The organism is gamma proteobacterium symbiont of Scutellera amethystina, from assembly GCF_059730845.1.
Window position 1 is genome coordinate 1,944,160 of the sequence record NZ_AP035935.1, and the last position, 57,671, is coordinate 2,001,830.

At 55.7% G+C, this 57,671-nt stretch carries 53 protein-coding genes, 2 tRNA genes and 1 other RNA gene (2 of these 56 only partly in view); 31 read left to right on the forward strand and 25 right to left on the reverse strand.

All coding sequences use genetic code 11. The annotated features are described in order from the left end of the window. From yoaA to rnd, 5 genes are all read left to right on the forward strand, one after another. On the forward strand, positions 1-600 hold the 3' portion of the coding sequence (yoaA, locus tag AC6I79_RS08975; RefSeq protein WP_058771245.1) for a DNA repair helicase YoaA. The gene continues 1,311 nt to the left of window position 1, outside the view; the window shows 600 of its 1,911 coding nt (coding positions 1,312-1,911); the start codon falls outside the window, past its left edge; its stop codon occupies positions 598-600. 52 nt (positions 601-652) lie between these two features. Further along, positions 653-1,354: a tRNA (adenosine(37)-N6)-threonylcarbamoyltransferase complex dimerization subunit type 1 TsaB gene (tsaB, locus tag AC6I79_RS08980; protein ID WP_059009719.1), complete on the forward strand. Its 702-nt coding sequence runs from the start codon at positions 653-655 to the stop codon at positions 1,352-1,354. A 60-nt stretch (positions 1,355-1,414) separates the two neighbouring features. After that, positions 1,415-2,008 (forward strand): Slp family lipoprotein, encoded by a 594-nt coding sequence (locus AC6I79_RS08985; protein ID WP_010616392.1) that lies wholly within the window; start codon positions 1,415-1,417, stop codon positions 2,006-2,008. 208 nt (positions 2,009-2,216) lie between these two features. Further along, positions 2,217-3,890, forward strand: a complete 1,674-nt coding sequence (gene fadD / locus AC6I79_RS08990; RefSeq protein WP_153001953.1) for a long-chain-fatty-acid--CoA ligase FadD — start codon at positions 2,217-2,219, stop codon at positions 3,888-3,890. Positions 3,891-3,995: 105 nt separating this feature from the next. Then, on the forward strand, positions 3,996-5,117 hold the full coding sequence (rnd, locus tag AC6I79_RS08995; protein WP_104093241.1) for a ribonuclease D: 1,122 nt from the start codon (positions 3,996-3,998) through the stop codon (positions 5,115-5,117). A gap of 55 nt (positions 5,118-5,172) precedes the next feature. Here rnd and minE read toward each other — a convergent pair whose 3' ends face one another. The 3 genes from minE to minC are packed head-to-tail and all read right to left on the reverse strand — an operon-like array spanning position 5,173 to position 6,999. Then, entirely contained in the window at positions 5,173-5,442 is a 270-nt protein-coding gene (gene minE / locus AC6I79_RS09000; RefSeq protein ID WP_010616394.1) for a cell division topological specificity factor MinE, read from the reverse strand. 3 nt (positions 5,443-5,445) lie between these two features. Beyond that, entirely contained in the window at positions 5,446-6,258 is an 813-nt protein-coding gene (gene minD, locus AC6I79_RS09005; RefSeq protein ID WP_021510042.1) for a septum site-determining protein MinD, read from the reverse strand. A gap of 33 nt (positions 6,259-6,291) precedes the next feature. After that, positions 6,292-6,999 carry a septum site-determining protein MinC gene (minC, locus tag AC6I79_RS09010; protein WP_021510043.1) on the reverse strand — a complete coding sequence of 236 codons (708 nt, stop codon included), beginning with the start codon at positions 6,997-6,999 and terminating at the stop codon, positions 6,292-6,294. 153 nt (positions 7,000-7,152) lie between these two features. Between minC and AC6I79_RS09015 the strand changes: the two genes are divergently transcribed. The 3 genes from AC6I79_RS09015 (at position 7,153) to ycgN (ending at position 8,870) form a co-directional block, all read left to right on the forward strand. Continuing rightward, positions 7,153-7,428, forward strand: a complete 276-nt coding sequence (locus tag AC6I79_RS09015) for a YcgL domain-containing protein (RefSeq protein WP_021510044.1) — start codon at positions 7,153-7,155, stop codon at positions 7,426-7,428. Positions 7,429-7,698: 270 nt separating this feature from the next. Beyond that, positions 7,699-8,358 carry a fumarylacetoacetate hydrolase family protein gene (locus tag AC6I79_RS09020; protein ID WP_021510045.1) on the forward strand — a complete coding sequence of 220 codons (660 nt, stop codon included), beginning with the start codon at positions 7,699-7,701 and terminating at the stop codon, positions 8,356-8,358. Positions 8,359-8,423: 65 nt separating this feature from the next. Beyond that, the gene (gene ycgN / locus AC6I79_RS09025) at positions 8,424-8,870 is read left to right on the forward strand and encodes a cysteine cluster protein YcgN (RefSeq protein WP_021510046.1); all 447 of its coding nucleotides are present in this window, start codon (positions 8,424-8,426) and stop codon (positions 8,868-8,870) included. A gap of 57 nt (positions 8,871-8,927) precedes the next feature. Here ycgN and dsbB read toward each other — a convergent pair whose 3' ends face one another. Then, complete coding sequence (gene dsbB, locus AC6I79_RS09030; RefSeq protein ID WP_040679952.1) at positions 8,928-9,458, reverse strand: disulfide bond formation protein DsbB; 531 nt, start codon at positions 9,456-9,458, stop codon at positions 8,928-8,930. A gap of 309 nt (positions 9,459-9,767) precedes the next feature. Between dsbB and fadR the strand changes: the two genes are divergently transcribed. Further along, the gene (gene fadR, locus AC6I79_RS09035; protein ID WP_058757728.1) at positions 9,768-10,487 is read left to right on the forward strand and encodes a fatty acid metabolism transcriptional regulator FadR; all 720 of its coding nucleotides are present in this window, start codon (positions 9,768-9,770) and stop codon (positions 10,485-10,487) included. 324 nt (positions 10,488-10,811) lie between these two features. Here fadR and AC6I79_RS09040 read toward each other — a convergent pair whose 3' ends face one another. Continuing rightward, a complete protein-coding gene (locus AC6I79_RS09040) occupies positions 10,812-12,347 on the reverse strand; it encodes a SpoVR family protein (protein WP_159378113.1) in 1,536 nt (511 codons plus the stop codon). Positions 12,348-12,846: 499 nt separating this feature from the next. Between AC6I79_RS09040 and AC6I79_RS09045 the strand changes: the two genes are divergently transcribed. After that, on the forward strand, positions 12,847-14,148 hold the full coding sequence (locus AC6I79_RS09045; protein ID WP_159378114.1) for a D-amino acid dehydrogenase: 1,302 nt from the start codon (positions 12,847-12,849) through the stop codon (positions 14,146-14,148). A gap of 21 nt (positions 14,149-14,169) precedes the next feature. Further along, the gene (dadX, locus tag AC6I79_RS09050; protein WP_159378115.1) at positions 14,170-15,240 is read left to right on the forward strand and encodes a catabolic alanine racemase DadX; all 1,071 of its coding nucleotides are present in this window, start codon (positions 14,170-14,172) and stop codon (positions 15,238-15,240) included. Here dadX and AC6I79_RS09055 read toward each other — a convergent pair. From AC6I79_RS09055 to yeaG, 6 genes are all read right to left on the reverse strand, one after another. After that, positions 15,233-16,426 carry a multidrug effflux MFS transporter gene (locus tag AC6I79_RS09055; protein WP_159378116.1) on the reverse strand — a complete coding sequence of 398 codons (1,194 nt, stop codon included), beginning with the start codon at positions 16,424-16,426 and terminating at the stop codon, positions 15,233-15,235. The two genes, dadX and AC6I79_RS09055, sit on opposite strands and share 8 nt — an antisense overlap. 120 nt (positions 16,427-16,546) lie before the next feature. Continuing rightward, a complete protein-coding gene (gene wbaP / locus AC6I79_RS09060) occupies positions 16,547-18,013 on the reverse strand; it encodes an undecaprenyl-phosphate galactose phosphotransferase WbaP (protein ID WP_058757724.1) in 1,467 nt (488 codons plus the stop codon). Between the two features lie 378 nt (positions 18,014-18,391). Further along, positions 18,392-18,625: a DUF1480 family protein gene (locus AC6I79_RS09065; protein ID WP_021510054.1), complete on the reverse strand. Its 234-nt coding sequence runs from the start codon at positions 18,623-18,625 to the stop codon at positions 18,392-18,394. Between the two features lie 75 nt (positions 18,626-18,700). Next, positions 18,701-20,428, reverse strand: a complete 1,728-nt coding sequence (locus AC6I79_RS09070; protein WP_021510055.1) for a potassium/proton antiporter — start codon at positions 20,426-20,428, stop codon at positions 18,701-18,703. A 231-nt stretch (positions 20,429-20,659) separates the two neighbouring features. Then, a complete protein-coding gene (locus AC6I79_RS09075; protein WP_058757723.1) occupies positions 20,660-21,934 on the reverse strand; it encodes a YeaH/YhbH family protein in 1,275 nt (424 codons plus the stop codon). 90 nt (positions 21,935-22,024) lie between these two features. Then, positions 22,025-23,959, reverse strand: a complete 1,935-nt coding sequence (yeaG, locus tag AC6I79_RS09080; RefSeq protein WP_021510057.1) for a protein kinase YeaG — start codon at positions 23,957-23,959, stop codon at positions 22,025-22,027. Between the two features lie 409 nt (positions 23,960-24,368). Here yeaG and AC6I79_RS09085 point away from each other — a divergent pair, with 409 nt between their 5' ends. Continuing rightward, positions 24,369-25,118, forward strand: a complete 750-nt coding sequence (locus AC6I79_RS09085) for a MipA/OmpV family protein (RefSeq protein WP_498027706.1) — start codon at positions 24,369-24,371, stop codon at positions 25,116-25,118. Between the two features lie 83 nt (positions 25,119-25,201). Then, complete coding sequence (locus AC6I79_RS09090; RefSeq protein ID WP_125310129.1) at positions 25,202-26,050, forward strand: aldo/keto reductase; 849 nt, start codon at positions 25,202-25,204, stop codon at positions 26,048-26,050. 24 nt (positions 26,051-26,074) lie between these two features. Here AC6I79_RS09090 and AC6I79_RS09095 read toward each other — a convergent pair whose 3' ends face one another. Both AC6I79_RS09095 and gapA read right to left on the reverse strand, forming a co-directional pair. Further along, a complete protein-coding gene (locus AC6I79_RS09095; protein ID WP_498027707.1) occupies positions 26,075-26,950 on the reverse strand; it encodes a D-hexose-6-phosphate mutarotase in 876 nt (291 codons plus the stop codon). Between the two features lie 74 nt (positions 26,951-27,024). Continuing rightward, complete coding sequence (gene gapA / locus AC6I79_RS09100) at positions 27,025-28,023, reverse strand: glyceraldehyde-3-phosphate dehydrogenase (RefSeq protein ID WP_021510061.1); 999 nt, start codon at positions 28,021-28,023, stop codon at positions 27,025-27,027. A gap of 338 nt (positions 28,024-28,361) precedes the next feature. Between gapA and msrB the strand changes: the two genes are divergently transcribed. Both msrB and AC6I79_RS09110 read left to right on the forward strand, forming a co-directional pair. Beyond that, entirely contained in the window at positions 28,362-28,772 is a 411-nt protein-coding gene (gene msrB / locus AC6I79_RS09105) for a peptide-methionine (R)-S-oxide reductase MsrB (RefSeq protein ID WP_021510062.1), read from the forward strand. A gap of 2 nt (positions 28,773-28,774) precedes the next feature. Beyond that, a complete protein-coding gene (locus tag AC6I79_RS09110; protein ID WP_498027708.1) occupies positions 28,775-29,056 on the forward strand; it encodes a YeaC family protein in 282 nt (93 codons plus the stop codon). A gap of 35 nt (positions 29,057-29,091) precedes the next feature. On the opposite strand, the gene pncA is transcribed toward AC6I79_RS09110, so the two are convergent. From pncA to sppA, 3 genes are all read right to left on the reverse strand, one after another. After that, positions 29,092-29,700 (reverse strand): bifunctional nicotinamidase/pyrazinamidase, encoded by a 609-nt coding sequence (gene pncA / locus AC6I79_RS09115; protein WP_211726131.1) that lies wholly within the window; start codon positions 29,698-29,700, stop codon positions 29,092-29,094. Between the two features lie 16 nt (positions 29,701-29,716). Next, positions 29,717-30,730 carry an asparaginase gene (ansA, locus tag AC6I79_RS09120; protein ID WP_136547151.1) on the reverse strand — a complete coding sequence of 338 codons (1,014 nt, stop codon included), beginning with the start codon at positions 30,728-30,730 and terminating at the stop codon, positions 29,717-29,719. A gap of 85 nt (positions 30,731-30,815) precedes the next feature. Beyond that, positions 30,816-32,672 (reverse strand): signal peptide peptidase SppA, encoded by a 1,857-nt coding sequence (gene sppA, locus AC6I79_RS09125; protein WP_058771254.1) that lies wholly within the window; start codon positions 32,670-32,672, stop codon positions 30,816-30,818. A gap of 171 nt (positions 32,673-32,843) precedes the next feature. Here sppA and AC6I79_RS09130 point away from each other — a divergent pair, with 171 nt between their 5' ends. The 4 genes from AC6I79_RS09130 to AC6I79_RS09145 all read left to right on the forward strand — a co-directional run bounded on the left by AC6I79_RS09130 (position 32,844) and on the right by AC6I79_RS09145 (position 36,832). After that, positions 32,844-33,395, forward strand: a complete 552-nt coding sequence (locus AC6I79_RS09130; protein ID WP_058774609.1) for an NAD(P)H nitroreductase — start codon at positions 32,844-32,846, stop codon at positions 33,393-33,395. Between the two features lie 153 nt (positions 33,396-33,548). Continuing rightward, positions 33,549-34,592, forward strand: a complete 1,044-nt coding sequence (gene selD / locus AC6I79_RS09135; protein WP_498027709.1) for a selenide, water dikinase SelD — start codon at positions 33,549-33,551, stop codon at positions 34,590-34,592. A 21-nt stretch (positions 34,593-34,613) separates the two neighbouring features. Then, positions 34,614-36,536: a DNA topoisomerase III gene (locus tag AC6I79_RS09140; RefSeq protein WP_215785843.1), complete on the forward strand. Its 1,923-nt coding sequence runs from the start codon at positions 34,614-34,616 to the stop codon at positions 36,534-36,536. Further along, positions 36,536-36,832: a YnjH family protein gene (locus tag AC6I79_RS09145; protein ID WP_021510070.1), complete on the forward strand. Its 297-nt coding sequence runs from the start codon at positions 36,536-36,538 to the stop codon at positions 36,830-36,832. Before AC6I79_RS09140 ends, AC6I79_RS09145 begins: the two co-directional genes overlap by 1 nt. A 33-nt stretch (positions 36,833-36,865) precedes the next feature. On the opposite strand, the gene xthA is transcribed toward AC6I79_RS09145, so the two are convergent. From xthA to AC6I79_RS09175, 6 genes are all read right to left on the reverse strand, one after another. Then, complete coding sequence (xthA, locus tag AC6I79_RS09150) at positions 36,866-37,672, reverse strand: exodeoxyribonuclease III (RefSeq protein WP_211724397.1); 807 nt, start codon at positions 37,670-37,672, stop codon at positions 36,866-36,868. 361 nt (positions 37,673-38,033) lie between these two features. Next, positions 38,034-38,161: non-coding RNA, RtT sRNA (locus AC6I79_RS09155), on the reverse strand. Positions 38,162-38,201: 40 nt separating this feature from the next. Continuing rightward, a tRNA-Tyr gene (locus tag AC6I79_RS09160) sits at positions 38,202-38,286 on the reverse strand. 44 nt (positions 38,287-38,330) lie between these two features. Continuing rightward, a tRNA-Tyr gene (locus tag AC6I79_RS09165) sits at positions 38,331-38,415 on the reverse strand. A 144-nt stretch (positions 38,416-38,559) separates the two neighbouring features. Next, a complete protein-coding gene (purU, locus tag AC6I79_RS09170; RefSeq protein ID WP_031280214.1) occupies positions 38,560-39,408 on the reverse strand; it encodes a formyltetrahydrofolate deformylase in 849 nt (282 codons plus the stop codon). A gap of 57 nt (positions 39,409-39,465) precedes the next feature. Further along, a complete protein-coding gene (locus AC6I79_RS09175; RefSeq protein ID WP_040679954.1) occupies positions 39,466-39,921 on the reverse strand; it encodes a YchJ family protein in 456 nt (151 codons plus the stop codon). A gap of 96 nt (positions 39,922-40,017) precedes the next feature. Between AC6I79_RS09175 and rssA the strand changes: the two genes are divergently transcribed. The 5 genes from rssA to AC6I79_RS09200 all read left to right on the forward strand — a co-directional run bounded on the left by rssA (position 40,018) and on the right by AC6I79_RS09200 (position 45,528). Further along, a complete protein-coding gene (rssA, locus tag AC6I79_RS09180; protein ID WP_021510074.1) occupies positions 40,018-40,923 on the forward strand; it encodes a patatin-like phospholipase RssA in 906 nt (301 codons plus the stop codon). Between the two features lie 101 nt (positions 40,924-41,024). After that, on the forward strand, positions 41,025-42,041 hold the full coding sequence (rssB, locus tag AC6I79_RS09185; protein ID WP_275028793.1) for a two-component system response regulator RssB: 1,017 nt from the start codon (positions 41,025-41,027) through the stop codon (positions 42,039-42,041). A 192-nt stretch (positions 42,042-42,233) separates the two neighbouring features. Continuing rightward, complete coding sequence (galU, locus tag AC6I79_RS09190) at positions 42,234-43,142, forward strand: UTP--glucose-1-phosphate uridylyltransferase GalU (RefSeq protein WP_021510076.1); 909 nt, start codon at positions 42,234-42,236, stop codon at positions 43,140-43,142. Between the two features lie 23 nt (positions 43,143-43,165). Continuing rightward, entirely contained in the window at positions 43,166-44,506 is a 1,341-nt protein-coding gene (locus tag AC6I79_RS09195; protein ID WP_058757711.1) for a UDP-glucose dehydrogenase family protein, read from the forward strand. Between the two features lie 14 nt (positions 44,507-44,520). After that, a complete protein-coding gene (locus AC6I79_RS09200) occupies positions 44,521-45,528 on the forward strand; it encodes an NAD-dependent epimerase (protein ID WP_058757710.1) in 1,008 nt (335 codons plus the stop codon). Between the two features lie 98 nt (positions 45,529-45,626). Here the strand turns inward: AC6I79_RS09200 and hns are convergent, their stop codons facing one another. Continuing rightward, positions 45,627-46,034: a histone-like nucleoid-structuring protein H-NS gene (hns, locus tag AC6I79_RS09205; RefSeq protein ID WP_498027710.1), complete on the reverse strand. Its 408-nt coding sequence runs from the start codon at positions 46,032-46,034 to the stop codon at positions 45,627-45,629. Between the two features lie 82 nt (positions 46,035-46,116). After that, the gene (locus tag AC6I79_RS09210; protein WP_498027711.1) at positions 46,117-46,428 is read right to left on the reverse strand and encodes a hypothetical protein; all 312 of its coding nucleotides are present in this window, start codon (positions 46,426-46,428) and stop codon (positions 46,117-46,119) included. 10 nt (positions 46,429-46,438) lie between these two features. Here AC6I79_RS09210 and tdk point away from each other — a divergent pair, with 10 nt between their 5' ends. Continuing rightward, positions 46,439-47,059 carry a thymidine kinase gene (gene tdk / locus AC6I79_RS09215; protein ID WP_159378125.1) on the forward strand — a complete coding sequence of 207 codons (621 nt, stop codon included), beginning with the start codon at positions 46,439-46,441 and terminating at the stop codon, positions 47,057-47,059. 54 nt (positions 47,060-47,113) lie between these two features. Here tdk and adhE read toward each other — a convergent pair whose 3' ends face one another. After that, the gene (adhE, locus tag AC6I79_RS09220; protein ID WP_058771261.1) at positions 47,114-49,792 is read right to left on the reverse strand and encodes a bifunctional acetaldehyde-CoA/alcohol dehydrogenase; all 2,679 of its coding nucleotides are present in this window, start codon (positions 49,790-49,792) and stop codon (positions 47,114-47,116) included. A 444-nt stretch (positions 49,793-50,236) separates the two neighbouring features. Between adhE and AC6I79_RS09225 the strand changes: the two genes are divergently transcribed. The 6 genes from AC6I79_RS09225 to AC6I79_RS09250 form a co-directional block, all read left to right on the forward strand. Then, complete coding sequence (locus AC6I79_RS09225) at positions 50,237-50,884, forward strand: YchE family NAAT transporter (protein WP_031280216.1); 648 nt, start codon at positions 50,237-50,239, stop codon at positions 50,882-50,884. Between the two features lie 570 nt (positions 50,885-51,454). Beyond that, the gene (locus AC6I79_RS09230) at positions 51,455-53,089 is read left to right on the forward strand and encodes an ABC transporter substrate-binding protein (protein WP_211724399.1); all 1,635 of its coding nucleotides are present in this window, start codon (positions 51,455-51,457) and stop codon (positions 53,087-53,089) included. Positions 53,090-53,247: 158 nt separating this feature from the next. Next, positions 53,248-54,888, forward strand: a complete 1,641-nt coding sequence (oppA, locus tag AC6I79_RS09235) for an oligopeptide ABC transporter substrate-binding protein OppA (protein WP_021510084.1) — start codon at positions 53,248-53,250, stop codon at positions 54,886-54,888. A gap of 81 nt (positions 54,889-54,969) precedes the next feature. Beyond that, positions 54,970-55,890 carry an oligopeptide ABC transporter permease OppB gene (gene oppB / locus AC6I79_RS09240; protein WP_021510085.1) on the forward strand — a complete coding sequence of 307 codons (921 nt, stop codon included), beginning with the start codon at positions 54,970-54,972 and terminating at the stop codon, positions 55,888-55,890. A gap of 15 nt (positions 55,891-55,905) precedes the next feature. Further along, positions 55,906-56,814, forward strand: coding sequence for an oligopeptide ABC transporter permease OppC (gene oppC, locus AC6I79_RS09245; protein ID WP_021510086.1), 909 nt, complete (start codon positions 55,906-55,908; stop codon positions 56,812-56,814). 11 nt (positions 56,815-56,825) lie between these two features. Next, positions 56,826-57,671 carry the 5' portion of an ABC transporter ATP-binding protein gene (locus AC6I79_RS09250; protein WP_021510087.1) on the forward strand. The gene runs 174 nt beyond the window's last position, so 846 of the gene's 1,020 nt are visible here — the first part of the coding sequence; the start codon lies at positions 56,826-56,828; the stop codon falls past the right edge of the window.

Sequence of the window (57,671 nt, forward strand, 5' to 3'; positions counted from 1 at the left end):
CGCAACATGCCGGAACCCAACTATCCCGGCGGTGCGCGTCAGCTGGCACGCATGATGAAACCGCTGATTGAAGCCAACAAAGGGCGCTGTTTCTTCCTGTGCACCTCGCACAAAATGATGCGTGAGCTGGCGGCGGAGTTCCGCGCCTCCATGACCTTACCGGTGCTGTTGCAGGGCGAAACCAGCAAAGGCCAGCTGCTCAAACAGTTTCTTGACGCCGGCAATGCACTGCTAGTGGCCACCAGCAGCTTCTGGGAAGGCGTTGACGTGCGCGGTGATGCGCTGTCGCTGGTGATCATCGACAAGCTGCCGTTTACCTCGCCGGAAGATCCGCTGCTGAAGGCGCGCATGGAGGATTGCCGTCTGCGCGGCGGCGATCCGTTCAACGATGTGCAGCTGCCGGACGCGGTGATCACCCTCAAGCAGGGCGTGGGCCGTCTGATTCGCGATACCGACGATCGCGGCGTGCTGGTGATTTGTGACCAGCGGCTGGTGTCGCGTCCGTATGGCGGTCTGTTCCTTAATAGCCTGCCGCCGACACCACGCACCCGCGATTTACAGCGTGCGATTGACTTTGTGCGTCCGCCAGAGCAGCACTAATTTGTGCCAGGCTGTGGTAAGATGCGCGCCATTTTGATTCTCTGAGGTTGTTATGCCCGCCCGAATTTTAGCCCTGGACACCGCGACAGAAGCCTGTTCTGCCGCGCTGCTGAATCAGCAGCAGATCGATGCCCGCTTCGAAATCGCGCCCCGCGATCATACTCAACGTATTCTGCCGCTGGTGCAGGAATTGCTGCAGGCGCAGTCGCTGGCGCTGAGCGCGCTGGACGCGCTGGCGTTTGGCCGCGGGCCCGGCAGTTTTACCGGCGTGCGCATCGGCATTGGCATCGCGCAGGGCCTGGCGCTGGGCGCAAATTTGCCGATGATTGGCGTATCCTCGCTGGCCACCATGGCGCAGGGCGCCTGGCGTTTGACCGGGGCAACGCGCGTGCTGGCGGCGATTGATGCGCGCATGGGTGAAGTCTACTGGGCAGAATATCAGCGTGATCAGCAGGGCGAGTGGCAGGGCGCTGAGAGCGAAGCCGTACTCAAGCCGGAAGCGGCACAGGCGCGCATCGCGCAGCTTAGCGGCGAGTGGGCCACCGTCGGCACCGGCTGGCAGGCTTATCCGCAGCTGCTGGCTGGCACGACCGGGGCACAACTGCTGACCACCACGGTCACGCTGCCTGCCGCAGAAGATATGCTGCCGCTGGCGCTCAGCGCCTGGCAGCGCGGCGATAGCGTGGCGGTGGAAAATGCTGAGCCGGTTTATCTGCGCAATGAAGTGGCATGGAAAAAATTGCCGGGACGCTAGGCGCCCACGCAACTTATTTTTGCGCCTTCAGTCTAACGGAGAAATAACAGGAGAAGTGCTATGCCAATTAGTCGTAAAGGGATGTCTGGCGCTCTGTTAGCCTGTGCGCTGTTGCTCAGCGGCTGCGTGTCGGTGCCGGATGCCATTAAAGGGAGTTCTCAGCTTCCACAGCAGGATTTATTACGCGTGATGAATGCGCCGCAGCTGTATGTCGGCCAGGAGTCGCGCTTCGGCGGCAAAGTCGTGAAGGTGACCAACCTTAACGGCCTGACCCGGCTGGAAATTGCCACTCAGCCGCTGGATGACAGCGCGCGACCGCGCCTCGGTGCTGCGTCAATTGGCCGCATTTATGCTGACATTCATGGTTTTGTTGATCCGATCGACGTCAATAATCAGTACGTCACGGTGCTGGGCAATATCAAAGGCACCGAGAAAGGGGAAATTGGCAAAGCCAGTTACAACTTTGTGGTGATTGATGTGCGCGGTTATCAGCGCTGGCATCTGACTCAGCAGGTGATGACGCCGCCGCAACCGATCGATCCGTGGATTTGGTACGGGCCGACGCGTCGCCATCCCGGCTATTGGGGGCCTAACCCCTACTGGGGCATGAATACCGGCGGTCCGGCGCAGGTCGAGACCATTCTTACCGAATAGCGCTAAACAGGTTTTTTTACGGCCCGGTCGCGGTGCTCGCGAACGGGCCTTTTTATTGGGCGCGCAACCGATGCGCGAAATTTAGTGATGCGCCTCGCAACCTGAAAATGCCGGAACAGGCAAACTGGTACAATCAGTTAAAATATTGTTAACAACACTGATTGCAGAGGCGGCGATGGCTACGCAACAAGAATATCGGGGTGAATCTTTGAACAAGGTTTGGCTGAAACGCTATCCGCCAGATGTACCAGCGGAAATTAACGCAGACCGTTATCCCTCTTTGGTCGATCTTTTCGAACACGCAGCGCAACGTTATGCCGATCAGGTGGCTTTCATTAACATGGGCCAGCCAATGACTTACCGCCAGCTGGAGCAGCAGAGCCGTGCTTTTGCGGCCTGGCTGCAACAGGGATTAGGCTTGCAGCAGGGCGATCGCGTCGCGCTGATGATGCCGAATCTGCTGCAGTATCCGGTGGCGCTGTTTGGCGTCCTGCGTGCCGGTATGGTGGTGGTGAATGTTAACCCGTTGTACACGCCGCGTGAGCTGAAGCACCAGCTTAACGACAGCGGTGCCAGTGCGATTGTCATTGTCTCCAATTTCGCCCATACGCTGGAAAAAGTGGTCGCGGAGACCCCGGTTAAGCACGTGATGCTGACGCGCATGGGCGATCAGCTGGCGCCGGTGAAAGCCACGCTGGTGAACTTCGTCGTTAAATACGTGAAAAAGCTGGTACCGAAATACCATCTGCCAGGAGCGGTACCGTTCCGTCATGCGCTGCAGCAGGGCGAGCAGATGAGCTATCATCGTCCTGTGATCAGCAATCAGGATCTGGCATTTCTGCAGTACACCGGTGGCACTACCGGCGTGGCGAAAGGCGCCATGCTGACCCACGGCAACATGCAGGCTAATCTGGAGCAGACCAAAGCCACCTACGGTAAACTGCTGCGCGCCGGTCAGGAGCAGGTGGTAACCGCGCTGCCGCTTTATCACATCTTTGCCCTGACGGTGAACTGTCTGCTATTCCTCGACCTAGGCGGCACCAACCTGCTGATTACCAACCCGCGTGATATTCCCGGCTTCGTTAAAGAGCTGAGCAAATTTCCCTTTACCGCCATCACCGGTGTTAATACGTTGTTCAACGCCCTGCTGAACGATGCCAATTTTAACCAGCTGGACTTCTCCACGCTGCGTCTGTCTGCCGGCGGCGGTATGGCGGTGCAGAAAGCGGTGGCCGAGCGCTGGGAGAAACTCACCGGGCACTATCTGCTGGAGGGCTACGGACTCACCGAATGCTCACCGCTGGTGTCGGTTAATCCGTATGATATTACCTGCCACACCGGCAGCATCGGTTTGCCGGTTCCGTCCACCGACGTGCGTATTGTCGATGATGAAGACCGCGACGTACCGCCGGGCGAACCGGGTGAACTGTGCATTCGCGGGCCGCAGGTAATGGTTGGCTACTGGCAGCGGCCGGATGCCAGCGAGGAAGTGCTAAAAAATGGCTGGCTGCACACCGGTGATATTGTTACCGTGGACGCTGAAGGGTTTATCCGCATCGTCGATCGTAAAAAAGACATGATTCTGGTGTCCGGCTTTAACGTGTATCCTAACGAAATCGAAGATGTGCTGATGCAGCACGCCAAGGTGCGCGAAGCGGCGGCGATTGGCGTGCCGAGCGATCTCTCCGGCGAAGCGGTAAAAGTGTGCATCGTAAAAAAAGATCCGTCGCTAACGAAAGAGGAAGTGCTGGATCATTGTCGCCGTCAGCTCACCGGCTATAAAGTGCCGAAGATTATCGAGTTTCGTGATGAGCTGCCGAAGACCAACGTCGGTAAAATTTTACGTCGCGAATTGCGCGACGAGGCGAAGCGCGAAGCGTAGTACTGGCTTCCGCTGAATGCTCAGGTTAACGCCGGCACCGTCCGGCGTTTTTATTGCTTTTAACATGGAGCGCTGTGCGAGGTTTGCCGCAGCGAGAAAGACAACGTGAATTACACCCTGATCGACCATAATGACCAGCTGGCCGCCGTATGCCAGCAGGCCCGTCAGCATCGCGCCGTGGCGCTGGATACCGAATTCGTGCGCACCCGCACGTACTATCCGCAGCTTGGCCTGATCCAGCTCTTCGATGGCGAGCAACTGGTTCTGATCGATCCGTTAACCATCAGCGACTGGGCACCGTTTATTGCGCTGCTGCAGGATCGTCAGCTGACCAAGTTCCTGCACGCCGGCGGGGAAGACCTCGAAGTCTTCCTGCATCGTTTCGGCTGTCTGCCGGAGCCGATGATCGATACGCAGATTCTGGCCGCTTTCGCCGGGCAGCCGCTGTCGTGGGGCTTTGCCGCGATGGTCAATCATTTCAACCAGATTGAGCTGGATAAGAGCGAAGCGCGCACCGACTGGCTGGCGCGTCCGCTTACTGAGCGGCAGTGCCAGTACGCTGCGGCCGATGTGGCTTATCTGTTGCCGATCGCCCATCAGCTGGTGGCGCAAACCGAAGCGGCAGGCAACATGGCGGCGGCGCTGAGTGAATGCGCCACGCTGTGTCAGCGCCGTCTTGACGTGCTGCAGCCGGAAGAGGCGTGGCGCGATATCACCAACGCGTGGCAGCTGCGTCCGCGCCAGCTGGCGGTGCTGCAGCGTCTGGCCGCGTGGCGTCTCAACCTCGCCCGGCAGAAAGACATGGCGGTGAATTTTGTGGTGCGCGAAGAGAACCTGTGGAAAGTCGCGCGCTTTATGCCTGGTAGCCTTGGCGAGCTGGATCATCTCGGCCTGAACGGTCACGAAATCCGCTTCCACGGTAAGGCGCTGGTGGCAATGGTGGCAGAGGCGCAGGCGCTGGATGAGGCCACGTTACCGCCGCCGTTGCCTAATCTGATTGACCACGCGCATTACAAGCAGGCGTTCAAGGCGATTAAAGCGCTGGTACAGCAGGTGAGTGAGCAGACCGGTTACAGTCAGGAGCTGTTAGCATCACGGCGCCAAATTAACCAGGTGCTGAGCGTGCACTGGGGACTGAAGAGCGCCACGCGTCCGCCGGAACTGCTGGCAGGCTGGCGGGGTGAGGTGTTGAAAGCCGGTATCGACGAGATTTTACACACGCTGTAAGCGGAACGTTTTCCCCTGCGCAACCACGCAGGGGAAAATCAGGAACCCGCTACAATCATTTAGGAACGTCTTCCGTCTCCGGCAGCGTCACGTTGAGCTCGAGGATAGAGATGTCATCCCCTTTCTGATCCAGCTGCACCGTGACCATGTCCGGGTCAATTTTCACGTATTTACAGATCACTTCCAGGATATCGCGCTTCAGCTGCGGCAGATAGTGGGGCTCACTGTCGCCCCTTCTGCGTTCGGCCACGATAATCTGCAGCCTCTCCTTGGCTATGTTGGCTGTGTTCTTCTTACGGGATAAAAAGAAATCAAGTAATGCCATTGGTTATCCCCCGAACAGGCGTTTCAGGAAACCCTTCTTCTCTTCTTCAATAAAGCGGAAGGGGCGTTCTTCGCCAAGCAGGCGATCTACGGTATCAGCGTAAGCTTTACCGGCGTCAGAGTTTGCATCGAGGATCACGGGCTCACCCTGGTTAGACGCGCGCAGCACCGACTGATCTTCCGGAATCACGCCGACCAGAGGAATGCGCAGGATTTCCAGCACGTCTTCCATGCTCAGCATGTCGCCACGCGTTACGCGTCCCGGGTTATAGCGGGTCAGTAACAGGTGCTCTTTTACCGGCTCTTCGCTGTTTTCAGCGCGACGTGATTTCGACGAGATGATGCCGAGAATACGGTCTGAGTCACGCACGGAAGAGACTTCCGGGTTGGTGGTAATGATCGCTTCATCCGCGAAGTACAGCGCCATCAGCGCACCGGTTTCGATACCGGCCGGCGAGTCGCAGACGATAAAATCGAAGTCCATTGCCGCCAGGTCGTTCAGCACTTTTTCCACGCCTTCGCGGGTCAGGGCATCTTTATCACGGGTTTGTGACGCGGGCAGAATATAAAGCTGCTCGGTGCGCTTGTCGCGAATCAGTGCCTGATTCAGCGTCGCATCGCCCTGAATAACGTTGACAAAGTCATACACCACGCGGCGTTCACAGCCCATGATCAGATCGAGGTTACGCAGACCGATATCGAAATCGATCACCACGGTTTTTTTGCCTTTCTGCGCTAACCCTGTGGCGATGGCCGCGCTTGACGTGGTCTTGCCAACGCCCCCTTTACCCGATGTAACTACAATGATGCGTGCCATAAATGTTGATTTCCTTAACGAAAGAAAAGGGGCCTAATTAAGTGTCTGGATGGTGAGCGCGCCCTCTTTAAGGCACAGGCGCGCAGCTTTACCAAAGAATTCCGCCGGGATCTGGTCCATGATCCAGTATTCGCCGGCAATGGAGACCAACTCTGCTGACAGGTTGGTGCAAAAAATCTGGCAGTCGCGATCGCCGCTGGCACCGGCCAGCGCGCGGCCGCGCATCATGCCGTAAATATGAATGTTGCCGTCTGCCACCAGTTCGGCACCGGCGCTGACGCTGCTGGTGACGATCAAATCGGCGTTGCGCGCGTAAATCTGCTGACCGGAACGCACTGGCGTATTGATGATACGCGTTTTGCTGGCCGGTTCGCTGACCGGCGGCGCGACCGCTTCCGGCTCCGGCGCGGGCGCATCAGCGCGTTTGCGGTTCTCTTTACCCTCTGACAGCACCGGCAGGCCAGCGCGGGCAATCATCTTTTTCAGGGCTTCATCTTTACAGCCGCTCACGCCCACAATGCGTAAGCCGGTGGCACTGACGGCCTGCTGCATCTGCTTCCAGTTGATGTCACCGTTCAGGGCTGACACGTTCAGCACCACCGGCGCGTTGTGCAGAAAAGCCGGGGCCTGGTCGATCTTGTCCTGCAGCGCCTGACGAATCACCTCGGGTTGCGAATGGTGCAGATGAACAACTGACAGGGTAAAACTGCTGCCCTTGAATTCGATTGGCGATTGCGACATCTGTCCTGACTCAGTCCTGTTTTACGACCCTGAAGTAAACGCCGATAAAATCGTCATTAACACCCGCGGGTCAATATTCGAAGTTCTGCAAGCATGTTATAGTTACTGCTATATTCAGGCAAGTGACGCCCTTAGTTAATTCGAGTAAAAAATATGTTTTGTGTGATCTATAGAAGCCCGCAACGCGACCAGACTTATCTGTATGTAGAAAAAAAAGACGATTTTTCGCGCGTCCCGGAAGAACTGCTGCGCGGCTTTGGTAAACCGCAGCTGGCGATGGTGCTGTCCCTCGACCAGCGCGACAGGCTGGCCAACGCTGACATCAATAAAGTGAAGCAGGGTTTAAGCGAACAAGGTTATTATTTGCAGATCCCACCACCGGTAGAAAGTCTGCTCAACATTCATCTTGAACAGGGTAAAAAAGTTTAATTCAGATTCATCTGTAAAAATATATCCTGTAAATATAATCAGTGCTTCGGCATTAATTTAATTGCTCACCTTAACCCATTATTGTGGGCAATAATCGTTGTCTAAAGCGGCGGACCTGATGAACAGGGGAACGGCTTTTGCCGCTTTCCGTCACGTGCGCCGCGATAAACCCGCTAATATAGTGCTCAGCAGCCTGCCACGTTCCGGCGGCTGATGAGACATCTTCGCCAGCGCGGCTGGCACCAAACACAACTCAAGCAGGGGATTAGCATGTATCAGCATCGTAACTGGCAGGGCGCGCTGTTGGATTATCCGGTCAGCAAAGTGGTGTGCGTCGGCAGCAACTATGCAAAGCATATTAAAGAGATGGGCAGCGCCACCCCGAGTGAGCCGGTGGTGTTTATCAAACCGGAAACCGCGGTGTGCGATTTGCGGCAGCCACTGTCGATCCCGGCCAGCTTTGGCGAGGTGCATCATGAAGTGGAGCTGGCAGTGCTGATTGGCGCTACCCTGAAGCAGGCCAGTGAAGAGCACGTGGCGAAAGCGATCGCCGGTTATGGCGTCGCGCTGGATTTAACGCTGCGCGATCTGCAGGCCGGGTTTAAGAAAGCCGGTCAGCCATGGGAGCGCGCCAAGAGTTTCGATAACTCCTGTCCGCTGTCCGGGTTTATTCCGGCGGCTGAATTCAGCGTCGATCCGCAGGACGCCGAACTGAAGCTTGTGATCAACGGCGAGGTGCGTCAGCATGGCACCACGGCAGACATGATCCACAAAATTCTGCCGCTGATTGCTTACATGAGCCAGTACTTCACGCTGCGCGCCGGTGACGTGGTGCTGACCGGTACGCCTGAAGGCGTGGGCCCGCTGCGCTCCGGCGATAAGCTGGAAGTGTCGCTGGCCGGTCACGGTATCAGCACCCGCGTACTGTAATACTTGCATCACCGCACCTGAAGCTTTATAAGGTGCGGTCTTGTTGCTCAACCCGGACCGCTATCATGACCGATCAACCTTTCTGGCAGACCAAACGCCTGGACCAAATGAACGACGCAGAGTGGGAATCGCTGTGCGACGGCTGTGGACAGTGCTGTCTGAATAAGTTGCAGGATGCGGATACCGATGAGATTTACTTCACCAACGTCGCCTGCAATCAGCTCAACATCAAGACCTGTCAGTGCCGCAATTATGAGCGTCGCTTCGAGTACGAAGAAGATTGCATCAAGCTGACGCGCGAGAATCTCACGACCTTTAACTGGCTGCCGCGCACCTGCGCTTACCGGCTGTTAGGGGAGGGCAAAACGCTGCCGGCGTGGCACCCGCTGATTGCCGGGTCGAAGAAGGCGATGCATGCTCAGCGTATTTCGGTGCGATACATCGCGGTGCGCGAGAGTGAAGTGCGCGACTGGGAAGAACACATTATTGACCGGCCGGATCGGAACGGCTGATAACGCAACAGGCAGCCGCGGCTGCCTGTTTTGTCTGAGACTTAGTTTGACTGGTATTCAGCGACCAAACAGATCGCGACGTTTTGCTTTGAACGGTTGCGCAATCAATACCAGAATGCCCACCAGCAGATAAGCGGCAAAAATCACGATCATCCACTGCGGCATGCTCCAGGTCAGGAAAGTCCATCCGCGTTCGGCGCAGTCACCGCTGGCGACAAATACCGCCGGCAGCCATTTATCCAGCGGCAGCCAGCTCGGGAAGCGAGCAGCAAAATCGCAGGTCACAAACGGGTTGGGATGCAACTGAATCATGGTGTGCTCATAAGAGAGGCGTACCCCTTCATAAGCGCTGTAGAGCCAGATGGCGATGGCCGCCCAGCGCAGCGGCGTTTTAGGCGCAATTGCACCCACCAGGCCGGCGCCCATGACGCCAAACAGCGCACAACGCTCATAGATACACATTACGCAGGGTTGCAGTCCCATCACGTGCTGAAAGAACAGCGCAACCAGTTCAAAAACCAGGGCGGTCAGGGCCATTAATAACCAGGCACCGCGTCCGCGTGAGCATTGATTCAAGTATCGCAACATATTGCTTTTCCCGTAGCCGTTAATGCATCGCAGTGTAAACCAAAAGCGTACCCGTGCCAGCCAGGCAGGCGGAAAAAATCATGTATAAAAATGACTTATCCCTGATCCACGCCAAAAAATCGTGGCTTTTAGCACACGGCATCAAAAGCGCCCACGCAAGCGCAGCGTAACCCACGGCTTATTTCGCTGCGCAGCTGCTGAATTTTGCGCCAGCGCGCGCTTTTAATCCGCTGGCAGGCTATTTCCGCTATGACCCCTCTGGTATGATGAGTGCCATTACGACAAAGAAAGCAACGAGAAATAAATGCTATGGTGATTAAGGCACAGAGCCCTGCAGGATTCGCTGAAGAGTACATAATTGAAAGCATCTGGAACAGCCGTTTTCCGCCGGGATCGATTCTTCCTGCTGAACGTGAGCTTTCTGAACTGATCGGCGTGACCCGCACCACTCTGCGTGAAGTGCTGCAGCGGCTGGCTCGTGATGGCTGGCTGACCATTCAGCATGGTAAACCCACCCGCGTCAATGATTTCTGGGAAACGTCTGGTCTTAATATCCTCGAAACGCTCGCCCGTCTTGACCACGACAGTGTGCCGCAGTTAATTGATAACCTGCTGTCAGTGCGCACCAATATCGCGTCGATATTTATCAGTCGCGCGCTGCGCCATCATCCGGATAAGGCGCGTGAAGTGCTGGAGAGTGCGCTGAGCGAGGAAGATCAGGCTGAAGCCTATACCGAGCTGGATTACCGCGTGTTTCGCGGCCTGGCCTTTGCTTCCGGCAACCCGATTTACGGCCTGATTCTCAACGGTCTGAAAGGGCTGTACACCCGCGTTGGCCGCCATTACTTCTCAAATCCGGAAGCGCGTGAACTGGCGCGTAACTTTTATCGTCAGCTGGCGGATCTGTGTGGCAAACAGCCGACGCAGGATCAGATCGTCGACAGCGTGCGTAACTACGGCCGCCGCAGCGGTGAAATCTGGCACAGTATGCAGAAAAGCATGCCGGATGATTTGAGCAGTAAGCGTTAACAGCGTACAAACGTTTTGCGGGTTCCTGTCCCGGACAGCCAGTATCCGCTGCTGCCGGGCTGCTCCTCGCGCCGCTTTCGCGGTACCTTCGGCGTTCACGTTGCGCCTGACGTACCGGCCGGTATCGGTCTTCCTGACCGGCCCGGCCTGATTCCCGCCTCCCCGCGGGAATCTCCTGGCGCAACGTAAAAGCCTCAGCGCTGCGAATAGCCCGCCGCATCAGCGGATACTGACTGTCTGTGAAGTTGGTGCAGGATTATCTGTGAGATTAGGGGCCTACCAGGCAGGAAGATACATGCTCGTCCCTGAGCATGGAGATTTTGTTTAAAGCGTCGGTCCGCGCGCCGGGCAGCGATCCAGCAGCTCCACGCTGCCATCTTCGTTCTGCTGTTCCAGATTGACATCAAAACCCCACAGCCGGTGCACATGCTTCAGCACATCACGACGGCTCTTATCGAGCGGGGCGCGCTGCTGCGGCACATAGCGTAGCGTCAGCGAACGGTCACCGCGCAGGTCAACGTTATACACCTGAATATTCGGCTCCAGATTGCTCAGATTGTACTGCGCTGACAGCTGCTGACGAATCGCGCGATATCCCGCCTCATCATGAATGGCGGCAATCTCAAGATAATTATTGCGATCGTCGTCCATCACCGTAAACAGACGGAAATCCCGCATCACTTTCGGCGACAGGAACTGGCTGATGAAGCTCTCGTCTTTAAATTCGCGCATGGCGAAATGCAGCGTCTTCAGCCAGTCGGAGCCGGCGATGTCCGGGAACCAGTAGCGATCTTCTTCGGTTGGCGACTGACAGATACGCTTGATGTCCTGGAACATGGCAAAGCCCAGCGCATATGGGTTGATACCGTTATACCACTGGCTGTTATACGGCGGCTGATACACCACGTTGGTATGACTGTGCAGGAACTCCATCATAAAGCGTTCCGACACTTTGCCCTCATCGTACAGGTGATTCAGGATGGTGTAGTGCCAGAAGGTCGCCCAGCCTTCATTCATCACCTGGGTCTGTTTCTGCGGGTAAAAATACTGGCTGACTTTACGCACAATGCGCAGCACTTCACGCTGCCACGACTCCAGCAGTGGCGCGTTCTTTTCCATAAAGTACAGCAGGTTTTCCTGCGGCTCAGAGGGATAGCGCGCCGCCTCTACCTGAGTAAACTCTTTCTCTTTGCGTGGCAGGGTGCGCCACAGCGTATTGACCTGGCTCTGCAGATACTCTTCCCGGCTTTTCTGCCGCGCTTTCTCTTCCTGCAGCGAAATCTTTTGCGGGCGTTTATAGCGATCGACGCCATAGTTCATCAGCGCATGACAGGAGTCCAGCAGCCGCTCGACCTCTTCCACGCCATAACGCTCTTCGCAATCAGAGATGTAGTTACGCGCGAACAGCAGGTAATCGACAATCGAGCTGGCATCGGTCCAGCTGCGGAACAGGTAGTTGTTTTTAAAGAAAGAGTTGTGACCATAGCAGGCGTGCGCCATCACCAGCGCCTGCATGGTCATGGTGTTCTCTTCCATCAGATAAGCGATACAGGGATTCGAGTTAATGACGATTTCATACGCCAGTCCCTGCTGACCGTGTTTGTAGCGCTGCTCGGTTTCGATGAACTTCTTGCCGAACGACCAGTGGGCATAATTGATGGGCATCCCCACGCTGGAGTACGCATCCATCATCTGCTCGGAGGTGATCACTTCAATTTGGTGCGGGTAGGTATCGAGCCCATAGCTTTTGGCCACGCGGTCGATCTCCGCCAGGTAGACATCAAGCAGCTCAAAGGTCCAGTCGGGACCGTCACTGAGTCGTTTGCTGTTGCGGGTTGGCTCGTCAAACATTGTCGTCATAGCGCACCTCTGTTTTGCAAGCGGCAGGCAACAGAGTGTCACCTGTCACGATCGTTTAAGGCTTCATCCTGAGAAAGACAGCCCAAAAAAACTGAGCGAACACTTCAATGATAGCCCACTGTCGCTTATCCGATGCGGGAACTCAATCGAATTCTTTTGGTACAAAATCATCATAATAGGCGTGCTTTGGTAGCTAATAAGGTTATGTGTTATCTGAGTGATAAATTGCAGCATTAAATCCTGTTTATAAGCACGCGATATGACTGCGGCGCTTTCTCCTGAAAAAAGTGAGATGCTCTGCCTTTCGCATAATAATTCGCTGGTTAACGCTTTTAAGGCACAAAAAACTCTGATTTTGGCGCGAGTGCATGATTTCAGTGTGCAGTTAAGTGAAAAACATGTGAAATGAAAGGGTCGAATGTAATATCAGTTCAGCCATCGGGTTATGCTAAACCCGATGGTGATACCAGTTAATTATGCTTTTCGCGATGAGGGGCTTATGCGCGTAGTCATTCTGGGTAGTGGTGTCGTAGGGGTAGCCAGTGCGTGGTATCTGGCGCAGGCGGGGCATGACGTTACCGTAATCGATCGCCAGCCCGGCGCGGCGCTGGAAACCAGTGCCGGCAATGCCGGGCAGATTTCGCCTGGCTATGCGGCACCCTGGGCGGCGCCCGGTGTACCGCTCAAGGCGGTAAAGTGGATGTTTCAGAAACACGCACCGCTGGCGGTGCGACTTGACGGCAGCAAATTCCAGCTGGAGTGGATGTGGAACATGCTGCGCAACTGCGACATGCGTCACTACCAGGAAAATAAGGGCCGTATGGTGCGTATCGCCGAATACAGCCGCGACTGCCTGAAGGCATTGCGCAGCAGCACCGGTATCGCCTATGAAGGGCGCCAGGGCGGCACTTTGCAGCTGTTCCGCACGCAGCAACAGTTTGACAGCGCCAGCAAAGACATCGCGGTACTGCGTGAAGCGGGGGTGCCTTATGAGCTGCTGGAAGCGCATCAGCTGCACAGCGTGGAGCCGGCGCTGGCGGGTACCGCGCACAAGCTGACCGGCGGCCTGCGCCTGCCCAATGACGAAACCGGTGACTGCCAGCTGTTTACCCAGCGTCTGGCGGCGATGGCAGCCGCAGCCGGCGTCACTTTCCGTTATGACACGTCGGTGGATCAGCTGTTGCGCGAAGGCAATCGCATCTATGGCGTGAAGTGCAGCGATGAGGTCATCAAAGCCGATGCTTACGTCGTGGCGTTTGGCTCTTACTCCACGGCGCTGCTGAAAGACATCGTGTCGATTCCGGTCTATCCGCTGAAAGGCTATTCCCTGACTATCCCGATCAAAGATCCGCAGGGCGCGCCGGTCTCCACCATCCTGGATGAGACCTATAAAGTGGCGGTGACGCGGTTTGATGACCGCATTCGCGTCGGTGGCATGGCCGAAATCGTTGGTTTTAACACCAAACTGTTGCCGGCACGACGTGAAACGCTGGAGATGGTGGTCCGCGATCTCTATCCTGAAGGCGGGTATGTTGAACAGGCTACGTTCTGGACCGGACTGCGCCCGATGACGCCGGATGGCACGCCAATTGTCGGGCGCACGCCGCTGACTAATCTCTGGCTGAACACCGGGCACGGTACGCTGGGCTGGACGATGGCCTGTGGTTCCGGCCAGTTGCTGGCCGATCTGATTTCGGGACGTAAACCGGCCATCGCCGCCGACGACTTGTCTGTGCTGCGTTATCTGCCGGGCTTTGCGGCCCCGGCATCGCCGCTGCGTAATGCCAGCGCGACGCGCTGATACTTCAGGGAGAGTAAAAACATGTCACGTCCTACGGGTGCCACCATTAATCAACAGGCGCTGCGCCACAATCTGGCGATTGTGCGTCAGGCGGCACCGCACGCGCGCGTCTGGTCGGTGGTGAAGGCCAATGCCTACGGCCACGGCATTGCCCGCGTATGGCAGAGTCTGGCGGAGACCGACGGTTTCGCGCTGCTGAATATGGAAGAGGCGATCCTGCTGCGCGAGCAGGGCTGGAAAAAGCCAATTCTGCTGCTGGAAGGCTTCTTTCACGCCGATGACCTGACGCTGATCGATCGCTATCGCCTGACCACCAGCGTACACAGTAACTGGCAGATTCAGGCGCTGGCGAAGGCGCAGCTGTCGGCGCCAGTCGATGTTTATCTGAAGATCAACAGCGGCATGAACCGTCTCGGTTTTCGTCCGGAACAGGCACAGGCGGCCTGGCACAAGCTGCGTGGGTTGCCCAACGTGGGGGAAATGACGCTGATGGCGCACTTTGCCGATGCGGAAAACCCGCAGGGGCTGGTGGAACCGATGCAGCGCGTGGAACAGGCGGCGGAAGGGCTGAACTGTCCGCGTTCGCTTGCCAACTCAGCGACTACGCTGTGGCATCCGCAGGCGCATTTTGACTGGGTGCGGCCCGGCATTATTCTCTACGGCGCGTCACCGAGCGGCGACTGGCAGGATATCGCCAGTACCGGTCTGCAGCCGGTAATGACGCTCAGCAGTGAAATTATTGGCATACAGCAGATCGGTGCCGGCGAGGGCGTTGGCTACGGTTACCGCTACCACGCGGCCGCGCCACAGCGTATCGGTATTGTGGCCTGTGGCTATGCTGACGGCTATCCGCGCCATGCGCCGACCGGTACGCCGGTCAGCGTTGATGGCATCCGCACGCAAACGCTCGGGGCGATCTCGATGGACATGATGATGATTGACCTCGAACCCTGCCCGCAGGCGGGTATCGGTTCGCGCGTGGAGCTGTGGGGCAACGAGGTGAAAATTGATGAGGTGGCGAAAGCCGCCGGAACGGTAGGCTACGAGCTGATGTGTGCACTCGCGCCGCGCGTCCCGGTCACGCTTAGTTAAGCGCCGTCACTGTACCACGCATGTTCTTACTGCAGCGCCAGGCGATCAGCGCCAGCGCTGCACCCACCAGCATCATCAGCGCTAACGCTGATTTCTCCGCCACCGGCAGCGCCACCATCGCCAGGCTGCCACCTGCACCGCCCGCCATCTGGATAAATCCCTGCAGCGCCGCTGCCACACCCGCCTGCTGCTGATAGGGCTCCAGCGCATAGCTGGTGGCCGGACCGACGGTGAAGGCCAGGCCGGCTACCGAGATCGCCACCGGAATCATGTACAGCGACCAGTGCGTCTGCCAGGCCGCAGGTAACAGCGTCATCCCCGCCACCAGCAGCAGCGCACCGAGCAGCATGGTGACAAACCCCATGGCGAGACAAAATGGCCGGCCCGCCTTGCGAATGGTTTTATTAACAAAGGCGCTGACCAGCATGATCCAGAAACCGTTGGCGCCAAAGGCAAAGGAAAACTGCAGCGGCGTCAGGCCACCTTCGGTCATCAACACGTGCGGCGCCAGCGAAACGTAGGTCAGCACCATGCCGAGCGCGCCCGCGTTGGCAAAGGCGAAAGCGAGAAAGCGCGGCTGCCGGGCGATGGCAGCATATTGCGCCAGCGGCAGCCCTTTAACGCGCAGCGTGTCCGCCGGACGCGTTTCCGGCAGTGCGACCACCACAATGACGCCAATCACCAGCGCATAGCCGCACAGGAACCAGAAGGGCGCACGCCAGCCATAGGCTTCCGCCAGAATACCGCCGAGCAGCGGTGCCAGCGCCGGCACGATGTTCAGCGCGCCATTGAGGAAACCATAAGCGCGCGCCGCGGCATCGCCGCTCAGTCGATCGCGCACGCCGCTAAATGCCACCACCGCGCTACAGCATACCGCGCAGCCCTGAATCAGGCGCGCCAGGAAGAACACCGGCCACACGGTGGCGGTTGCGGCCACTGCGCTGCCGATGATGTAGAGCGCGAGGCCGATCAGCGCGATCGGCTTACGGCCAAAATTATCCACCAGCGGACCGGTGACCAGCTGACCGATACCCATCACCAGCAAAAACAGCGGAATGGTGGTCTGGATCAGACTGACCGGGCTGTTAAGACCTTCGGCAATCTGCGGCAGCGTGGGGAGGTAGAGATCGATGCCCAGCGGTGCCAGCAGCACCAGGCTCAAAAGGAGTAGGGTAAACTTTTGCATTACGAACCAGTAACGTCCTGTTAAACAGGCGAGAAGGGTAATGAGTCTGCGACCAAAAAGAAAGGGCTAAAACGAAAAGGCGATGTCTGCCGGCACAGCGCAGACATCGCGTCGAGGGTATCAGTATGCACCGTCGCGGCGCAGCACCACGCCAGCGGTTTTGAACAGGATGGCGATGTCAGTCCACAGCGCCCAGTTCTTCACGTACCAGGAGTCAAAATAGACGCGCGTGTCGTAGTCGATATCGTTACGCCCGCTGACCTGCCACAGACCGGTCATGCCCGGTTTGGCCATCAGATAGTAGTCAACATCGCCCGCGTAGCGTTCCAGCTCGGCTTCAATCACCGGACGCGGTCCCACCAGACTCATTTCGCCACGAATCACGTTCCACAGCTGGGGCAGTTCATCCAGGCTGGTTTTGCGCAGGAAGCCACCGATTTTGGTGATGCGCGGATCATTCTTCAGTTTGAAATCACGATCCCATTCAGCGCGCGCTTCGGCACTGGTGGCCAGCAGATTCTGCAGCACTTCCTGCGAGTTAGTCACCATTGAACGGAACTTCAGGCACTTAAACTTCACGCCATCCTGCCCGACGCGTTCGTGGCCGTAAATGGCATTGCCGCCATCGCGTTTTACCATCCAGCACAACAGACCGAATACCGGGGCAAGAAACAGCAGCAGCAGCGAGGCAACCACTACGTCGAAAGTGCGCTTGAGGAAACGCGATGAGCGTTTCGCCAGGTTGTTACTGACGCGCAGGATCATCACTTCATGGCTGAAGATAAACGACATATCGGTGCCATACAGCGGCACACCGCGTAGCGTCGGGATAACCGAAATTGAGCGGCATTTCATCTTGGACAAAAACTTCAGCCATTTATCGCGCACCACCTGCTGTTCAAATTCGGTGGCGACGATAAATTGCGTGTTGTCACGGTCCATGGTTTGCCAGTTGATGTCTTTCCAGGTAATAACCGGCACGCCGTTAACACTTTCCTGGTGAGGCTCATCGTCCAGCGAGATAAACGCCTGCACGTTATAGCCGAGGATCTCCTCGCTCTGCAGCGCTGCGTAGGCTTCCATGGCGTTTTTACCGGAGCCGATGATAATGGTCTCTTTTTGCCACTGACCAGCGCGGTTGATGGCACGCTTCACGCCGGCGCGCATTAGCGGCAGCAGCAGCAGGGCATAGGTCCAGCTAAATACCCACACCATGCGCGAGAAGTCCCATTTGGAAAAGGCAATCAGCGCCAGATCCAGCAGCGAAAACACAAATAGCGTTTTGACGATTTCTTTCAACTCAAACCAGAACGGTTTGCGGTAGGTGTAGTGGCGCATACGCACCCAGAACCAGGCTGTGCACAGCACTGACAGACCTAACTGTGCGACAAAGCGGTATTCAATTTGCTGCGGCGGAATAAAACTGTCCAGTTCTCCCCAAATACCCTGGACGGTGGCCGCGGATAAAAATAATGCCAGGTTCAGTGCAATTAAATCCGAAAAGCTGAGTGCCACTTTCGCGATGAGATTTTTGCGCAGTCCGCTCCACGAGCGGGTTGCATCGTTCATTACCAATGTACTTGCCATAAAACCTGCTCTCTTTTCTTAAGTAAAAGATGGCCTGACCAGAATCAAGTACGCGCTCAGGAGTCGTCCGCCGAAAGCAGAAATAAAATAATATTCAGCGAGATATGAGTCAGTGCTGCCATAAGCGCTGCATGGAAAGGGCCGTTTGAGACGTGATTTACGTCACGAAAAGCTGCAGCAACGTTTAAGAGTATGCAGGAGTTATTTGACAGAGTTAATATGGAAAGAGTCTGAAAAAACAATATTTGATTAAAGTATAAACTGCCTAATCTGTTGAAAAATAATATTAAAAGTAAAAGGTGCCGAGAAATAACAGACTATTTTAAGACTACTTTTCGGAATGACCGCCAGTCAAAGTGAATGGCGGTGAGGAAAATATCAGGCCGGTTTTTTCAATACCCAGCGGTCTTGCTGCTTGTCATAGTGGCCGATCTGCAGATCGACCGGTTCGCCATCAATCCACGCCGGTACGCTGGTTTCATGATCCCAGCCGTCGAGCTGATAACTCAGGCCGGGGTTGGTATGGCAGGGAATGCCGACGGTATCCAGCTTCTCCACATCCATTACTGCATCGACGATCTCGTAACGACCAATCTTCACCACGTGTCCCATCATCTTCTCCCGTTTGCTGGGTGGAATAGTGATCATAGACGCTGACACGCAGTTTACGAGCGATACGGTCTCGGATTATTCCTTCTCTTCCCGCACGCGCACCCCGATTTTGACGATTTGGTTATCCTCTTTTTCCGCCACTGTCCACGTCAGCTGGTTCCACTCGACCTGATCTCCCACCACCGGCGTGCTGCCGAGCAGACCCATAATCAACTGGCCGAGCGACTGCTGATCGTTAGTCTCTTCATCAAGCTCCAGGCCATAGATCTGCGCGACATCGCGCAGGCGCGCCTCGGCATCAAGGATAAAGTCACCAAAGAAGCGCTGATCCAGCGCCACCGGCGGCGTCTGGCTGAACATTTTGCCCAGCGCCGGCAGGTCGCGCTCGCGGCCAATAACGCACAGCACGTCACCCTCTTTCAGACGCGTATTGCCGTTGGGGTGCATCAGCGCGTTATCGCGGAACAGGGCGGCAATGCGCGTTTCGCGCGGCATTTGCAAATCGCGCAGCGCGGCGCCGACGCACCATTTGTCGGCGCTGAGCTGATAAACGAACTGCTCCCACGGATTTTCCGGATGGATATCCAGCCCGACGCGGCTGATGGGCGATGCGGTCGGCGGTACCACCACCTTAGCCCGTTTAGCGGCATAGCCCAGCGACGTGCCCTGCAGCATCAGAGATACCAGTACCACGAAGAAGGCGATATTGAAGTAGAGTTTGGAATTCTCCAGCCCGGCCATCATCGGGAACACCGCGAGGATGATCGGCACCGCACCGCGCAGGCCTACCCAGCTGATAAAGATGCGTTCACGTCCGGTAAAGCCTTTAAACGGCAGCAGCCCGACCAGAATCGATAGCGGACGCGCCACCAGAATCAGCCACAGCGAGAGAATCATCGCCGGCAGCGCGATATGCCACAGATCAGACGGCGTCACTAGCAGGCCAAGCACGATAAACATACCAATCTGGCTCAGCCAGGCCATGCCGTCGAAAGTCTGCAGAATGCCGTGGCGGTTACGAATCGGGCTGTTGCCCAGCAGAAAACCACACAGATAGACCGCCAGAATGCCGCTGCCTTCCATCACCGTGGTCAGGGCAAACACAATGATGCCGCCGCTCAGCGCCAGCAGCGGATAGAGCCCTTGTGCCAGGCTGATGCGGTTGATCAGTTGCTGCAGCGCCCAGCCGCCGCCCAGTCCGAGCACAATGCCAAGGCCGAACTGCTGCACCAGATGCACCACAAACATCCAGCTCAGGCCGCTCTGCCCCTGCTGGATCATGTCGATTAGCGTAATGGTAAGAAACACCGCCATCGGATCGTTGCTGCCTGATTCAATCTCCAGCGTGGAACTGACGCGCTCGTTAAGCCCTTTGTCGCCCAGCAGTGAAAACACCGCTGCGGCGTCGGTCGAGCCGATAATGGCGCCAATCAGGAAGCCCTGCATCAGATCGAGCTTAAACAGCCAGGCGGCAGCCAGACCGGTGAGGCCGGCGGTAATCATCACGCCAACGGTGGCCAGCGACAGCGCCGGACCAAGCGCCACCTTGAACGAGCTGGCCTTGGTGCGCATGCCGCCGTCGAGCAGAATAATCGCCAGCGCCAGGTTGGACACCAGATAGGCCACCGGATAGTTATCAAAGGCAATACCGCCGATGCCGTCCACGCCGGTCAGCATCCCCAGCGCCAGGAAGATCACCAGAATCGGGATACCGAGACGCGACGAGAAGGAACTCAGCAGAATACTTGCTGCGACCAGCACGGAACCAATAATGAACAAACTGTAAATCATGCTGGCATTCAACGGCGTTCTCCTGCGGCGGGGCATAAAAAAGCAAATTGCGGGCAATTCACACAGACAAGGTGAAAAGATAATGCCTTATCAATAGCTTGTCAGCGGTTAATTGCACATTTTTTCATTCTGTGGCGCGCTATCCCATAGAAGGTTAAATCCGCACAGAAAAACAGCAGGGTTTTCAGAGGAGTTAAGCCGGGCGGGGGAAAGAAAAAGCCGGTCGGTGACCGGCTGGTAAAATCAGGCTTCAGCGACCTGTTTATGGAAAAGCTCACGAAATACCGGGTAGATGTCTTCCGGCTCGCGGATGTGCTGAATGGCAAAGTTATCAAACATCGCCTGCAAATGCTCATACTCGCGCCACAGGGTCTGGTGCGCCCGTCGGGTAATCTCAATGTAGCTGTAATAGCGCACCACCGGAAGAATATGCTTCGCCAAAATTTCATGACACAACGGTGAGTCATCCGCCCAGTTATCGCCGTCCGAGGCCTGCGCCGCATAGATATTCCACTGCGACGGGTCATAACGCTCTTTCACCACTTCGTCCATCAGCTTAAGCGCGCTGGAGACGATAGTGCCGCCGGTCTCCTGCGAGTAGAAGAACTCCTGTTCATCGACTTCTTTCGCCTGAGTATGGTGACGTATATACACCACATCGACGTTTTTGTAAGTCCGGCTGAGGAACAGATAGAGCAGGATATAAAAGCGTTTCGCCATGTCCTTGGTTGCCTGGTCCATCGAACCGGAAACGTCCATCAGACAGAACATCACCGCCTGACTGGACGGTTCAGGCCGCTTCTCGAAATTCTTGTAACGCAGATCAAAGGTGTCGATAAACGGCACGCGCTCAATGCGCGCCCGCAGTTCCGCAATCTCTTTGCGCAGCCGCTCCTCTTCCAGCAGTTGCGCCGGCTCGCTGTTCTCGACTTCGCTCAGTGTAGCTTCCAGTTCGTGCAGCATACGACGTTTGCCTGCGGTCATGGCGGTTCGTCGCGCCAGCGAGTTTTGCAGCGAGCGCACCACGCTGATATTGGCCGGCACGCCATTCGAGGTAAAGCCCGCGCGGTGAGTTTTGTACTCATTGAGCTGGCGATGCTGATTTTTGCGCAGGTTAGGCAGCGCTAAATCCTCAAACAGCAGATCGAGGTACTCATCCTTGGAAATCTGAAACACAAACTCGTCCTGACCTTCTCCGTCCTGGCTGGCATTGCCCTGACCGCTGCCGCCGCCACCGCCGCCCTGCGGCCGCTCAATGCGGTCGTTTTGCACAAAGTGGTCGTTCCCCGGATGCACGCGATGGCGGCTGCCGCCGCGCCCCTGATGGAAAATCGGCTCGTTGATGTCGTCTATAGGAATCGACACCGATTCGCCACTCTCCACGTCGGTGACCGAACGCTTGTTGATGGCCTCGGAGATCGACTGTTTGATTTGCGACTTATAACGGCGCAAAAAGCGCTGCCGGTTGACCGCACTTTTATTCTTGCCGTTAAGACGCCGATCGATGAAATAGGCCATAAATTCCCCCAAACTACGCTGTAAGCCAGGCCGGAACGGGTCCGGCCTCCTCAGGCGGCATGTGGATGCCGCGTAGCTTACCGCTGTCGATTATGACGATTTGCGCACGCGCAGATACCATTCGCACAGCAGACGCACCTGCTTGCGGGTATAGCCTTTTTCCATCATGCGATCGACAAAATCGTCGTGTTTTTTCTGCTCGTCCGTGGATGTTTTGGTGTTGAACGAAATCACCGGCAACAACTCCTCGGTGTTGGAGAACATTTTCTTCTCGATCACCGTGCGCAGTTTTTCGTAGCTGGTCCAGTTTGGATTGCGTCCGTTATTCTGCGCCCGTGCGCGCAGCACAAAGTTGACAATCTCGTTACGGAAATCTTTCGGGTTACTGATCCCGGCAGGTTTCTCGATCTTTTCCAGCTCTGCATTGAGTGATTCACGATCAAACAGCTGGCCGGTATCCGGATCGCGGTACTCCTGATCCTGAATCCAGAAATCCGCGTAAGTGACGTAGCGGTCGAAGATATTCTGACCATACTCCGAATAGGATTCGAGGTAAGCGGTCTGAATCTCTTTGCCGATGAACTCCGCATATTTCGGAATCAGATAGCCTTTCAGGTGTTCCAGATACTTCTCCGCCTGATCCTGCGGGAACTGCTCGCGCTCAATCTGCTGTTCCAGCACGTAAAACAGGTGTACCGGGTTAGCCGCTACTTCGGCATGGTCGAAGTTAAACACGCGTGACAGAATCTTAAACGCGAAACGGGTCGACAGGCCGTTCATGCCTTCATCCACCCCGGCGTAATCGTGATACTCCTGCCACGATTTCGCTTTCGGATCGGTGTCTTTCAGGCTTTCACCGTCATAGACGCGCATCTTCGAGTAGATGCTGGAGTTTTCCGGCTCTTTCAGGCGCGACAGAATCGAGAAACGCGCCAGCGTTTCCAGCGTGCCGGGTGCGCAAGGCGCGGTGGTCAGCTCACTGTGGTTGAGCAGTTTTTCATAAATTTTGATCTCCTCGGACACGCGCAGGCAGTAAGGCACCTTCACGATGTATACGCGGTCAAGGAAAGCTTCGTTGTTCTTGTTGTTACGGAATGTCACCCACTCTGATTCATTGGAGTGCGCCAGAATGATGCCGTTAAACGGCAGGGCGGAAATCCCTTCGGTACCGTTATAGTTACCTTCCTGAGTGGCGGTCAGCAGCGGATGCAGCACTTTAATGGGTGCTTTAAACATCTCCACGAATTCCATGATGCCCTGGTTGGCGCGGCACAGCGCACCCGAATAGCCGTAGGCATCCGGATCGTTCTGCGCGTGGTTTTCCAGCTTACGGATATCCACTTTACCCACCAGCGCTGAAATATCCTGGTTGTTCTCATCACCCGGTTCGGTTTTGGCGATAGCCAGCTGTTCCAGAATCGACGGCCACACTTTCACCACTTTGAAGCGGGTGATGTCGCCGCCAAAGTCATGCAACCGTTTTGCCGCCCACGGCGACATGATGGTGCCAAGGTAACGCCGCGGCACGCCGTACTCTTTTTCCAGAATATTGGCGTCTTCCTGCGGATTAAACAGGCACAGCGGATGGTCATTGACCGGGCTGCGTTCACCGTCGGCACTCAGCACATAGATCGGCACGCGCTGCATCAGCGCTTTAAGCCGTTCGGCCAGCGAGGATTTACCGCCGCCCACCGGGCCGAGCAGATACAGAATCTGTTTCTTCTCCTCCAGCCCCTGCGCGGCGTGTTTCAGGTAGGAGACGATCTGCTCAATCGCTTCCTCCATACCGTAAAACTCTTCAAAGGCCGGATAGCGTCCGATGACGCGGTTCGAGAAGATACGGGAAAGGCGAGGCTCCTGGGCAGTATCGACCATCACAGGCTCACCGATGGCCATCAATAGTCGTTCTGCCGCGTTGGCGTATGCACTGCGATCCTGCTTACAGATGGTGAGGAATTCCTGCAGTGTGAACTCTTCGTCCTTGGCAGCTTCATAACGCTGACGATAGTGATCGAATATATTCATAGCGATGCCCGTCCTTTCGTTTTTAGCACAGGTAAAGGAGCGTAATAAGATGCTCTTGCAGCTCCCGGAAGATATTCTTTATTGAGTACAGCAACCCTTATGCCAACCTGACGATTTTTTATCGGGATTCACAATTCTTATGGTTACTCTGCTCGTACAAAAAATTCTCGTCTTACTTTTACTGTAGAAGGCAATCAGAAAAATTGCTCCGTCTTTTCTCCTTATTTAGCGATATATCAATAACAAAGTCTCATAAGCGCTAAGGCCGTCACGCCCTTGCGGCAACAGGTGCGCTGCGTCTCAGACGCGTCTGACAGGATAAAAAGGAAATCAACATTAAAAGTTAAACCAGTGGCAAAATTTGGTTAGACTCTGCGTGTGATTGTTATATTAATGGAATGAATAAATTGTGAACCATTTCAAACTTAAAGCGCTTGCTCTGATGTGTCCTTGCTATTTTGCGGCGTTCAGCACTTACGCTGAACCCTTGTCACTTGGGGCTTCGGTTATTTATGCCCAGTCGCCGTACCGCGGCGGCCAGGACCGTTATCTGCCGATCCCGGTCATCAATTATGAGGGAGAAAACTTTTGGTTCCGCAGCCTGCAGGGCGGTTATTACCTGTGGAAAGACCCGCAGAATCAGCTGTCGTTAACGCTGCTGGGCTCGCCGCAGCAGTATGACCCGAAAGATAACGATCTGGGCGAAATGAAAGGGGTGGACAAGCGTCGCATGACGCTGATGGCCGGCGCGACTTATCGTCACGTTGCTGACTGGGGGATTGTGCGTACCGCGCTGCTGGGCGATGTGCTGAATAACAGCAACGGCATGATTTGGGACCTGACCTACCTGTACCGCTTTGATTTCGGCGCGTTCAGCCTGACACCGGGCATTGGCGCAATGTGGAACAGTGCCAACCAAAACCGCTATTACTACGGCGTTTCCGGCCACGAAAGCGCGCGTACCGGAATCGATCGCTATCACCCGGACGACAGCTGGTCGCCTTACGTCGAGATGAACGCCAGCTACCAGATCAGTGAGAGCTGGAACGCCAGCCTGTCAGGCCGTTACACCCGCTTCGCCAGTGAAATTAAAGACAGTCCAATGGTAGATAAAGACGGTCAGTTTACGCTGTGGACCGGCGTCAGCTACAGCTTCTGATGACTGCACGAACGCCTCATAATGAGGCGTTTTTGTTACCCTGCACCAATATTGCGCCCCGTAATGGTGCAACGGGAGGTGAGATGAAGACAATTCAGTTCAATGACGATACGCCGTTACCGGCTATCGGCCTGGGCACCTGGTACATGGGTGAGAATCCGGCACAGCGGGCGCAGGAAATCGCTGCGCTACAGGCTGGACTGGACGCCGGAATGAAACTGATCGATACCGCTGAGATGTATGCCGAAGGCGGCGCGGAAGAGGTGGTTGGCGCAGCGCTGCGCGGACGGCGCGATCAAGCCTGGCTGGTATCAAAAGTTTACCCGTGGAACGCCGGTGAGGTCGATGCGATTGACGCCTGTGAGCGCAGTCTGCGCCGTCTGCAGACGGACTATCTCGATCTTTATCTGTTGCACTGGCGCGGTAATGTACCGCTGGAAGAGACTGTGCGCGCCATGCAAACGCTGCAGCAGCAGGGCAAAATCCGCCACTGGGGCGTCTCCAATTTTGATAGCGACGATCTGCAGGAGCTGTGGAGTGAAGCCGGAGGTATGGGCTGCGCGACTAATCAGGTGCTGTACCATCTGGCTTCACGCGGCATTGAATTTGATTTACTGCCGCTCTGTCAGCAGCACCATACGCCCGTCATGGCTTACTGTCCGCTGGCGCAGGCCGGACGGCTGCGTCAGGCGCTGTTTGACGATGCGACTCTGCAGCAGATTGCACAACAGAAGGGCATCAGCATCGCTCAGTTGCTGTTGAGCTGGGTGATTCGCCAGCCGGGCGTAATGGCCATTCCCAAGGCGGGCAGCGTGGAGCACGTGCAGGAGAATGCGGCGGCCCTGAAAATCACCCTGACCAGCGATGAGCTGGCGCTGCTGGATCGTGCTTTTCCGCCGCCGCAGCACAAACTGGCGCTGGATGTGGTGTAAACGGCGCGTGCGCGCCGTTCAGCATTACTTATTGCGGATTCTCAGCGTGACGCCAAGGCGGGCAGGGGTTTCTCCGGCACTTTTCATCGGCTTGTTAATTCGCGCCGTCTCCACGCACACCATCGTTTTATAACCATCATTAGGCATATCGGCCATGCTGCAGGACAGTGCCGGGCCGGGGTTCCAGGTGACAACGTCACTTTGATAATGGTGATAGACTTCAATCTGGCGTTTACCGGCGCGATCGTGGATCACGCTGCAGTCTTCCGCTGCGGTATGAATGCGATCAACCCGATCGGGATAAGTTTGTTTCCCGTCCGCTGCGCTGCCGATGGCACTGTCCTGCACCTTATCGATGTAGCTGTTGCCGAGCCCGCTGACTTCAACCTGCGCAATGTCCGCCACCTGAAAATAGCTGTGCAGCGCGGCAGTGGCTTCATAATCGCCCCAGGCTTCCAGCTCAATCTCACAGTGTTCAGCAATGCGGAAGCGCGCCAGCAGTGTGAAGTCGTGCGGCCACAGTTTTTTCGTTTGTGCATTACTTTCCAGCGTGAACGTCAGCATGACCGCATCTTCGTTCTCATCATGCGCCGTCAGCGTCCAAGGCTGATTGCGGGCAAAGCCATGCGCAGGTTCACCTGCCGGACCAAACCACGGCCAGCAGACCGGCACGCCGCCGCGAATGGCTTTTCCGCTGACGAATGGCGTCTTGTCGCTGAGCCAGATGGCGGGCTGCTGACCGGCCGGTTGCCATGCCAGTAGGTGCGCACCCTGCAGGGCAATGGCGGCGCGCACTTTCGGATGGCTGATCACCAGAATCGATAATTCACCCATCTGACGCTGCGACAGGTAAGGGGTGATCTGCGTCACCACGGGCAAGTTAAAGAGCGAATTGTGCATTGTCAGACCTTCTCTCATCCAATCGAAAAAAAAGGGGCGACCGAAGTCACCCCTTGTCTGTTTAGCCGGTTAGCTTACTTAGCAGCAACCAGTGCAATCAGATCCAGAACCTTGTTGGAGTAACCGGTTTCGTTATCGTACCAGGAAACCAGTTTCACAAAGTTGTCGTTCAGAGCGATACCGGCTTTCGCGTCGAACACGGAAGTCAGGGTTTCGCCGTTGAAGTCGGTAGAAACCACGTCGTCTTCGATGTAGCCCAGCACGTCTTTCATGTCACCTTCAGCAGCGGCTTTGATGGCTGCACAGATGTCTTTGTAAGACGCTGGTTTTTCCAGACGGACGGTCAGGTCAACCACAGACACGTTTGGCGTCGGTACGCGGAACGCCATACCGGTCAGTTTACCGTTCAGCTCTGGCAGAACTTTACCTACTGCTTTCGCTGCGCCAGTTGAAGATGGGATAATGTTCTGTGCTGCACCGCGGCCGCCGCGCCAGTCTTTGTGAGACGGGCCATCAACGGTTTTCTGGGTGGCGGTGGTGGCGTGAACAGTGGTCATCAGACCTTCAACGATACCGAACTTGTCGTTGATCACTTTAGCCAGCGGTGCCAGGCAGTTGGTGGTGCAGGAAGCGTTAGACACGATGTCCTGGCCGGCATATTTGTCGAAGTTGGCACCACGAACGAACATTGGGGTGTCATCTTTAGACGGGCCAGTCAGAACCACTTTCTTCGCGCCGGCAGTGATGTGTTTACGTGCGGTTTCGTCGGTCAGGAAGATACCGGTTGCTTCAGCAACAACGTCAACGCCCACTTCGTCCCATTTCAGGTTAGCCGGGTCTTTCTCAGCGGTAACACGGATTTTTTTACCGTTAACGATCAGCGCGCCATCTTTCACTTCTACGGTGCCGTCGAAACGACCGTGTGTAGAGTCATACTTCAGCATGTAAGCCATGTAATCGGCGTCGAGCAGGTCGTTGATCGCGACGATTTCGATGTCAGAACGCTGCTGAGCAGCACGGAAAACGATGCGACCGATACGGCCAAAACCGTTGATACCTACTTTGATAGTCATATATTCCACCAGCTATTTGTTAGTGAATAAAAGGTTGGCTGTAAAATTACAAAAACCTTACCAGGCGTCAAGCGGAATCGTGTCAATTGTTGCGACAGGTCAATTCCAGCGCCAGGAATAATTGGGTGCGCAAACGCTTGCGCAGCGCCCTTATTGCGCACCTATCTTACGCCGAATGCAGACTAAAAAGGGATGACTGTTGCAAAGAGTGATCGTCATCACAAAATTGCGCAGTGTTGGTCGGGGCAAAAGCATCCGCACGAAAAAAGACCCGGAAGATGTTGTTCGTTTGTTAGAATACTAGACGATTTTTACAGAATGACACTCCGGAACTCAAAATGGCTAAAGACACCGCACCCGAGGCAAAAATTGCCCAGCTGTCGGAAATGCAGCGCTACGTCACTCAGCATCGTGGAACTGAACCGCCTTTCACCGGCGCGCTGTTGCACAACAAGCAGGAGGGTATCTATCACTGCCTGGTCTGCAACGCACCGCTGTTTCTCTCCGAAACCAAGTATGACTCCGGCTGCGGCTGGCCGAGCTTTTACCAGCCGTACAACGATGAAGCTATCCGCTATCTGGAAGATGACTCGCACGGTATGCACCGCGTCGAAATCCGCTGCGGTAACTGCGACGCCCATCTGGGCCACGTCTTCCCGGATGGCCCGCAGCCAACCGGTGAGCGCTATTGTGTCAACTCAGCGTCGCTGAACTTTACCGACGAGCAGGGCAATCAGCACGAGGGCTGAGCATGAAGCAGGAACTGGAAGCAATGCTGGCGGCGATGACGCCGGAAGTCTACGAGCGCCTCGCCACCGCGGTGGAAACCGGCAAGTGGCCAGACGGCGTGGCGCTGACGCAGGATCAGAAAGATAACTGTCTGCAGCTGGTGATGCTGTGGCAGGCGCGGCACAACGATGAACCGCAGCACATGACCATCGGTAAAGACGGCGAGATGGTGATGAAGTCGAAAAAACAGCTGAAGGAAGAGTGGGGAATCGAGTCCGACGTGACGCGCATCAACCTGCATTAACCGGCTGCAGGGCTGGAGAGTTCCAGCCCTGATTTTCAGATAATGACCGCACCCTGCGCCTGCATCTGCGCGATCGCGATCTCGCTGTCGTCCGGATTGAGATTGACGCCCCGGCAGCCTTCCTGCACCACCTCAACGTGATATCCCAGTTCCAGCGCATCCAGCACGCTGTACTTGACGCAGTAATCGGTCGCCAGGCCGAGCATCACCAGGTGAGTAATGCCGCGCTCGCGCAGCCAGCTGTCTAGCTCGGTTTTGCGGCGGTGCCCGTTATCGAAAAAGGCGCTGTAGCTATCCACATCCACATCGCCGCCTTTATGGAACACCGCATCAATCAGACTGCGATCGAGATCCGGATGGAAATCCGCGCCGTGTGAGTGCTGCACGCCGTGATCCGGCCACCAGATTTGCGCCAGGCCATTCAGTTCACCCAGCGTGTAGACCGGCTCACCAGAGACCGAGGCGAAGCTGCCGTGATTGGCCGGATGCCAGTCCTGCAACGCCACCACGCATTCACCGCGCGCGTGGAATTCGCGTGCATAGCGATTAGCAACGGCAACCGTCTGGTCACCTTCACGCACGGCCATCGGGCCGCCGGGGCAAAAATCGTTCTGAATATCGATGATTATCAATGCCCGCTTCATGGGATTTTGCTCCGTATCAGTCTTCGGTCAGTTCGCCACGTAAATTCTGCTGCATTTTGGCACGAATTTCAGCGCTGGTGAGGTTCTGGCTTAACAAAAAGTGCAGTTTAGTCAGGGTGGCTTCGACGGTCAGATCAAAACCACTGATCACGCCGGCGTGTTCCAGTGCGTTGCCGGTGGCATAACCGCCCATGTTGACCTTGCCGGACATGCACTGCGTCAGGTTCACCACCACAATGCCGCGCTCGCTGGCCTGCTGCAGTTCGGCAAGAAACTCGGCGTTTTGTGGCGCGTTGCCCACACCGTAAGAGCGCAGAATCAGCGCTTTCACCGGCTGACGCAGGAAATTGCGCACCACGTCGGCAGAGATGCCCGGATAGATGGTCACTACGCCAATCGGCTGAGGCGTGATCGGATGGACGATCAGCTCACCGCTGCCGCGCGGTGCTGGCGGCGTATTGAGACGGCGAATATGGATGCCCGCTTCCAGCAGCGGCGACAGGTTCGGTGACGCAAACGCATTAAAACCGTCGGCGTGGGCTTTGGTGGTGCGGTTACCGCGGAACAGCGTGTTGTTGAAGAACAGCGCCACTTCATTAATCGGATAGTTGGCCGCGACGTATAGCGAGTTCAGCAGGTTCTGCTGACCGTCTGAGCGCAGCTCGGCCAGCGGGATCTGCGACCCGGTGACGATCACCGGCTTGGCCAGGTTCTCCAGCATGAACGACAGCGCCGACGCGGTGAACGCCATGGTATCGGTGCCATGCAGAATGACGAAACCGTCATAGCGATCGTAGTTCAGCTGGATGTCATCAGCGATTGACTGCCAGTCCTGCGGCGTCATATCCGAGGAGTCAATCAGCGGCTGGTATTCGTGGATGGTGAAATCCGGCATTTCCGGACGGTGAAACTCTGGCATCATCGCCAGTTGCTGCTGCAGATGGCCAGAGACCGGAATGTAACCCTGCGCGGAGCGTTGCATACCGATGGTCCCGCCCGTGTAGGCTACATAGATATTTTTCTTTTGCATGAATGGACTCAGACTTGCCGTAAAACGCGCAGTATAAGGGGATTAGCGGGGAAAAGCAGCCCGACCAGCGGCCGGGCTGTAAAGATTAGCGTACGTTGCCGCAGGTCAGGCAGAACGCGTAACGGTTTTGCGGATCGTTGAGATTATTCATCAGGCCCGGCTGCGCCTGCAGCGTTCCCATCACTTCGCTGACCGGTGCCGGCAGCCACACTTTCAGCGCGGCCGGCAGTACGGCCTGCACTGACGCGTTCATCTGGTTCAGCAGCAGGTCGATCATTCCCGGATCGTCCTGATACCAGCTCAGTTCAGGTTTCGCGACCTTCGCCAGCTCGGCGGCTTTGGCCACCGCATCGTCGAAGTCGCCCAGCGCATCCACCAGCCCATTGGCTTTAGCATCGCTACCGGTCCAGACGTGACCCTGCGCAATGGCATCAATCTGCTGTGGCGTTTTATGGCGTGACGCCGCCACCAGACCGACAAAGTTGCGATAACCGTTTTCAATGGTCAGCTGCATCAGCTGCTGCACTTCAGTCGGCAGCGCTTTGGTGGTCGACACATCCGCCAGCGGCGAGGTGGCAACGCCATCGCTGTGCACGCCGATGCTGCTCAGGCTGTTCTCCACCGTATTGATCACGCCGAAGATGCCGATCGACCCGGTCAGGGTGCTCGGCGCAGCAACGATGTAGTCGGCCGGCGTGGAGATCCAGTAGCCGCCCGATGCCGCCATGCCGCCCATCGACACCACCACCGGCTTACCGGCATCGTGCGCCGCCGCCAGCTCTTCGCGGATGGCCTCAGAGGCCGTTACGCTGCCGCCCGGGCTGTTGACGCGCAGCACAATGGCTTTGATTTTGTCGTCGAGGCGGGCGTCACGGATTTGCGCAGCGGTGGTGTCGCCACCGACATTGCCGGCGCTCTCTTCGCCGTCCATGATGGCGCCGCTGGCGAGAATCACCGCAATGTTGCCATCCTGCTGCGTCGGTTGTTTGACGTTGTAGTCATAGATGCTGACGTTGCGGTAGTCATTGCTGGCTTTATCCCAGCCGAAGGTTTTCACCAGCTCGCGATCGGCGGCAGCGCGCGAATCCAGCACATCCACCAGTTTGTTATCCAGGGCATATTTAGCAGTATCGCCCTGAACGGCCTGCAGACCGCTGATGATGCCCGCCGCCCCCGGGAACAGCTGCTGCGGCGTGATTTGCCGGTTGGCGGACACCGTGTTGAGGTAGTTCTGCCACAGCTGGCCGACCCAGCGGCCATCAGCATCGCGCGCTTCCGGCGACATATCATCACGCAGGAAAGGTTCAACTGCGGACTTATAGGTGCCGACACGGAACACGTGTGAGCTGACTTTCAGCTTATCCAGCAGGGATTTGTAATAGAGGCCGTTGGTGGCGAAACCGTGCAGATCTACCGTGCCCTGCGGCGACAGATAGACCTTCGTGGCGTAGCTGGCGAGATAGTATTGCGCCTGGCTATAGCTGTCGCCGAGGGCAAAAATGGGTTTGCCCGCGTCGCGGAATTCGCGCAGCGCCTTACCCACGTACTGCAGCGAAGGCTGATCGCCGCCGGCAAAATCGCGCAGATCCAGCACCATGCCGGTGATATTTTTATCGCTCTTTGCCTGACGAATGGCATCGACCACATCAAACAACGAGTTTTCCTGCAAACGATCGCTGCTGGCACCCAGCAGCTGGCGGCTGATGCGGCTCAGACGATTGCTGACCGACGGTTTGTCCACCAGCACGCCGCTCAGATCGACTTTCAGCGCACCCTGCTGCACCGGTTCACTGCTGCTGGCGCTGGATAGCTGCAGCCAGATGCCGACGCCGGCCAGAATTAACACAATCAGGAACAGATTCAGGATAAATTCCCGGATAAAATTCAGCACCCGCCAGCTCCAGCGGAACAGGCCAGCAATAATTCGCCACAATGTGCGCATAAACTCTCCATATTCACGTAGCCAGGGCAGCCGGTATGCGGTCTGCCCCGATGTCGGGTTCATCCTAAAGAGCAGCGTGCGAAAAGTCAGCAGGAAATCGCGCCAGACTGTTACAAAAGATCGCGCTGTGCCAGGATTAGCCCACGCTTTGTTAATCACGGGAGAATCAAGATGGATGCACTGGAATTACTGGTAAACCGTCGTTCAGCGTCGCGCCTGACCGAGCCGGCACCCGCCGGTGAAGTGCTGCAGAATATTCTGCACGCGGGTATGCGCGCACCGGATCACGGCACGCTGCAGCCGTGGCGCTTCATCATTATTGAAAATGAGGGGCGCGAACGCTTCAGCCATCTGCTGGAGCAGGCCGCACGCGACAGCCAGCTGGATGACAAAGCCATTGAGAAGGCCCGGACGTCACCGTTCCGCGCGCCGATGATCATCACCGTTGTCGCGCACTGCGAAGCCTCCGCCAAAGTGCCGCGCTGGGAGCAGGTCGTGTCCGCGGGTTGCGCGGTGATGGCGATGCAAATGGCGGCCGTCGCGCAGGGCTTTAACGGCATCTGGCGCAGCGGGCCGTGGACCGATCATCCGCAGGTACGCGCCGCCTTTGGCTGCCGCGAGCAGGATGCGATTGTGGGTTTCCTCTACCTCGGCACGCCGCAGCTGAAAGCCAATACCACCGTGGTTGCGCCCGATAGCGAGGCGTTTGTCAGTTATTTCTGACAGACAGCAGCGGGTTTCTGCGGCAAGGTGCATGCAACGACACTGATTGCACAGTCGCTGTGCGAAAGATCGCGCTTAGCGGCGACAGCGCTTACCAGCAGCGGGCTGCCAGGCTAACATAGCCCTCTCTGTTCAGCGCACAAGGAACCCGCCATGAGCGAACCGCTTCGTTTGACGCAATACAGCCACGGCGCTGGCTGCGGCTGTAAAATTTCACCTCAGGTGCTTGAGACCATTCTGCACAGCGAGCTGGCTACCTTTCATGATCCGCGACTGCTGGTCGGCAATGAAACCCGTGACGATGCTGCCGTGTACGATCTTGGCAACGGCACGGCGGTGGTCAGCACCACTGACTTCTTTATGCCCATCGTTGACGATCCGCACACCTTTGGCCGTATCGCGGCCACTAACGCCATCAGTGATATTTACGCCATGGGTGGCAAACCGATCATGGCTATCGCTATTCTCGGCTGGCCGGTTAATGTGCTGGACGCGAAAGTGGCACAGCAGGTGATTGAAGGCGGTCGCGCGGCCTGCCAGGCGGCCGGCATCGCGCTGGCGGGGGGGCACTCAATCGATGCGCCGGAGCCGATTTTTGGCCTTGCCGTTACCGGCATCGTTGACGTAGCGCGCGTGAAAAAGAACAGCGCCGCGCAGGCGGGCTGCGAGTTGTTCCTCACCAAACCGCTCGGCATCGGTATTCTGACTACCGCAGAGAAAAAAGGGCTGCTGCGTGCGGAGCATCAGACGCTGGCGGCGCAGGTGATGTGCCAGCTCAATAGCGCAGGGGCGGAATTTGCTAAACTGCCCGGCGTCAGCGCCATGACCGATGTCACCGGCTTTGGTCTGCTGGGGCATCTGAGTGAAATCTGTCTGGGCTCCGGCCTGCGCGCACATGTGCAGGCCGCACAGGTGCCGCGTCTGCCCGGCGTGGACCAGTACATTGCGGCCGGCGCGGTGCCGGGCGGCACCAGCCGCAACTTCGCCAGCTACGGCGAGCACATTTCTGCCATGGATGAGGCCACGCGCGCACTGCTGTGCGATCCGCAAACTTCCGGCGGGCTGCTGGTGGCGGTGCAGCCTGACGCTATTGCGGCGTTTCACGCGTGCGCCGTGCAGGCTGGCGTCGAGGCCACGGCGATCGGCTCGCTGCTGCCGGCCGACCGCGCCCATCCACTGATTACTGTAGTCACCTGACGTAAAGGAACGACGCCATTCATGCGTTTGTTTATTGCTGAAAAACCCAGTCTGGCACGCGCCATCGCCGATGTGCTACCCAAACCGCATCGACGTGGCGACGGCTATATTGCCTGTGGTAATGACCAGGTTGTGACCTGGTGTGTCGGGCATCTGCTGGAGCAGGCGCAGCCTGACAGCTATGACAGCCGCTATGCGCGCTGGAATCTGGCGGATTTACCCATCATCCCGGATAAATGGCGCCTGCAGCCGCGCCCGTCGGTGGCGAAGCAGCTCAAAGTGATCGAGGGTTTACTGCAGCAGGCCAGCGTGGTGGTGCACGCCGGTGACCCGGATCGCGAAGGACAATTGCTGGTCGACGAAGTGCTCGATTATCTGCACCTGCCGGCTGAAAAGCGCCAGCAGGTGCAGCGCTGCCTGATTAACGACCTGAATCCTGCGGCGGTCGAGCGCGCGGTGAGCCGTCTGCGCGAGAACCGTGAATTCATTCCATTGTGTGTCTCGGCGCTGGCCCGGGCGCGCGCTGACTGGCTGTATGGCATCAACATGACGCGCGCTTGGACGCTGCTGGGCCGCAACGCCGGTTACGACGGCGTGCTATCGGTGGGACGCGTTCAGACGCCGGTGCTGGGGCTGGTGGTGAGGCGCGATGAAGAGATCGAAAACTTTGTGCCGAAGGATTACTTTGAAGTCAAAGCGCACATCGTGACACCGAAAGAGGAGCGCTTCGTTGCCAGCTGGATCCCCAGCGATGCCTGTGAACCGTGGCAGGATGACGAGGGCCGTTTGCTGCATCGTCCTCTCGCTGACCACGTGCTTGAACGTATCAACGGCAAACCGGCGTGGGTTACCGGCTACAACGATAAGCGGGAGTCAGAAACGGCGCCGCTGCCATTTTCCCTCTCCAGCCTGCAAATCGAGGCGGCAAAGCGTTTTGGCCTCAGTGCCCAGACGGTTCTGGACTGCTGTCAGCGTTTGTATGAAACCCATAAGCTGATTACGTATCCGCGTTCGGACAGCCGCTATCTGCCGGACGAACATTTTGCCGGACGTCATGCGGTGCTGAACGCCATTCAGGCGCATCAGCCGGACGTGTCGCTGCCAGCGGATTTCAATGCGGATCAGAAAAATCGCTGCTGGGACGATAAAAAAGTGGATGCGCACCATGCCATCATTCCTACGGCGCGCGCCAGCAAGGTGAACCTGAGCGACAATGAAGCCAACATTTACGGTCTAATTGCGCGCCAGTATCTGATGCAGTTTTGTCCCGACGCGGTATTTCGCAAATGCGTCATCGACCTCGATATCGGCGGCGGCAGGTTCGTTGCCAAAGCACGTTTTCTTGCCGAAGCCGGCTGGCGTGCGCTGCTGGGCAGTAAAGAGCGCGATGAAGAGAATGATGGCACGCCGCTGCCGGTGGTGAGTAAAGGCGATGAGCTGTTGTGTGAGCGTGGTGAGGTGCTGGCGAAGCAGACTCAGCCGCCGCGGCCGTTCACCGACGCCACGCTGCTGTCGGCCATGACCGGTATCGCCCGCTTTGTGCAGGATAAAGAATTAAAGAAAGTGCTGCGTGCGACCGATGGTTTAGGAACGGAAGCGACGCGCGCCGGCATCATAGAATTGCTGTTCCGCCGTACATTTCTGGTGAAAAAAGGTCGCTATATTCACTCAACCGAGGCGGGCAGGGCGCTGATTCATGCGTTACCTGAGATGGCCGCGCGGCCGGATATGACGGCGCACTGGGAGTCAACGCTTACCCGCATCAGTGAAAAAGCCTGTCGCTATGATGAGTTTATGCAGCCGCTGGTCAGTACCTTGATTGGTTTGATCGGTGAGGCGCGCCAGAGGCCGTCGCTGCAGGCTTTTCGTGGATTAGCCGCGACCGGAGCGAAGACGCGCAGTAAAGGCAAAACGCCCCGGCGCAAAACGAAGGAGACGGAATAATGCGTTACGCAACGCTGTTGCTGAGTGGGCTGCTGCTGTGCAGCCATGCCGCGCTGGCTAATCGCCAGCCGGAGCCCGCGCGAATGGGCAATACCGATGTGGTGGTGGATATGCCGCCGGAAGTGTGGACGCAGGGGCAGAATCGTCAGCAGAACAACTGCCTGCAGTGCTGTATCTATGAAAACCGCAGCTACTCCGAAGGCGCCGTGGTGAAAGCAGAGGGCGTACTGCTCCAGTGTGCGCGTGACGAAAAAGTGCTGGGTACCAATCCGCTGATTTGGAAAATCATTAAATAAGCGGGCGTGGCGCGCAGGCGCCACGCTGTTCAGTTACAGCCTGAAACTGGACCACACCGGCGCGTGATCGGACGGCTTTTCCATACTGCGAATGTCGTAGTCGATGCCGCTGTCGATGCAGCGTGAAGCCAGCGGTGGGCTGGCCAGCAGCAGATCGATGCGCAGACCGCGGTTGTCATCAAATCCTTTGGAGCGATAGTCGAACCACGAGAAGCGATCTGCGGTTTCCGGGTTTTTCTCACGCCACGTATCGACCAGCCCCCACTGCAGCAAACGGTCCATCCACTCGCGCTCTTCCGGCAGGAAAGAGCATTTGCCGGTGCGCAGCCAGCGCTTGCGGTTCTCTTCACCAATACCAATGTCCAGGTCGGTACTGCTGATGTTCATATCGCCCATGATCAGCACCGGCTTGTCGGCCGCCAGTTGCTGCTCGAGATAGCTTTGCAGGTCGCGATAAAACTTCTCTTTGGCCGGGAACTTGATGGGATGGTCACGGCTTTCCCCCTGCGGGAAATAACCGTTGATGACGGTGATATCGCCAATCGGGCTGGGAATTTCTGCCATGATCAGACGTCGCTGGGAATCTTCGCCGTCATCGGGAAAACCGCGTCGAACTGCCACCGGCTGCGTCTTCGTTAGCAGCGCCACGCCGTAATGGCCTTTCTGGCCGTGATAAAACACGTTGTAACCGAGCTTGCTGACCTCTTCCAGCGGGAACATGTCATCGTGCACTTTGGTTTCCTGCAGGCCGATGACATCCGGTTGATGCTGTTCAACCAGCGCCGCCAGCTGATGAGGGCGTGCGCGCAAGCCGTTGATGTTAAAAGAGACAAATTTCATTTCGCTGCCATTTTTCATCGCAAAAGGTTGCGGCGATGGTAACCAGGTTTGCGGCAAAAGTCATGGCTTGCGTCATAAGGGCGTGCCGATAAGAGCGAGAGGCAGAACGCAGGTGATTTGTCGTGGGAGACGCAGGATAGCGGGGTAAGACAGGCGATGCCGTTCAGTCTGGGGGCGTTGATGTGAATATCCAGGTGCGCATTAATGCGCACCCTACAATCCGGGCGACAACTGGGACGATGAGAATATAAACCGGTCACATGGGTAACACTTGAGTCCGTATCACTGTAGGGGCGCCATTGATGCCGGCCTGGCATCGCGTAAATTCAGATGTCGGTCTGGTGAAAAGTGCAGCATGAAAGGGTGGCGGGAGAAGGATTATTCGCCGCAAGCGGCTCACCCTGCGGGCCGCGCTGACGCGCGTTGTCTCACTGCGTTCGACCCGAACCTTCGGTCGAAGTTTCTCATCCTTCTCCAGGTGTTATTAACTGGCTTTATTGACTGGCTGGAAGAAGAGTGCAGCATAGAATGGTGGCGGGAGAAGGATTCGAACCTTCGAAGTCGATGACGGCAGATTTACAGTCTGCTCCCTTTGGCCGCTCGGGAATCCCGCCAGGGATATGAAGCTCAGAAGATTCAGGCGCAGAATGGATTCAGATGGTGGCGGGAGAAGGATTCGAACCTTCGAAGTCGATGACGGCAGATTTACAGTCTGCTCCCTTTGGCCGCTCGGGAATCCCGCCACTGGCCTGAATCTTTATGCCTGAAAGCGGGGCGCATCATACCAAATGCGTTCAGTCTGTAAAGCGCCCGCAGTAAAAAACTCAATCGTTTGCCCACTTTTTACGCGTGGCGCTGAAGAGTTGCGCAAATCAGCGCCGCAGTGGTTAAAGAATGATCGTGCGGTTGCCGTAAACAAACACGCGCTGGCCCAGCACTTTATACAGCGCGCGGCTCAGTACATTCTTTTCCACGTCGCGTCCGGCACGCATCATCTCTTCAGCGGTATAGCTGTGATCGACGTTAATCACGTCCTGCATGATGATCGGGCCTTCATCAAGGTTGTCGTTCACGTAGTGCGCTGTGGCACCGATGATCTTCACGCCGCGCTCATAGGCCTGATGATAAGGGCGTGCGCCAATGAAAGCTGGCAGGAACGAGTGGTGAATATTGATGATCTGGTTGGGATAACGCTGCACAAACGCCGGCGTCAGCACGCGCATATATTTCGCCAGCACCACGTAATCCGGCTGGTAGCGATCGATCTCATCCGCCATGCGGTTATCGTGCTCTTCGCGCGTCAGGCCTTCATGGCTGACCAGCACGAACGGGATGTCAAAACGCTCGACCAGCGAACGCAGCGTTTCATGGTTACCAATAACGGCGGCGATTTCCATGTCCAGACCACCAAAGGCACTCTTCATCAGCAGATCGCCCAGGCAATGCGCCTCTTTGGTGACCAGAATCACCACGCGGCGACGTCCGGCGCTGTGCAGCTCACGTACCGAACCGGTCGGCAGCGCGCTGTCGAGGTCAGCCAGCAGCGTGTTGTCGTTGAAAATGCCTTCCAGCTCTGTGCGCATGAAAAAGCGCCCGGTACGGTGATCGACGAACTCATTGTTCTGCACAATGTTCAGTTCGTGCTTGTAGCAAATGTTGGTGATCTTAGCGATCAGACCTTTGGCATCGGGGCAAATGGTCCGTAAAACTTTTCGTTGCATGGTTTGCGCTTGCATCTCGATCAGAGTCCTGTCAAAGCGATGAATGGTGAAGCTGTTGGGCATCTGTCCAGATTAGCCACAACATTTTTTGTATTTTTTATCGGAGCCACAAGGACAGCGATCGTTACGCCCTAACTCCGGCGTTGTTCCGTCGACATAGTACCAGCGTTGATCCTCGCGAAGAAAGCGTGAACATTCATACAGGCTGCAGGTACGGCCTTTTTCGAGATAACGCGCAAAAAAAGTCACGAAGGCTTCATTCTCATGGCTTCCGTGATTACAACGGGTTACATTCAGGCCAAGCCATTCTGTGGTGGCGAAACTTTCGGATAATAGCGTCTCCAGTCCGGCCACGCGCTGGCTGGGATGCCAGGTTTCTACCAGCCAGGCGGCGTTTTGCTTAACGTAAGCGCTGTAACGCGAGCGCATTAACTGTTCAGCGCGCTGTGGCGTTTGTTGCCCGTTCAGAAAGGGCTGACAACATAGGCTATACTGCTCTCCGCTGCAGCAGGGGCACTTTTCGGACACATCATCTCCTGAGAGTGATTAAAGTTAATGGAAGTGTGCGCTATGTTAGCCGACTGGCCAGCGTGAAGCTACGCATCAGGTTGATCACGAGGTGAGATGAGAAAAGTCAGGATTGGGCTGGCCCTGGGATCGGGCGCTGCCAAAGGCTGGGCGCATATTGGTGTCATCAACGCGCTGGAGCGCGCCGGTATTGAGGTGGATGTCGTCGCCGGCTGTTCCGTCGGCGCACTGGTGGGTTCTGCCTACGTCAACGGCCGTCTGGCGTTGATGGAGAAGTGGGTCAGCGCATTTCGCTACTGGGATGTTATCCGTCTGATGGACCTCTCATGGCAGCGTGGCGGCCTGCTGCGCGGCGACCGGGTGTTTAGCCATATCCGTCAGCTGATCCCTAACGAGCTCATCGAAGACGCGGATAAGCGCTTTGGCGTGGTAGCAACCAACCTCAGCACCGGACGCGAGCTGTGGCTGACCGAAGGGGATTTGCACCAGGCGGTGCGTGCATCGTGTAGTATGCCAGGCTTATTGCCTCCGGTTGGCTACAATGGTTATTGGCTGGTGGATGGTGCGGTGGTCAATCCGGTGCCGATATCGCTAACCCGCGCGCTGGGCGCTGACATTGTGATTGCCGTTGACCTGCAACATGATGCGCACCTGATGCAGCAGGATCTGCTGTCGGTCACGCCGCAGAGCGGTGAAGAGGCGGCAGCGGCAGAAGCACTGAGCTGGGGCAAAAAACTGCGCCAGCGTCTGATGGGGTTGACCCATCGGCGCGCCAGCCAGTCTCCAGGCGCGATGGAAATTATGTCAACGTCAATCCAGGTATTGGAAAATCGCCTGAAACGTAACCGTATGGCAGGCGATCCGCCGGATGTGCTGATTCAGCCTTTTTGTCCGCAGATTTCAACGCTGGACTTTCATCGGGCTGAAGAGGCCATTGCGGCAGGCAAGGCCGCCGTGGAGAAAAAAATGGATGAACTATTACCGCTGGTCCGTAGCAGATAATCAGTTGTTCATTCACGGGGGTTGTGACTTCAGCCAATTCTGAAAGGCGCAACGGCGTTTTATGAACCACTATTGAAATATCTGGTACGCAGGGGGAGAGAATGGAAAAACCGCTAATCGGCAAAAAGATACTCATTGTCGAAGATGAGGTCGTTTTCCGTTCATTGCTGGACACATTGTTAACTGGCCTCGGAGCCAGCACGTTCGAAGCGGGCGACGGACTCGACGGCCTGAATTTAATCGCCGCGCAGTCGGTGGACCTGGTCATTTGCGATCTGGAAATGCCGCGCATGGGCGGTATTGAGTTTGTCGAGCGAATTCGTACACGCGGTAATAGCGTGCCCATCCTGATCATCTCCGCCACGCAGAACATGGCCGACATCGCCCACGTGCTGCGCCTTGGCGTGCAGGACGTGCTGCTCAAGCCGCTAAAAAACCTGGAACGTTTCCGTGAAGCGGTGTTTGAGTGCCTCTATCCTTCGATGTTCACCTCGAAAGTGGAAGAAGATGAACAGCTGTTTCAGGACTGGGATGCCTTGGTGCGCGATCCGCTCGCTGCCGCCAAGCTGCTCAAACAGCTGCAACCGCCCGTCCAGCAAACCATCGCCAGCTGCCGCATAAACTATCGTCAACTCACCATGGCGGAACAGCCGGGGCTGGTGCTGGATATTGCCGCGTTGTCGGACAAAGATCTGGCGTTTTATTGCCTGGACGTGACGCGTGCCGGCGACAACGGCGTGCTGGCTGCATTATTGCTCAGAGCACTGTTTAACGGTTTATTGCAGGAGCAACTGTCCGGGCAAAAGCAGCGTCTGCCGGAACTCAATGGTCTGCTGCGTCAGGTGAATATGCTGTTGCGTCAGGCCAACCTGAACGGTCAGTTCCCGCTGCTGGTGGGCTACTACCATCGTCAGTTGAAAAATCTGATTCTGGTTTCAGCCGGCCTGAATGCCACGCTGCACATCAATACTCAGCAAATCCAGCTCAGTAACGGCGTGCCGCTTGGCACTATGGGCAGCACCCATCTTAATCAAATCAGCCAGCGCGCCGATGCCTGGCAATGTCACGTCTGGGGAGCCGGCGGCCGGCTTCGCCTGATGTTATCGTCCGAAGAATAGCCACTCAGATTTATATTTTCCGCGGGTTAAAGACAGGGCCAAAGCTTAGCTTTACACTTGGGTAATAGTCTTAAATTCCGCGGATTAACTCCATCCAGGATAAATCCGTCTGACACTAACTGATATACTCATTTCGTTTTTAAACCGACATATCAAGTATTAACTTGAACGGCCTATTAAGAGAGGTATTTGATGTCTGCCTATAAGTCTAAAGTAAAAAAAGCGGTAATCCCGGTTGCAGGTCTGGGTACGCGTATGCTGCCTGCCACCAAAGCTATTCCAAAAGAGATGTTACCGCTGGTCGATAAGCCGTTGATCCAGTATGTCGTGAACGAGTGTATTGCTGCGGGTATTAATGAGATCGTGCTGGTTACGCACTCCTCTAAAAACTCCATCGAAAACCATTTTGATACCAGTTTCGAACTGGAAGCGATGCTGGAAAAACGCGTGAAGCGTCAGCTGCTGGATGAAATCCAGTCAATCTGCCCGCCACACGTCACCATCATGCAGGTACGTCAGGGTATCGCCAAGGGCCTCGGTCACGCCGTGATGTGTGCTCATCCGCTGGTTGGTGATGAGCCAGTCGCGGTGATTCTGCCAGACGTGATCATTGATGAGTACGAATCTAACCCAACCAAAGATAACCTGGCAGAAATGCTGACGCGCTTCGAAGAGAGCGGTCGCAGCCAGATCATGGTTGAGCCAGTTGCCGATGTCACCGCTTACGGCGTGGTTGACTGCCAGGGCGCAGAGCTGGCACCGGGCCAGAGCGCACCAATGGTGGGCGTGGTTGAGAAGCCAAAAGCCTCGGAAGCGCCATCTAACCTGGCGGTAGTCGGTCGTTACGTGCTGTCTGCGGACATCTGGCCTCTGCTGGCGAAAACCCCTCCGGGTGCCGGCGGCGAAGTGCAGCTGACCGACTCCATCGCCATGCTGATGGAAAAAGAGACCGTAGAAGCTTACCACCTGACCGGCGTGAGCCACGACTGCGGTAATAAACTGGGTTATATGCAAGCTTTTGTTGAGTATGGCGTGCGTCATCCGGTGCTGGGCAAAGATTTCGCTCAGTGGCTCGACGGCGTTGCAGGCAACAAAAAGTAATTCATTAAGCACAGGATAATTCAATGAAAGTCACTGTATTTGGTATCGGCTATGTCGGTCTGGTTCAGGCTGCGGTGTTGGCCGAAGTCGGACATGACGTTCTCTGTATTGATGTCGACGAAAAGAAAGTCGAAAGCCTGAAAAAGGGCATCATCCCAATTTTTGAACCGGGCCTGACGCCGCTGGTTATGTCTAACTATGAAGCGGGGCGTCTGAAATTCAGCACCAACGCAGAAGAGGGCGTAAACCATGGCGTAATGCAGTTTATTGCTGTGGGCACGCCGCCGGATGAGGATGGCTCTGCCGACCTGAAATATGTGACTGCGGTTGCGCGTACTATTGCGCAGCACATGAACGATCACAAAGTCGTCATCGACAAATCTACCGTACCGGTAGGCACCGCTGACCGCGTGCGCGCGGTGATGAGCGAAACGCTGAAGCAGCGTGATGCCAATATTGCGTTCGATGTGGTCTCCAACCCGGAGTTCCTGAAAGAGGGCGCCGCAGTTAACGATTGCATGCGTCCGGAACGTATCGTGGTGGGCACCGATAATGATGAAGTGGTCGAACTGCTGCGTGAACTGTACGAACCGTTTAACCGTAATCACGATCGCATGATTCTGATGGATATCCGCAGTGCAGAGCTGACCAAATATGCAGCTAACTGCATGCTGGCGACCAAAATCAGCTTCATGAACGAGATTTCCAACCTTGCGGAACGCCTGGGTGCTGACGTGGAAAAAGTACGTCAGGGCATCGGTTCTGATTCACGCATCGGTTATCACTTTATTTATCCGGGCTGTGGTTACGGCGGTTCCTGCTTCCCGAAAGACGTGCAGGCGCTGATTCGCACTGCAGAGTCAATCGGCTACACCCCGCGCCTGTTGCAGGCGGTAGAAGACGTCAACGATTCGCAGAAGAACAAGCTGCCGACGTTTATTAAACGTCACTTTGGCGACGATCTGCGTGGCAAGACGTTTGCGCTGTGGGGTCTGGCGTTCAAACCGAACACCGACGACATGCGTGAAGCCTCAAGCCGCGTGCTGATGGAAGCACTGTGGCAGGCGGGCGCAACGGTGCAGGCGTTTGATCCGGAAGCGATGGAAGAAGCTCAGCGCATCTACGGCCATCGTGACGATCTGAAGCTGTGCGGCACTAAAGAAGCTGCGCTGCAGGGCGCCGATGGTCTGGTGATCTGCACCGAGTGGCAGAACTTCCGTGCTCCGGATTTCGACGTGATTAAATCCTCGTTAAAACAACCCGTGATTTTTGATGGTCGTAACCTGTATGATCCGGAGCGTATCAGCAAACGCGGTTTCGTTTATTATGCAATCGGCCGCGGAGCGTCTATTCAAATTGTGTAATAAATGAGGGATGTATGAATTTTCTGGTCACCGGCGCGGCAGGATTTATTGGTTTTCACGTTAGTCAGCGTTTGCTGGCTGCCGGTCACCAGGTTGTTGGTATCGATAACCTGAATGATTACTACGATGTCAGCCTGAAACAGGCGCGCCTCGACCAGATTACCGCACATCCCGCGTTTACTTTTCTTAAAATGGACCTGGCAGATCGCCAGGCCATTTCTTCCCTGTTTGAACAGCATGCTTTTGCGCGTGTGATCCATTTAGGTGCACAGGCGGGTGTTCGCTATTCCATTGAGAATCCGCACGCCTACGCTGATGCCAACCTGATTGGTCACTTAAATATTCTGGAAGGTTGCCGTCATCATAAGATTGGCCACCTGCTGTATGCTTCATCGAGTTCGGTTTATGGCCTGAACCGTAAAATGCCGTTCTCCACGGATGATTCCGTTGATCATCCGGTATCACTTTATGCTGCGACGAAAAAAGCCAACGAATTAATGTCGCATACCTATTCACACCTTTACCAATTACCTACCACCGGATTGCGCTTCTTTACCGTTTATGGTCCGTGGGGCCGTCCTGATATGGCGCTGTTTAAGTTCACCCGCGCGATGCTGGCCGGTGACGCGATCGATGTGTATAACCGCGGCCAGATGACACGTGACTTTACCTATATTGATGATATTGCCGAAGCGATTGTGCGTTTGCAGGACGTGATTCCGCAGGCAGATGAAAACTGGACGGTGGAAAACGGCTCGCCTGCCACCAGTTCGGCACCGTATCGTGTCTACAATATTGGCAATAGTCAGCCTACCAGCCTGATGACTTACATTGAGTCGCTGGAAAAAGCGCTGGGGATTGAGGCGAAGAAAAATATGCTGCCGATGCAGCCCGGCGATGTATTAGGCACCAGTGCAGACACCCAGCCGCTGTATGACGCGATAAATTTCCGCCCGCAGACCAGCGTAGAGCAGGGCGTGCAGCGTTTTGTTGACTGGTACCGCGACTTCTATCAGCAATAAGTCGCGATAAAAAAAGGAAGCCAGCGGCTTCCTTTTTTCTTACCCGGTGTAAAACAGAGCACAGCGCCAGGGCTGGCATGCTGCGAAGCACTGGTTCCTTACAGCTGGAAATCGTCCAGTTGTTTACCTTGTTCTTCAATCGCTTTTTTAATCACGGCTGGCGTACGTCCCTGGCCGGTCCAGGTACGGTTCTCACCGTTCTCGTCGACGTAACCATACTTCGCCGGACGTGCCGCGCGTTTGGCTTTACCTGGCGCTTTGGTTTCAGCTAATGCCTGCAGCAGTTCGTTTGGATCAATACCGTCTGCCATCAGCATTTCACGATATTGTTCCAGCTTACGGCTGCGCTCGGCATTTTCCGCCTGGGCAAGAGATTCTTCTTCACGACGTTCATTCACCACAACCTCAAGTTTTTCCAGCATCTCTTCCAGTGTTTCCAGAGAGCATTCCCGAGCCTGCGCGCGCAATGTACGGATATTATTAAGAATTTTAAGTGCTTCGCTCATTGTCCTAATCTCAAAATATAATAAATGGAGTTGTTCTGCCGCCTCATAATAGTGGCGGTGAAAAATAACTGCAATAGCCAGATTAAAAAGCAAAACGTAAAGTTAATGTTGTTAAGCTTTTTAAGGCGCTATTTATTATTCTTTTTATAGATTTGATAGCACAGGTTTTGCAGGGATAAATACCGCTGTGCGCCTTTCGCCCGGGCATCAGCGATAATAATACTGAATAAAATTGCTGCATGATCACGGCTTTGACATAACGTGCGAAATGTTGATAACGATGCCGCTGATCTATGATGATGGCGTTAATTTGAGCAGTTGATAAAAATAATGCATCGCAACAGTGCAGCAGCTTTATGATAGACTCACGCGCAACAGTTTCGGGCAGTGACAAGAGACATTTTATGGCGCAACTCTATTTTTATTACTCAGCGATGAACGCGGGAAAATCCACCGCATTGCTGCAGTCTTCCTACAATTACCATGAGCGCGGCATGCGTACGCTGGTGTATACCGCGGAAATTGACGACCGCTTCGGCGCCGGAAAAGTCAGCTCGCGTATTGGTCTTTCGTCTCCGGCTTTTTTATATAACGCGCAGACCAGCCTGGAAAGTGAAATTGCGGAACAGCACGCGAAGCAGACGGTTCACTGTGTACTGGTGGATGAGAGCCAGTTTCTGACGCGTGAGCAGGTGAAAGCCCTGTCGGACGTGGTAGATAATCTGGATATTCCGGTGCTGTGTTATGGTCTGCGTACCGACTTTCGCGGTGAGTTATTTACCGGCAGTCAGTATTTACTGGCCTGGGCCGATAAGCTGGTGGAATTGAAAACCGTGTGTCACTGTGGACGCAAAGCCAGCATGGTGTTACGGCTGGATGCGCAGGGTAAACCGTTCAGCGAAGGGGAGCAGGTGGTGATCGGTGGTAATGAGCGCTATATCTCTGTGTGCCGCAAGCACTATAAACAGGCGATTAATGACGGCTCGCTAAACGCCATTTACGGTTCACAACTGCCTCACGCCTGAATAGCCGCAGCATAAAAAAAACCCGCCGCAGCGGGTTTTTTTGTATCAGGCCAGTCAGGCCTTTTTGGTTTTCTTCTCACTCTTTACGGCTTTAGCTTCACCCTCAGCGGCAACACTGTTATCTGCTTCTGAGAACTCACGGCCATAGAAGGTATCCAGCATGATTTGTTTCAGCTCGGCAATCAGCGGATAGCGTGGGTTAGCGCCGGTACACTGGTCATCGAACGCATCATCCGCCAGTTTGTCGACTTTCGCCAGGAAGTCAGCTTCCTGCACGCCCGCTTCGCGGATAGAAGTTGGGATGCCCAGCTGAGTTTTCATCTCTTCCAGCCATGCCAGCAGTTTTTCAATTTTCTGCGCGGTACGGTCACCGGCAGCGCTCAGACCGAGATGGTCAGCAATCTCCGCATAGCGGCGGCGTGCCTGCGGACGGTCGTACTGGCTGAAGGCAGTCTGCTTGGTTGGATTGTCATTCGCGTTGTAGCGAATCACGTTACAAATCAGCAGGGCGTTGGCCAGACCGTGTGGAATGTGGAACTCAGAGCCCAGTTTATGCGCCATGGAGTGACACACGCCGAGGAAGGCGTTGGCGAAAGCGATACCGGCAATGGTCGCCGCATTGTGAACACGCTCACGCGCCACAGGATTTTTCGCGCCGTCACGATAGCTGGCAGGCAGATTCTCTTTCAGCAGCTTCAGTGCCTGCAGCGCCTGACCGTCAGAGTATTCGTTGGCCAGTACCGATACGTAGGCTTCCAGCGCATGGGTGACGGCATCCAGACCCCCAAAGGCGCACAGCGAACGCGGCATCTCCATTACCAGGTTGGCATCGACAATCGCCATATCCGGCGTCAGCGCATAGTCTGCCAGCGGATATTTCTGGCCAGTCGCATCGTCGGTAACCACTGCAAACGGGGTAACTTCTGAACCGGTACCTGAAGTCGTGGTAATCGCCACCATACGTGCTTTGACACCCATTTTCGGGAACTTGTAGATACGTTTACGGATGTCCATAAAGCGCAGCGCCAGTTCTTCAAAGTGAGTTTCCGGATGTTCATACATCACCCACATAATCTTGGCCGCATCCATCGGTGAACCCCCGCCCAGTGCGATAATCACATCAGGTTTGAAGCTGTTCATCTGCTCGGCACCTTTACGCACGATGCTCAGCGTTGGGTCTGCTTCTACTTCAAAGAACACTTCGGTTTCAATACCGTGCGACTTCAGCACGCGGGTGACCTGGTCAGCATAACCGTTGTTGAACAGGAAGCGGTCGGTGACGATAAAGGCGCGTTTCGCACCGTCAGTCGCCACTTCTTCCAGCGCAATTGGCAGTGAACCGCGGCGGAAGTAGATAGACTTCGGAAGTTTATGCCACAACATATTTTCAGCTCGCTTGGCCACGGTTTTCTTGTTGATCAGGTGTTTTGGACCCACGTTTTCAGAGATAGAGTTACCACCCCATGAACCGCAGCCCAGCGTGAGTGAAGGGGCCAGCTTGAAGTTATACAGGTCACCGATCCCGCCCTGTGAAGCCGGGGTGTTGATCAGGATGCGCGCGGTTTTCATTTTGTCGCCGAAGAAGTTTACGCGCTCGCGCTGGTTGTCCTGGTCGGTATAAAGACAGGAGGTGTGGCCGATACCGCCCATTGCCACCAGTTTTTCTGCTTTATCCACCGCATCGTAATAGTCTTTCGCGCGGTACATGGCCAGCGTTGGCGAGAGCTTCTCATGGGCGAACGGCTCAGACTCATCCACCAGTTTCACTTCACCAATCAGAATTTTGGTGCTCACCGGCACGCTAATCCCTGCCAGTTCAGCAATTTTGTAAGCCGGCTGGCCGACAATCGCCGCATTCAGCGCGCCATTTTTCAGGATGATATCCTGCACCGCTTTCAGCTCTTTGCCCTGCAGCAGGTAGCCACCGTGGCTGGCGAAGCGCTCACGCACGGCATCATAGACAGAATCCACGACAATCACTGACTGTTCAGACGCACAAATCACGCCGTTGTCGAAGGTTTTTGACATCAGGATCGAGGCAACCGCGCGTTTGATATCGGCCGTTTCGTCAATCACCACCGGGGTGTTACCCGCGCCCACACCAATCGCTGGTTTGCCGGAGCTGTAAGCCGCTTTCACCATGCCCGGACCACCGGTGGCGAGAATCAGGTTGATATCCGGGTGATGCATCAGCTGGTTAGAGAGTTCAACCGATGGCGCATCAATCCAGCCAATAATGTCTTTTGGCGCACCGGCCGCGATAGCAGCCTGCAGTACGATATCTGCCGCTTTATTGGTGGCATCTTTGGCACGTGGATGAGGAGAGAAGATGATACCGTTACGGGTTTTCAGGCTAATCAGGGCCTTGAAGATGGCGGTAGAGGTCGGGTTGGTGGTGGGCACGATGCCACAAATCAGGCCAATCGGCTCAGCGATAGTGATGGTGCCAAAGGTGTCATCAGTGTCCAGCACGCCACAGGTTTTTTCGTCTTTGTAAGCGTTATAGATGTATTCGGAAGCGAAGTGGTTTTTGATGACTTTATCTTCAACGATACCCATGCCGGATTCGGCAACGGCCATTTTGGCGAGAGGGATACGGGCATCGGCAGCGGCGAGGGCGGCTGCACGGAAAATGGTATCAACTTGTTCCTGACTAAAATTGGCGTATTCGCGCTGTGCCTTTTTAACACGTTCTACCAGTGCGTTAAGCTCGGCAACATTAGTAACGGCCATAATACTCTCCTAAGGAAGTTAAACTTTTTTAGTAAACAAGCCTGAATCCAGAAGTATAGTCTCGTTACGCTTATGGATGGGTTAGGATGGCGATGTCCGTGCCGTTGCTTACTAAAAAGGTTTTTCCGCCAGGATGACCTGTGTCACAGGGTTGAGTTCCGATGGGCTAAGATTACCCCTGATGGGGTAGGCGATTTATGATGCAGATCAATTTAACTATCAGCTGACACCTTTCAGCGCTCACTTTTGCAAGTAAAGTTAGCGTCGACGGCTACAGAAGCCGATCTGACCGGCTGCAGGCCGATAACATAGCGCTAACAGTAGCGGAATAAACTGGGATAGTGCTTCAAGTGCAGCATTTATTTCTGCGTTAGCCTCTGGTGTTTCGCCAGGCTTTTGCACTACATTAAGCGCGATTTTTTTCGCCATCACCTGGAGCCCACCGTGACCCCTGCGCTACTCGATCTTTCTGGCTACATTAAATTTTTTGTGGGTTTGTTCGCGCTGGTTAACCCGGTCGGCATTATTCCGGTATTTATCAGCATGACCAGCTACCAGGCGGTGGCGGAGCGCAATAAAACCAACCTGACCGCGAACCTGGCGGTGGCGATTATCCTCTGGACCTCGCTGTTCCTTGGCGACGGTATCCTGCATCTGTTTGGTATCTCGATTGACTCTTTCCGCATCGCCGGCGGCATTCTGGTGGTCACCATCGCCATGTCGATGATCAGCGGCAAGCTGGGTGAAGACAAACAGAACAAGCAGGAGAAGTCAGAAACGGCGATTCGTGAAAGCATCGGCGTGGTGCCGCTGGCGCTGCCGCTGATGGCAGGGCCGGGCGCGATCAGTTCGACCATTGTCTGGAGCTCGCGTTATCACAGCTGGCCAAATCTGCTGGGCTTTACCCTGGCGATTGCGATATTTGCCTTCTGCTGCTGGTTATTGTTCCGGGCCGCACCGCTGATGGTGCGCGTATTGGGACAAACCGGTATCAACGTCATTACGCGTATCATGGGGCTGCTGCTCATGGCGCTGGGCATTGAATTTGTCGTGACCGGAATGAAAGCCCTGTTTCCAGGATTACTGAATTAACGGCGGTTATTTTTTATCGCTAAGCGCTTTGTGAACCAGAATGGTGCAATTAAACGAAATATTGCACCATTATAGTGATTTTATTTGTCGCGCTTAATATTGGCTTAACCTCATCAGTTTTACTACTTATGCCATCCTGCACATAGCCTGACCCGCAAAATACTGTGATAATTGTCACAGTATATCCCTCTGCTCTGCAAATAATCCGCAGTATCATTCTATGGCTTGCGCTGTAAATCCGAATAAATATCCGGGCTTCAGCATTGAAAGCAGCAATATTCGTAAATATTATAAAGTTAGTTGATTAACGAATAATTAACGTGCAAATCAGGCTGAAATTCATTGTTTATCAGTGGATTAATCGATAATTCTGCTCAAGAATTAACACTTTTCCTGTGCGCGGCAACGTGATAAAAGAGAATCAGCTAACATTTTTGTGGTTTAGCTTTGGCGTGCGGGCAACGCTTCTGATAATTTTCGGCTCACCGCAAAATTTTTTATCTGCTAGCAACAAATGTGTACGCTTCTTGCTTACTGCTATCAGGTTATGTTGAAGGTTGATATTGGTTGATGAAAAGCATGGTAGCGAAAACGGCAGCGCGCACGTTTCTGGCGCTTTGCCTCTCCAGTGCGCTGGCGCAAAGTCAGGCCGCTGAGATCCCAGCCGGGACGTCATTAGCGGATACGCAACGCATCGTTATTAACAACGGCAGCGAAGTGTCCTCGCTTGATCCACAAAAAGTCGAGGGTGTGCCGGAATCCAATGTGATTCGCAATCTGCTGGAAGGACTGGTTGAGACCGACAACAACGGTCAACTGGTGCCCGGCGTGGCGCAGCAGTGGCAAAATCAGCAGGGCCGCATCTGGACGTTCACGCTGCGTAAAGACGCCCGCTGGAGCAATGGTGAGCCTGTCACCGCGCAGGATTTTGTCTACAGCTGGCAGCGTCTGGCCGATCCCCGCACCGCCTCGCCGTACGCCAGCTATTTGCAGGCTGCGCACATCAGCAACATTGATGCCATCCTCGCCGGTAAAGCTGCGCCTTCCCAGCTCGGCGTGAAAGCGCTGGACGATCATCATTTGCAGGTTACGCTCTCTGAACCGGTCCCGTATTTTGTTGATATGCTGGCTCATACTTCGATGAAACCGGTGTATCGTCCGGCGGTAGAGCAGTGGGGCGATGCCTGGACACAGCCGCAGCACTACGTGGGTAATGGTGCTTACACGCTGGCAGATTGGGTGGTGAACGAGCAGATCGTGGTGAAGCGTAATCCGCACTACTGGGACAATGCCCATACCACGCTGGACGAAGGCGTGTTTCTGGCGCTCACCTCTGAGAATAGTGATATCAACCGCTATCGCAGTGGCGGCACTGACATGACTAACAGCGTGGTGCCGCCTGATATGTTCAAAAAACTGCAGCAGGCGCTGGGAGATGAGGTAAAGGTTAGCCCGCTGCTGTGCACCTTCTATTACGAAATCAATAACAAAAAAGCGCCGTTTGACGATGTCCGCGTACGCAGCGCGCTGAAGTTAACGCTCGACCGCGACATCATCGCGCAGAAAATCATGGGGCAGGGACAGATCCCGGCCTACGGCCTGACGCCGCCGTTTATTCACGGTATTTCCCTCAATACGCCGGCGTGGGCACAGCAAACTCAGGCGCAGCGGAATGCCACTGCGAAGCAACTGCTGGCCGATGCCGGCTTTAATGCCCAGCATCCGCTGCGTTTTACTCTGCTGTATAACACCTCAGAACAGAACAAGCGTCAGGCGATTGCGGCTGCCTCGATGTGGCAAAAGAATCTCGGTGCGCAGGTCACGCTGCAAAATCAGGAGTGGAAAACGCTACTGGAGACCCGTCATCAGGCACAGTTTGATGTGGTGCGCGCCACCTGGTGTGCGGATTATAACGAGCCATCCAGCTTCCTCAATCTGCTGCTGAGTGGCTCCTCCATCAACACCGCGTTTTATCACAGCGCCGCATTTGATGCGCTGATGGCGCAAACGCTCAACACCGCAGATGACGCGCAGCGCGCGCAGCTCTATCAGCAGGCGGAACAACAGCTGGATCAGGATTCACCGATCATTCCGGTTTACTACCGCGTTAGCGTGCGGCTGGTGAAGCCGTGGGTGGGCGGTTACAGCGGCAAAGATCCGCAGGATATGCTGGCGCTGAAATACTATTACATAAAGAAACATTGAGTAATGTGACGATCCGGCGCTACAGTCGGGCGTCACGTTGCCGTGGTAACCCTGCAGGGTGGTAGTGATCTTCGCGCAGACAGGCGGAGATCTCCCGGAAACGGGGTACGCCGGGCGGTCAGCCGACCCGGTGACGATAATAAAACTGGAGCGTAATAATGAACAACATCACGAAAAAAAGCCTGATCGCCGCAGGCGTACTGGCGGCCATTGGCGCGCTGGCAGGGAATGCTGCACTGGCGGCCAACGTACCGGCGGGTACCGAATTGGCAGCGAAACAGGAACTGGTGCGCGGCAATGGCGATGAAGTGCAGTCGCTGGATCCGCACAAAATCGAAGGCGTGCCGGAAGATAATATCGCCCGTGACCTGTATGAAGGTCTGATCGTGAGCGACAGCAACGGCAAACCGGTGCCGGGCGTCGCGGAAAGCTGGGAAAACAAAGACTACAAAGTCTGGACCTTCCATCTGCGTAAAAATGCCAAATGGTCAAACGGCGAGCCGGTCACCGCGCAGGACTTCGTCTACAGCTGGCAGCGTCTGGTCGATCCAAAAACCGCCTCGCCTTATGCGAGCTACCCGCAGTATGGCCACATCCTCAACGTGGATGACATCATCGCCGGCAAAAAACCGACCTCCGATCTTGGCGTGAAAGCACTGGATGACCACACGCTGGAAGTGACGCTGAGCGAGCCGGTACCGTACTTCGATAAGCTGCTGATCAACGCGGTGATGTCACCGGTGTATAAGCCCGCCATTGAGAAGTTTGGCGACCAGTGGACGCAGCCGCAGAACTGGGTCGGCAACGGTGCATTTAAACTGGAATCTCACGTGATCAACGAACGCGTGACGCTGGTGCGTAACCCGGAATACTGGGACAACGAACATACCGTACTGAATAAAGTCACCTTCCTGCCAATCAACTCCGAAGTCAGCGATGTGAACCGTTATTTCTCCGAGAACGGCAGCGACATCACTTACAACAACATGCCGATCGAGCTGTTTAAAAAACTGCAGCGTGATAACGGTAAAGAGCTGATGGTGAAACCGTATCTGTGCACCTACTACTATGAAATCAACAACCAGAAAGCACCGTTTACCGATGTCCGCGTGCGTACCGCGCTGAAGCTGGGTCTGGATCGCGACATCATGGTGAACAAAGTGCTGGCGCAGGGTCAACAGCCGGCCTACAGCTTCACCCCGCCAGCCACTGACGGCATGGAACTGCTGCCGCCGGACTGGTACAAGTGGGATCAGAACAAGCGTAACGAAGAAGCGAAGAAATTGCTGGCCGAAGCCGGTTATACCGCCGACAAACCGCTGACCTTCAACCTGCTGTACAACACTTCCGATCTGCACAAAAAACTGGCGATTGCCGCCTCGTCCATCTGGAAAAAGAACATCGGCGTCAACATCAAGCTGGAAAACCAGGAGTGGAAAACCTTCCTGGATACCCGTCATCAGGGCAACTTCGATGTCTCCCGCGCAGCATGGTGTGCCGACTATAACGAACCGACCTCCTTCCTGAACATCATGCTGTCGGACAGCAGCAGTAACACCTCGCACTATAAGAGCGCGGACTTCGACAAAGTGATTCACGATGCGGTGAAAGCGGCGGATGACAAAGCGCGCGTGGCCGATTATCAGAAAGCAGAGCAGATCCTGGATAAAGACAGCACCATCGTGCCGGTTTACTACTACGTGAACGCGCGTCTGGTGAAACCGTACGTTGGCGGCTACACCGGCAACGATCCGCTGGATAAAACCCTGGATAAGAACCTGTACATCATTAAGCATTAATAGCACTCAGGCTATCGACAGTGGCGGTGCTGCGGCGCCGCCTTTTTGACTTTGTGAAGCAACAGCCTGGTAGGTACGGCAATGTTAAAATTCATCCTGCGTCGGCTCCTTGAAGCCATCCCGACGCTATTCATTCTGATCACCATCTCCTTCTTTATGATGCGACTGGCACCCGGCAGTCCGTTCACCGGCGAGCGTGCGCTGGCGCCGGAAGTCATGGCCAACATTGAGGCCAAATATCATCTCAACGATCCGATCGGCAAACAGTATCTCAGCTACCTGGTGCAGCTGGCACACGGCGATTTCGGGCCGTCGTTTAAATATAAAGACTACTCGGTTAACTACCTGGTCGGTCATGCGTTTCCGGTATCGGCCAAACTGGGGCTGGCAGCCTTCTTCCTTGCGGTGGTGCTGGGCGTCACGGCGGGGGTTATCGCCGCGCTGAAGCAAAACAGTTTGTGGGATTATGCGGTCATGGGGGTGGCGATGACCGGGGTGGTCATTCCCAGCTTCGTGGTGGCACCGCTGCTGGTACTGATCTTTGCCATCACCCTGCGCTGGCTGCCAGGCGGCGGCTGGAATGGCGGCCAGTGGAACTACATGCTACTGCCGATGGTGGCGCTGTCACTGGCTTACATCGCCAGTATCGCCCGTATCACCCGCGGCTCGATGATTGAAGTGATGCACTCCAACTTCATCCGCACCGCGCGTGCGAAAGGTCTGCCGTTGCGCCGTATTGTGCTGCGCCACGCGCTGAAGCCGGCGCTGCTGCCGGTGCTCTCCTATATGGGGCCGGCGTTTGTTGGCATCATCACCGGTTCGATGGTAATCGAATCAATTTACGGTCTGCCGGGCATCGGTCAGCTGTTCGTCAACGGCGCACTAAACCGTGACTACTCGCTGGTGATGAGCCTGACCATTCTGGTCGGCGTGCTGACCATCCTGTTCAACGCGATCGTTGACGTGCTGTACGCCGTTATCGATCCGAAAATTCGTTACTGATGGTGGAGCTCGCTCATGATGTTAAGTAAGAAAAATAGCGAAGCTCTGGACGCGTTCAGCGAAAAGCTGGAAGTGGAAGGGCGCAGCCTGTGGCAGGACGCACGTCGCCGCTTTATTCATAACCGTGCGGCCCTTATCAGCCTGCTGGTGCTGCTGGTGATTGCGCTGTTCGTGGTGTTCGCCCCGATGCTGGCGCAGTTCAAATATGATGATACCGACTGGGCGATGATGTCTGCACCGCCGGACACCACCTCAGGGCACTGGTTTGGCACCGACTCTTCGGGACGTGACCTGCTGGTGCGCGTGGCGATTGGCGGCCGTATCTCACTGATGGTTGGCATCGCTTCAGCGCTGATCGCGGTGCTGGTGGGCACGCTGTACGGTTCGCTGGCCGGCTACCTTGGCGGCAAGATTGACTCGGTGATGATGCGTATCCTGGAAATCCTCAACTCGTTCCCGTTTATGTTCTTCGTCATCCTGCTGGTGACCTTCTTTGGCCGCAATATCCTGCTGATCTTCGTTGCCATTGGCATGGTGTCATGGCTGGATATGGCGCGTATCGTGCGCGGCCAGACGCTGGGACTGAAGCGCAAAGAGTTCATCGAAGCGGCGCAGGTCGGCGGCGTTTCTACCGGCAATATCGTGCTGCGGCACATCGTGCCGAACGTGCTGGGTGTGGTGGTGGTATATGCCTCGCTGCTGGTGCCAAGCATGATCCTGTTTGAATCCTTCCTGAGCTTTCTTGGCCTCGGCACCCAGGAGCCACTGAGCAGCTGGGGCGCGCTGTTGAGCGACGGCGCCAACTCGATGGAAGTTTCACCGTGGCTGCTGATGTTCCCGGCGGGCTTCCTGGTGGTGACGTTGTTCTGTTTCAACTTTATCGGCGATGGCCTGCGTGACGCCCTCGACCCGAAAGATCGTTAAGGAGTTTCCCGATGACCCATCATGATACTCAGCAGCCGCTGGCGGCTGCACCTGCGGGAAACGCTAACCTGCTGCTGGACGTTAAAGATCTGCGCGTCACCTTCAGTACCCACGACGGCGACGTGACCGCTGTGAACGACCTCAACTTTTCCCTGCGCGCCGGTGAAACGCTGGGCATTGTTGGTGAATCCGGCTCCGGAAAATCGCAAACCGCGTTTGCGCTGATGGGACTGCTGGCGAAAAATGGTCGCATTGGTGGCTCGGCGCAGTTTAACGGCAGCGAAATCCTCAATCTGCCGGAAAGCAAGCTGAACAAGCTGCGCGCGGAGCAGATTGCGATGATTTTCCAGGACCCGATGACATCGCTCAATCCGTACATGCGCGTCGGCGAACAGCTGATGGAGGTGCTGAAACTGCACAAAGGCATGAGCAGCGCCCAGGCGTTTGAAGAGTCGGTGCGCATGCTGGATGCGGTGAAAATGCCGGAAGCGCGCAAGCGCATGAAGATGTTCCCGCACGAGTTTTCCGGTGGCATGCGTCAGCGCGTGATGATCGCCATGGCGCTGCTGTGCCGGCCAAAGCTGCTGATTGCCGATGAGCCAACCACCGCGCTCGATGTCACCGTGCAGGCGCAGATCATGACGCTGCTGAATGAGCTGAAGCGTGAATTTAACACCGCCATCATCATGATCACTCACGATCTCGGCGTTGTTGCCGGGATCTGTGACAAGGTACTGGTGATGTATGCCGGGCGCACCATGGAGTATGGCCGTGCGCGCGATGTGTTCTACCAGCCGGCCCATCCTTACTCGATCGGTTTGCTAAGCGCGGTGCCGCGTCTTGACGCGGAGGGAGAG

Excerpts from the sequence above, each read along its gene's own strand:
- tsaB (WP_059009719.1), top strand. The coding sequence starts at position 653 with ATGCCCGCCCGAATTTTAGCCCTGGACACCGCGACAGAAGCCTGTTCT.
- AC6I79_RS08985 (WP_010616392.1), top strand. The coding sequence starts at position 1,415 with ATGCCAATTAGTCGTAAAGGGATGTCTGGCGCTCTGTTAGCCTGTGCG.
- minE (WP_010616394.1), bottom strand. The coding sequence starts at position 5,442 with ATGGCATTACTTGATTTCTTTTTATCCCGTAAGAAGAACACAGCCAAC.
- minD (WP_021510042.1), bottom strand. The coding sequence starts at position 6,258 with ATGGCACGCATCATTGTAGTTACATCGGGTAAAGGGGGCGTTGGCAAG.
- minC (WP_021510043.1), bottom strand. The coding sequence starts at position 6,999 with ATGTCGCAATCGCCAATCGAATTCAAGGGCAGCAGTTTTACCCTGTCA.
- AC6I79_RS09015 (WP_021510044.1), top strand. The coding sequence starts at position 7,153 with ATGTTTTGTGTGATCTATAGAAGCCCGCAACGCGACCAGACTTATCTG.
- AC6I79_RS09020 (WP_021510045.1), top strand. The coding sequence starts at position 7,699 with ATGTATCAGCATCGTAACTGGCAGGGCGCGCTGTTGGATTATCCGGTC.
- ycgN (WP_021510046.1), top strand. The coding sequence starts at position 8,424 with ATGACCGATCAACCTTTCTGGCAGACCAAACGCCTGGACCAAATGAAC.
- dsbB (WP_040679952.1), bottom strand. The coding sequence starts at position 9,458 with ATGTTGCGATACTTGAATCAATGCTCACGCGGACGCGGTGCCTGGTTA.
- fadR (WP_058757728.1), top strand. The coding sequence starts at position 9,768 with ATGGTGATTAAGGCACAGAGCCCTGCAGGATTCGCTGAAGAGTACATA.
- AC6I79_RS09040 (WP_159378113.1), bottom strand. The coding sequence starts at position 12,347 with ATGACGACAATGTTTGACGAGCCAACCCGCAACAGCAAACGACTCAGT.
- AC6I79_RS09045 (WP_159378114.1), top strand. The coding sequence starts at position 12,847 with ATGCGCGTAGTCATTCTGGGTAGTGGTGTCGTAGGGGTAGCCAGTGCG.
- dadX (WP_159378115.1), top strand. The coding sequence starts at position 14,170 with ATGTCACGTCCTACGGGTGCCACCATTAATCAACAGGCGCTGCGCCAC.
- AC6I79_RS09055 (WP_159378116.1), bottom strand. The coding sequence starts at position 16,426 with ATGCAAAAGTTTACCCTACTCCTTTTGAGCCTGGTGCTGCTGGCACCG.
- wbaP (WP_058757724.1), bottom strand. The coding sequence starts at position 18,013 with ATGGCAAGTACATTGGTAATGAACGATGCAACCCGCTCGTGGAGCGGA.
- AC6I79_RS09065 (WP_021510054.1), bottom strand. The coding sequence starts at position 18,625 with ATGGGACACGTGGTGAAGATTGGTCGTTACGAGATCGTCGATGCAGTA.
- AC6I79_RS09075 (WP_058757723.1), bottom strand. The coding sequence starts at position 21,934 with ATGGCCTATTTCATCGATCGGCGTCTTAACGGCAAGAATAAAAGTGCG.
- yeaG (WP_021510057.1), bottom strand. The coding sequence starts at position 23,959 with ATGAATATATTCGATCACTATCGTCAGCGTTATGAAGCTGCCAAGGAC.
- AC6I79_RS09090 (WP_125310129.1), top strand. The coding sequence starts at position 25,202 with ATGAAGACAATTCAGTTCAATGACGATACGCCGTTACCGGCTATCGGC.
- AC6I79_RS09095 (WP_498027707.1), bottom strand. The coding sequence starts at position 26,950 with ATGCACAATTCGCTCTTTAACTTGCCCGTGGTGACGCAGATCACCCCT.
- gapA (WP_021510061.1), bottom strand. The coding sequence starts at position 28,023 with ATGACTATCAAAGTAGGTATCAACGGTTTTGGCCGTATCGGTCGCATC.
- msrB (WP_021510062.1), top strand. The coding sequence starts at position 28,362 with ATGGCTAAAGACACCGCACCCGAGGCAAAAATTGCCCAGCTGTCGGAA.
- AC6I79_RS09110 (WP_498027708.1), top strand. The coding sequence starts at position 28,775 with ATGAAGCAGGAACTGGAAGCAATGCTGGCGGCGATGACGCCGGAAGTC.
- pncA (WP_211726131.1), bottom strand. The coding sequence starts at position 29,700 with ATGAAGCGGGCATTGATAATCATCGATATTCAGAACGATTTTTGCCCC.
- ansA (WP_136547151.1), bottom strand. The coding sequence starts at position 30,730 with ATGCAAAAGAAAAATATCTATGTAGCCTACACGGGCGGGACCATCGGT.
- sppA (WP_058771254.1), bottom strand. The coding sequence starts at position 32,672 with ATGCGCACATTGTGGCGAATTATTGCTGGCCTGTTCCGCTGGAGCTGG.
- AC6I79_RS09130 (WP_058774609.1), top strand. The coding sequence starts at position 32,844 with ATGGATGCACTGGAATTACTGGTAAACCGTCGTTCAGCGTCGCGCCTG.
- selD (WP_498027709.1), top strand. The coding sequence starts at position 33,549 with ATGAGCGAACCGCTTCGTTTGACGCAATACAGCCACGGCGCTGGCTGC.
- AC6I79_RS09140 (WP_215785843.1), top strand. The coding sequence starts at position 34,614 with ATGCGTTTGTTTATTGCTGAAAAACCCAGTCTGGCACGCGCCATCGCC.
- AC6I79_RS09145 (WP_021510070.1), top strand. The coding sequence starts at position 36,536 with ATGCGTTACGCAACGCTGTTGCTGAGTGGGCTGCTGCTGTGCAGCCAT.
- xthA (WP_211724397.1), bottom strand. The coding sequence starts at position 37,672 with ATGAAATTTGTCTCTTTTAACATCAACGGCTTGCGCGCACGCCCTCAT.
- purU (WP_031280214.1), bottom strand. The coding sequence starts at position 39,408 with ATGCAAGCGCAAACCATGCAACGAAAAGTTTTACGGACCATTTGCCCC.
- rssA (WP_021510074.1), top strand. The coding sequence starts at position 40,018 with ATGAGAAAAGTCAGGATTGGGCTGGCCCTGGGATCGGGCGCTGCCAAA.
- rssB (WP_275028793.1), top strand. The coding sequence starts at position 41,025 with ATGGAAAAACCGCTAATCGGCAAAAAGATACTCATTGTCGAAGATGAG.
- galU (WP_021510076.1), top strand. The coding sequence starts at position 42,234 with ATGTCTGCCTATAAGTCTAAAGTAAAAAAAGCGGTAATCCCGGTTGCA.
- AC6I79_RS09195 (WP_058757711.1), top strand. The coding sequence starts at position 43,166 with ATGAAAGTCACTGTATTTGGTATCGGCTATGTCGGTCTGGTTCAGGCT.
- AC6I79_RS09200 (WP_058757710.1), top strand. The coding sequence starts at position 44,521 with ATGAATTTTCTGGTCACCGGCGCGGCAGGATTTATTGGTTTTCACGTT.
- hns (WP_498027710.1), bottom strand. The coding sequence starts at position 46,034 with ATGAGCGAAGCACTTAAAATTCTTAATAATATCCGTACATTGCGCGCG.
- tdk (WP_159378125.1), top strand. The coding sequence starts at position 46,439 with ATGGCGCAACTCTATTTTTATTACTCAGCGATGAACGCGGGAAAATCC.
- adhE (WP_058771261.1), bottom strand. The coding sequence starts at position 49,792 with ATGGCCGTTACTAATGTTGCCGAGCTTAACGCACTGGTAGAACGTGTT.
- AC6I79_RS09230 (WP_211724399.1), top strand. The coding sequence starts at position 51,455 with ATGAAAAGCATGGTAGCGAAAACGGCAGCGCGCACGTTTCTGGCGCTT.
- oppA (WP_021510084.1), top strand. The coding sequence starts at position 53,248 with ATGAACAACATCACGAAAAAAAGCCTGATCGCCGCAGGCGTACTGGCG.
- oppB (WP_021510085.1), top strand. The coding sequence starts at position 54,970 with ATGTTAAAATTCATCCTGCGTCGGCTCCTTGAAGCCATCCCGACGCTA.
- oppC (WP_021510086.1), top strand. The coding sequence starts at position 55,906 with ATGATGTTAAGTAAGAAAAATAGCGAAGCTCTGGACGCGTTCAGCGAA.